At 72.8% G+C, this 57,128-nt stretch carries 47 protein-coding genes and 1 tRNA gene (2 of these 48 running past the window's edge); 15 read left to right on the top strand and 33 right to left on the bottom strand.

Features of this window, described 5'->3' with window-relative positions:
* The 4 genes in view from ACFWUY_RS21935 to ACFWUY_RS21950 are tightly spaced (at most 51 nt apart) and all read left to right on the top strand, a layout consistent with a single transcriptional unit that may run on beyond the window.
* Positions 1 to 355, top strand: partial view of a CoA transferase subunit B gene (locus ACFWUY_RS21935; protein WP_384111212.1) — the 3' portion only. It extends 296 nt beyond the left edge of the window; 355 of the gene's 651 nt are visible here — the last part of the coding sequence; the start codon falls outside the window, past its left edge; its stop codon occupies positions 353 to 355.
* A gap of 51 nt (positions 356 to 406) precedes the next feature.
* A complete protein-coding gene (locus tag ACFWUY_RS21940) occupies positions 407 to 1,627 on the top strand; it encodes an FAD-dependent monooxygenase (RefSeq protein WP_384111215.1) in 1,221 nt (406 codons plus the stop codon).
* A gap of 20 nt (positions 1,628 to 1,647) precedes the next feature.
* Positions 1,648 to 2,685 (top strand): cupin domain-containing protein, encoded by a 1,038-nt coding sequence (locus ACFWUY_RS21945; RefSeq protein WP_384111218.1) that lies wholly within the window; start codon positions 1,648 to 1,650, stop codon positions 2,683 to 2,685.
* A gap of 36 nt (positions 2,686 to 2,721) precedes the next feature.
* The gene (locus tag ACFWUY_RS21950) at positions 2,722 to 3,585 is read left to right on the top strand and encodes a fumarylacetoacetate hydrolase family protein (RefSeq protein WP_384111221.1); all 864 of its coding nucleotides are present in this window, start codon (positions 2,722 to 2,724) and stop codon (positions 3,583 to 3,585) included.
* Positions 3,586 to 3,678: 93 nt separating this feature from the next.
* On the opposite strand, the gene ACFWUY_RS21955 is transcribed toward ACFWUY_RS21950, so the two are convergent.
* From ACFWUY_RS21955 to ACFWUY_RS21980, 6 genes are all read right to left on the bottom strand, one after another.
* On the bottom strand, positions 3,679 to 4,422 hold the full coding sequence (locus ACFWUY_RS21955; protein WP_384111224.1) for a FadR/GntR family transcriptional regulator: 744 nt from the start codon (positions 4,420 to 4,422) through the stop codon (positions 3,679 to 3,681).
* Between the two features lie 120 nt (positions 4,423 to 4,542).
* Entirely contained in the window at positions 4,543 to 6,927 is a 2,385-nt protein-coding gene (locus tag ACFWUY_RS21960; RefSeq protein WP_384111227.1) for a SpoIIE family protein phosphatase, read from the bottom strand.
* A 336-nt stretch (positions 6,928 to 7,263) separates the two neighbouring features.
* Complete coding sequence (locus ACFWUY_RS21965) at positions 7,264 to 7,893, bottom strand: lactate utilization protein C (protein WP_384111230.1); 630 nt, start codon at positions 7,891 to 7,893, stop codon at positions 7,264 to 7,266.
* Positions 7,890 to 9,434 carry a LutB/LldF family L-lactate oxidation iron-sulfur protein gene (locus ACFWUY_RS21970; protein WP_384111233.1) on the bottom strand — a complete coding sequence of 515 codons (1,545 nt, stop codon included), beginning with the start codon at positions 9,432 to 9,434 and terminating at the stop codon, positions 7,890 to 7,892. The genes ACFWUY_RS21965 and ACFWUY_RS21970 overlap by 4 nt, the downstream gene beginning before the upstream one ends.
* Entirely contained in the window at positions 9,431 to 10,198 is a 768-nt protein-coding gene (locus tag ACFWUY_RS21975; protein WP_384111236.1) for a (Fe-S)-binding protein, read from the bottom strand. Before ACFWUY_RS21975 ends, ACFWUY_RS21970 begins: the two co-directional genes overlap by 4 nt.
* A 160-nt stretch (positions 10,199 to 10,358) precedes the next feature.
* Positions 10,359 to 10,613, bottom strand: a complete 255-nt coding sequence (locus ACFWUY_RS21980) for a DUF6332 family protein (protein ID WP_384111358.1) — start codon at positions 10,611 to 10,613, stop codon at positions 10,359 to 10,361.
* Between the two features lie 168 nt (positions 10,614 to 10,781).
* Between ACFWUY_RS21980 and ACFWUY_RS21985 the strand changes: the two genes are divergently transcribed.
* Positions 10,782 to 10,928 (top strand): DUF6221 family protein, encoded by a 147-nt coding sequence (locus ACFWUY_RS21985; RefSeq protein WP_384111239.1) that lies wholly within the window; start codon positions 10,782 to 10,784, stop codon positions 10,926 to 10,928.
* 160 nt (positions 10,929 to 11,088) lie between these two features.
* Positions 11,089 to 11,427 carry a thioredoxin family protein gene (locus ACFWUY_RS21990; protein WP_384111242.1) on the top strand — a complete coding sequence of 113 codons (339 nt, stop codon included), beginning with the start codon at positions 11,089 to 11,091 and terminating at the stop codon, positions 11,425 to 11,427.
* 83 nt (positions 11,428 to 11,510) lie between these two features.
* Here ACFWUY_RS21990 and ACFWUY_RS21995 read toward each other — a convergent pair whose 3' ends face one another.
* Positions 11,511 to 11,927 (bottom strand): hypothetical protein, encoded by a 417-nt coding sequence (locus ACFWUY_RS21995; protein WP_384111244.1) that lies wholly within the window; start codon positions 11,925 to 11,927, stop codon positions 11,511 to 11,513.
* A gap of 175 nt (positions 11,928 to 12,102) precedes the next feature.
* Here ACFWUY_RS21995 and ACFWUY_RS22000 point away from each other — a divergent pair.
* Positions 12,103 to 12,179 (top strand) — tRNA-Trp (locus ACFWUY_RS22000).
* A gap of 90 nt (positions 12,180 to 12,269) precedes the next feature.
* Here the strand turns inward: ACFWUY_RS22000 and ACFWUY_RS22005 are convergent.
* Positions 12,270 to 13,238 carry a LysR family transcriptional regulator gene (locus ACFWUY_RS22005; RefSeq protein WP_384111361.1) on the bottom strand — a complete coding sequence of 323 codons (969 nt, stop codon included), beginning with the start codon at positions 13,236 to 13,238 and terminating at the stop codon, positions 12,270 to 12,272.
* 39 nt (positions 13,239 to 13,277) lie between these two features.
* Between ACFWUY_RS22005 and ACFWUY_RS22010 the strand changes: the two genes are divergently transcribed.
* From ACFWUY_RS22010 to ACFWUY_RS22020, 3 genes are all read left to right on the top strand, one after another.
* Entirely contained in the window at positions 13,278 to 14,270 is a 993-nt protein-coding gene (locus tag ACFWUY_RS22010; RefSeq protein WP_384111364.1) for a serine hydrolase, read from the top strand.
* Between the two features lie 83 nt (positions 14,271 to 14,353).
* Entirely contained in the window at positions 14,354 to 15,370 is a 1,017-nt protein-coding gene (locus ACFWUY_RS22015) for an MBL fold metallo-hydrolase (protein WP_384111247.1), read from the top strand.
* 163 nt (positions 15,371 to 15,533) lie between these two features.
* On the top strand, positions 15,534 to 16,295 hold the full coding sequence (locus ACFWUY_RS22020) for a metallophosphoesterase family protein (RefSeq protein WP_384111250.1): 762 nt from the start codon (positions 15,534 to 15,536) through the stop codon (positions 16,293 to 16,295).
* Positions 16,296 to 16,348: 53 nt separating this feature from the next.
* Here the strand turns inward: ACFWUY_RS22020 and ACFWUY_RS22025 are convergent, their stop codons facing one another.
* Complete coding sequence (locus tag ACFWUY_RS22025; protein WP_384111253.1) at positions 16,349 to 18,589, bottom strand: glycoside hydrolase family 9 protein; 2,241 nt, start codon at positions 18,587 to 18,589, stop codon at positions 16,349 to 16,351.
* Between the two features lie 281 nt (positions 18,590 to 18,870).
* On the opposite strand from ACFWUY_RS22025, the gene ACFWUY_RS22030 reads away from it, so the two are divergent.
* The 3 genes from ACFWUY_RS22030 to ACFWUY_RS22040 all read left to right on the top strand — a co-directional run bounded on the left by ACFWUY_RS22030 (position 18,871) and on the right by ACFWUY_RS22040 (position 22,007).
* On the top strand, positions 18,871 to 19,986 hold the full coding sequence (locus ACFWUY_RS22030) for a cellulose binding domain-containing protein (protein ID WP_384111256.1): 1,116 nt from the start codon (positions 18,871 to 18,873) through the stop codon (positions 19,984 to 19,986).
* Between the two features lie 129 nt (positions 19,987 to 20,115).
* Positions 20,116 to 21,264 (top strand): lytic polysaccharide monooxygenase, encoded by a 1,149-nt coding sequence (locus ACFWUY_RS22035; RefSeq protein WP_384111367.1) that lies wholly within the window; start codon positions 20,116 to 20,118, stop codon positions 21,262 to 21,264.
* A gap of 287 nt (positions 21,265 to 21,551) precedes the next feature.
* Positions 21,552 to 22,007 (top strand): SsgA family sporulation/cell division regulator, encoded by a 456-nt coding sequence (locus tag ACFWUY_RS22040; protein ID WP_384111259.1) that lies wholly within the window; start codon positions 21,552 to 21,554, stop codon positions 22,005 to 22,007.
* A gap of 293 nt (positions 22,008 to 22,300) precedes the next feature.
* On the opposite strand, the gene ACFWUY_RS22045 is transcribed toward ACFWUY_RS22040, so the two are convergent.
* The 16 genes from ACFWUY_RS22045 to ACFWUY_RS22120 all read right to left on the bottom strand — a co-directional run bounded on the left by ACFWUY_RS22045 (position 22,301) and on the right by ACFWUY_RS22120 (position 44,434).
* Positions 22,301 to 22,801: a hypothetical protein gene (locus ACFWUY_RS22045; RefSeq protein ID WP_384111262.1), complete on the bottom strand. Its 501-nt coding sequence runs from the start codon at positions 22,799 to 22,801 to the stop codon at positions 22,301 to 22,303.
* A gap of 242 nt (positions 22,802 to 23,043) precedes the next feature.
* A complete protein-coding gene (locus ACFWUY_RS22050) occupies positions 23,044 to 23,661 on the bottom strand; it encodes a hypothetical protein (RefSeq protein WP_384111265.1) in 618 nt (205 codons plus the stop codon).
* Between the two features lie 183 nt (positions 23,662 to 23,844).
* Positions 23,845 to 25,653, bottom strand: a complete 1,809-nt coding sequence (locus ACFWUY_RS22055; RefSeq protein WP_384111267.1) for a SpoIIE family protein phosphatase — start codon at positions 25,651 to 25,653, stop codon at positions 23,845 to 23,847.
* A 648-nt stretch (positions 25,654 to 26,301) separates the two neighbouring features.
* Positions 26,302 to 27,165 (bottom strand): LLM class flavin-dependent oxidoreductase, encoded by an 864-nt coding sequence (locus ACFWUY_RS22060; protein WP_384111270.1) that lies wholly within the window; start codon positions 27,163 to 27,165, stop codon positions 26,302 to 26,304.
* 187 nt (positions 27,166 to 27,352) lie between these two features.
* Positions 27,353 to 28,123, bottom strand: a complete 771-nt coding sequence (locus ACFWUY_RS22065) for a pyridoxamine 5'-phosphate oxidase family protein (protein ID WP_384111370.1) — start codon at positions 28,121 to 28,123, stop codon at positions 27,353 to 27,355.
* A 92-nt stretch (positions 28,124 to 28,215) separates the two neighbouring features.
* Positions 28,216 to 29,559, bottom strand: a complete 1,344-nt coding sequence (locus ACFWUY_RS22070) for a globin domain-containing protein (RefSeq protein WP_384111273.1) — start codon at positions 29,557 to 29,559, stop codon at positions 28,216 to 28,218.
* An 808-nt stretch (positions 29,560 to 30,367) separates the two neighbouring features.
* Positions 30,368 to 30,562: a hypothetical protein gene (locus ACFWUY_RS22075; protein ID WP_384111276.1), complete on the bottom strand. Its 195-nt coding sequence runs from the start codon at positions 30,560 to 30,562 to the stop codon at positions 30,368 to 30,370.
* Positions 30,563 to 30,654: 92 nt separating this feature from the next.
* Complete coding sequence (locus ACFWUY_RS22080; RefSeq protein WP_384111279.1) at positions 30,655 to 31,458, bottom strand: alpha/beta fold hydrolase; 804 nt, start codon at positions 31,456 to 31,458, stop codon at positions 30,655 to 30,657.
* Positions 31,459 to 31,575: 117 nt separating this feature from the next.
* Positions 31,576 to 32,118, bottom strand: a complete 543-nt coding sequence (locus ACFWUY_RS22085) for an SgcJ/EcaC family oxidoreductase (RefSeq protein WP_384111282.1) — start codon at positions 32,116 to 32,118, stop codon at positions 31,576 to 31,578.
* Positions 32,115 to 32,708, bottom strand: a complete 594-nt coding sequence (locus tag ACFWUY_RS22090; RefSeq protein ID WP_384111286.1) for a hydrolase — start codon at positions 32,706 to 32,708, stop codon at positions 32,115 to 32,117. Before ACFWUY_RS22090 ends, ACFWUY_RS22085 begins: the two co-directional genes overlap by 4 nt.
* Positions 32,709 to 32,841: 133 nt before the next feature.
* Positions 32,842 to 35,703 (bottom strand): AAA family ATPase, encoded by a 2,862-nt coding sequence (locus tag ACFWUY_RS22095; protein WP_384111289.1) that lies wholly within the window; start codon positions 35,701 to 35,703, stop codon positions 32,842 to 32,844.
* Between the two features lie 278 nt (positions 35,704 to 35,981).
* Positions 35,982 to 38,543, bottom strand: a complete 2,562-nt coding sequence (locus tag ACFWUY_RS22100) for an FtsX-like permease family protein (RefSeq protein ID WP_384111292.1) — start codon at positions 38,541 to 38,543, stop codon at positions 35,982 to 35,984.
* Complete coding sequence (locus ACFWUY_RS22105; protein ID WP_384111295.1) at positions 38,543 to 39,322, bottom strand: ABC transporter ATP-binding protein; 780 nt, start codon at positions 39,320 to 39,322, stop codon at positions 38,543 to 38,545. Before ACFWUY_RS22105 ends, ACFWUY_RS22100 begins: the two co-directional genes overlap by 1 nt.
* Positions 39,319 to 40,554: a metabolite traffic protein EboE gene (gene eboE, locus ACFWUY_RS22110; RefSeq protein ID WP_384111298.1), complete on the bottom strand. Its 1,236-nt coding sequence runs from the start codon at positions 40,552 to 40,554 to the stop codon at positions 39,319 to 39,321. Before eboE ends, ACFWUY_RS22105 begins: the two co-directional genes overlap by 4 nt.
* A 164-nt stretch (positions 40,555 to 40,718) precedes the next feature.
* The gene (locus ACFWUY_RS22115; RefSeq protein ID WP_384111301.1) at positions 40,719 to 43,751 is read right to left on the bottom strand and encodes a BTAD domain-containing putative transcriptional regulator; all 3,033 of its coding nucleotides are present in this window, start codon (positions 43,749 to 43,751) and stop codon (positions 40,719 to 40,721) included.
* A gap of 68 nt (positions 43,752 to 43,819) precedes the next feature.
* Complete coding sequence (locus ACFWUY_RS22120) at positions 43,820 to 44,434, bottom strand: TetR/AcrR family transcriptional regulator (protein ID WP_384111304.1); 615 nt, start codon at positions 44,432 to 44,434, stop codon at positions 43,820 to 43,822.
* Between the two features lie 99 nt (positions 44,435 to 44,533).
* On the opposite strand from ACFWUY_RS22120, the gene ACFWUY_RS22125 reads away from it, so the two are divergent.
* Positions 44,534 to 44,929 carry a nuclear transport factor 2 family protein gene (locus ACFWUY_RS22125; RefSeq protein ID WP_384111307.1) on the top strand — a complete coding sequence of 132 codons (396 nt, stop codon included), beginning with the start codon at positions 44,534 to 44,536 and terminating at the stop codon, positions 44,927 to 44,929.
* 210 nt (positions 44,930 to 45,139) lie between these two features.
* Here ACFWUY_RS22125 and ACFWUY_RS22130 read toward each other — a convergent pair whose 3' ends face one another.
* From ACFWUY_RS22130 to ACFWUY_RS22165, 8 genes are all read right to left on the bottom strand, one after another.
* Positions 45,140 to 45,964: an MBL fold metallo-hydrolase gene (locus ACFWUY_RS22130; RefSeq protein ID WP_384111310.1), complete on the bottom strand. Its 825-nt coding sequence runs from the start codon at positions 45,962 to 45,964 to the stop codon at positions 45,140 to 45,142.
* Complete coding sequence (locus ACFWUY_RS22135; RefSeq protein WP_384111313.1) at positions 45,957 to 46,829, bottom strand: NAD-dependent epimerase/dehydratase family protein; 873 nt, start codon at positions 46,827 to 46,829, stop codon at positions 45,957 to 45,959. Before ACFWUY_RS22135 ends, ACFWUY_RS22130 begins: the two co-directional genes overlap by 8 nt.
* A gap of 180 nt (positions 46,830 to 47,009) precedes the next feature.
* On the bottom strand, positions 47,010 to 49,853 hold the full coding sequence (locus ACFWUY_RS22140) for an AAA family ATPase (protein WP_384111316.1): 2,844 nt from the start codon (positions 49,851 to 49,853) through the stop codon (positions 47,010 to 47,012).
* Between the two features lie 633 nt (positions 49,854 to 50,486).
* Positions 50,487 to 50,954, bottom strand: a complete 468-nt coding sequence (locus ACFWUY_RS22145; RefSeq protein WP_384111319.1) for a MarR family winged helix-turn-helix transcriptional regulator — start codon at positions 50,952 to 50,954, stop codon at positions 50,487 to 50,489.
* A gap of 68 nt (positions 50,955 to 51,022) precedes the next feature.
* Positions 51,023 to 52,333 (bottom strand): SgcJ/EcaC family oxidoreductase, encoded by a 1,311-nt coding sequence (locus ACFWUY_RS22150; protein ID WP_384111322.1) that lies wholly within the window; start codon positions 52,331 to 52,333, stop codon positions 51,023 to 51,025.
* Between the two features lie 27 nt (positions 52,334 to 52,360).
* Entirely contained in the window at positions 52,361 to 53,071 is a 711-nt protein-coding gene (locus tag ACFWUY_RS22155; protein WP_384111325.1) for a hemerythrin domain-containing protein, read from the bottom strand.
* Between the two features lie 366 nt (positions 53,072 to 53,437).
* Positions 53,438 to 54,325 carry a LysR family transcriptional regulator gene (locus tag ACFWUY_RS22160; RefSeq protein WP_384111328.1) on the bottom strand — a complete coding sequence of 296 codons (888 nt, stop codon included), beginning with the start codon at positions 54,323 to 54,325 and terminating at the stop codon, positions 53,438 to 53,440.
* A gap of 190 nt (positions 54,326 to 54,515) precedes the next feature.
* Positions 54,516 to 54,977: an RrF2 family transcriptional regulator gene (locus ACFWUY_RS22165; protein WP_384111331.1), complete on the bottom strand. Its 462-nt coding sequence runs from the start codon at positions 54,975 to 54,977 to the stop codon at positions 54,516 to 54,518.
* 235 nt (positions 54,978 to 55,212) lie between these two features.
* Between ACFWUY_RS22165 and ACFWUY_RS22170 the strand changes: the two genes are divergently transcribed.
* Positions 55,213 to 57,128: the 5' portion of an FAD/NAD(P)-binding protein gene (locus ACFWUY_RS22170; protein ID WP_384111372.1), read on the top strand. 760 nt of this gene lie beyond the right edge of the window; only the first 1,916 of its 2,676 coding nucleotides appear in the window; the start codon lies at positions 55,213 to 55,215; its stop codon lies off the right edge, out of view.

Raw genomic sequence — 57,128 nt, forward strand, 5'->3', positions numbered from 1 at the left:
CGCCGTCCTCGGCGCCATGCAGGTCTCGGAGAGCGGTGACCTGGCGAACTGGATGATCCCCGGCAGGATGGTCAAGGGCATGGGCGGCGCCATGGACCTCGTGCACGGCGCCCGGCGGGTGATCGTCCTGATGGAGCACACCGCCAAGGACGGCTCACCGAAGATCGTCGAGGAGTGCGCCCTGCCGCTCACCGGCCGGTCCTGCGTCGACCGGATCGTCACCGATCTCGCGGTCCTGGACGTCACCGACCGCGGTCTGGCCCTGGTGGAGACCGCGCCCGGCGTCACCGTCGAGGACGTGCGCGCGGCCACCGGGGCCCCCGTGCGCGTGCGCCCCACCAACGCCGCCTGCTGACCGCGGCTCCTGCCGCGAAGCCGCGGCGCTCCCTGCCCCAAGGAGGCACTCATGCCTGTGACTTCCCCGCCCCCGCACATCGCCGTCGTCGGCGGCGGCATCGGCGGTCTGGCCGCCGCCCTCGCGATCGCCCGCGCCGGGAACCGCGTGACGCTGGTCGAGCGGGCCACCCGCTTCGGTGAGATCGGAGCCGGCCTCCAGCTGGCCCCGAACGCCTCTCTCGCTCTGGAGGAACTCGGCGTCCTGGACGCCGTGCGGCGCTCCGCCGTCGCCCCGCCGCGGCTCGTCATGATGGACGCGCTCACCGGCGAGCAGATCACCGCTCTCGACCTGCGCGGTGACGCCTACCTCAGCCGCTTCGAGCACCCCTATCTCGTCACCCACCGCACCGACCTCCACGCGGCACTGCTCGCCGCCTGTCAGGAGCACCCGTCGATCGGCCTGCGCACCGGACACACCGTCACGGACGCGGTACAGACGTCGACCGAGGTGCGCCTGCGCTTCGCCGGGACGTCCGAGCCGCTGACGGCGGACGCGGTGGTGGCGGCGGACGGCCTGCGCTCGCGGCTGCGGCAGATCCTGGTCGACGACGGCGATCCCGTCTGCTCCCGCTACGTGGCCTACCGCGGAGCGCTGCCCGTCTCCGGCATGACGGGCGCGATGGCACGGCACGCCACGACGGAGTCGGTCATCGTGTGGGCCGGTCCGCGGATGCACCTCGTGCAGTACCCCGTACGGCGCGGCGAGCTCTACAACCAGGTCGCGGTCTTCGAGAGCGACCGGTACACCCCCGACTCCGACGACTGGGGCACGGAGGCGGAGCTGGAGGAACGGTTCACCAGGGCGTGCGGGCCGGTACGCGACGCCCTCCCGCTGATCGCGCGGGACCGGCGCTGGCCGCTGTTCGACCGCCCGCCCCTCACCGACTGGGTGCACGGCCGGATCGTGCTCCTGGGGGACGCCGCCCACCCCATGCTGCAGTACCTGGCCCAGGGCGCCTGCCAGGCCCTGGAGGACGCGGTGGCCCTGGGCCGCGCCCTGCGCGAGCACCCCGACCCCGAAGACGCCTTCGCGTCCTACGCCGGCCGGCGTACCGGGCGGGCCGCCTCGATCCAGACCAACGCCCGCCGGTTCGGCGAGATCTGCCACCTGGACGGCATGGGAGCCGTGATGCGCAACCGGCTCCTGGCCTCCCGCACGCCCGAGGACTTCGACGACATCGCCTGGGTGTGGACTCCGGCCACCGAACGCGTGACCGCGACCGCCCCGTGAGCATCCCGCGAGGAGACACCATGACCGACGACCCCGCCTACCAGGCCCTCGAAGAACTCGGCGCCGCCCCGCTCTGGCGCTTCTACGGCGACCTGTTCCCCGCCCAGCCCCGCAGCCGGGCCGTCCCGTACCGGTGGAGCTGGCAGGAGCTACGCCCGCACCTCCTCCACTTCTCCCGGACCCTCTCCCTCGACGAGGCCGAGCGGCGGGTCCTGATGCTCGTCAACCCCGGCCTGACCGACCCGCCCGCGACGGTCAACACCCTGTACGCGGGCCTGCAGATCATCCTCCCGGGCGAGACGGCCCAGGCGCACCGGCACACGTCCAACGCCTTCCGGTTCGTCCTGGAGGGCGACGGCGCCTGGACCACCGTCGACGGCGAGCGCGTGTTCATGGCCCCCGGCGACCTCCTGCTCACCCCCGGCTGGCACTGGCACGACCACACCCACGGGGGTGACGCGCCGATGATCTGGCTCGACGCCCTGGACTACCCGCTCGTCAACGCGCTGGAAGCCGGCTTCTACGAGAAGTACCCGCGGCGGCTCCAGCCCGTCACCCGCCCCGACGACGCCGGCAGCCGCCAGTTCCTCCACGGTCGCCTGACCCCCACCTGGATCACCCCGACCGGGCTCAACTCCCCCGTCACCCGCTACACCTGGCAGGAGACCGGCCGGGCCCTCGACGCCATCGCCGACACCGCCGAGGGCAGCGACGTCGACGGCATCGTCCTGGAGTACACCAACCCATGGACCGGCGGGCCGGTCATGCCCACCATCGGCTGCCGCGTCCAGCGGCTGCGCCCGGGGTTCGAGGGAGCGGGGCGCCGGCACACCGCGTCGACGGTCTTCAGCGTCGTCCGCGGCGAAGGGACCACCATCGTGGACGGCAAGCGTCTCGACTGGGCCGAGCACGACACCTTCGCGATCCCCGGCTGGGCGTCCTACCGGCACCTGAACACCTCCGCGTCCGCCGACGCGGTCCTCTTCTCCTACAGCGACGAGCCCGTCCTGCGTTCTCTGGGCCTGTACCGCGCCGAGAACGCCGACCCCGGCGCCTGATCACCCCACTTCTCCGACACCAGCAAGGAGGCCACGATGCGTCTGGCCCTGTTCGACAAGGGACGCCTCGGAGTCGTCGACGGCGACACGATCGCCGACGTGACCGACCAGGTCGCTCCCTCTTCCACCGGCGCGGCCGGCGTGCTCCAGCAGTACATCGAGGCGGTGGCCGACGCCTCCGGTCCGGTCCTCGACCCGGCGCGCGGCCGCCGCGTACCGCTGGCGGAGGTGACGCTGGAGGCACCGCTGCCCCGCCCCGGAAAGATCGTCGGAGCGCCGGTCAACTACCTCGACCACAAGGCGGAGATGGAGTACCCCACGACCATCGCCGACCTGGGCGTCTTCCTGAAGGCCAACTCGTCGGTGATCGGTCCGGGCCAGGACGTCGTCCTGCCCTACTCCGACCTGCGCACCGACCAGGAAGGCGAACTGGCCGTGGTCGTCGGGCGGACCGCGTCGCGGGTGAGCGCCGACGACGCCCTGGACCACGTCTTCGGCTACACCTGCCTGCTGGACATCACCGTGCGTTCCGGGGAGGACCGTTCGACGCGCAAGTCGTTCGACACGTTCACCCCCATCGGGCCGTGGGTGGTGACCGCCGACGAGATCCCCGACCCCGACCGGCTCGGCCTGCGCTGCGACGTGGCGGGCGAGACCCGGCAGCGCACCAGCACCGCGGACCTCGTCTTCGGCGTCCGGGAGCTGATCGCCTACGCGTCGTCGGTGATGACCCTGTACCCGGGTGACGTGATCGCGACGGGCACGCCGGCGGGCGTCGGCCCTCTGGCCCACGGCGATCGCGTCGTCGTGGAGATCGAGCGGATCGGCCGTCTGGAGGTGGGCGTGGACGGCTCCCTGGCCTCCCCCTACGACACCCGGCCGGGCCACCGCCGCGGCTGAGTCCGCCCGCCCCGGGCCCTCGGCCGAGCCCGGCTGTCCCGGCCCTTCGGCCGAGTCCGACCGCCCCGGACCCTCGGCGGCACGCCGAAGCCGTCACTCCACCGGCGTGCCGCCCTCGCCCCCGTCGACGACCGCGCCGTGGAAGCCGCGGATGTGCCGTTCCACTAGGTCCGCCGCCGCCGCTCCCTCACCGGCCCTGAGCAGGCGCAGCAGTTCCGTGTGTTCGGCGTTGAGTCCGGCGGCGGTAGCGGCCCAGTCCTCGGCCCCTTCCTCCGCCCGCAGGATCAGGGTGCGCACGGACTCCCGGACGGCGGAGGTCAGCGTGGAGATCAGGTGATTGCCCGAGGCGCGGGCGACCAGCACGTGGAAGGCGGTGTCCAGCTCGTTGAACAGGGACACGTCGGCCTCGGCCGCGCGCATCCGGCCGAGCAGCGCCTCCGCCTCGGCCAGGACCTCCTCGGACGCGGTCCCGGCCGCCGCCTCGAAGCTGGAGCGCTCAAGGACCACGCGCGCCTCGAGGACGTCCTCGAGTCCGTAACTGCCGAGTGCCAGATGAAGCCGCAGCACCCGGCCGAGCGCGTCGTCCGGATTGCGCACGATGCGCGCGCCCGCGTCGGGGCCGCGCCCCGCGTTGGCGACCAGGACGCCGATCGTCTCCATGACCCGGAGGGCCTCGCGCAGGGCGGACCGGCTCACCCCGAGCGCCGGGGCCAGCTCCCGCTCCGGCGGCAGGCGGTCGCCCGCCTTCAGCTCACCGGCGAGCACCTGCTGCTCGATGCTCTCCAGGACGAGCTCGTGTGTACGCGGCTGCCGTACGGGTCGCCACTGGGCCGTCACGGGTGCCTCCCCCTCTCGATGACCGGGCACGAACGGCACCGCACCCCGATCCGGCCATCCTATCTATGGTCCGACCACAGTCCGGGGTGCCCGTAGGGGGATCGCGTCACGCGGTGCGGGTCACCCGCCCCGCGGCGGGGAGAGCGGCTGCTCGGTCCAGATCGTCTTGCCCCGCGCCCCGTAGCGGCAGCCCCAGCGCGTGGTCAGCTGCGCGATCATGAAGAGGCCGCGCCCGCCCTCGTCCGTGGTGAGGGCGCGCCGCAGCCGGGGCTGGGTGTTGCTGGGGTCGGAGACCTCGCACACCAGGACCCGGTCGCGGATCAGCCGCAGTCCGACGGGGCCGCCCGCGTAGCGGATCGCGTTGGTGACGAGTTCGCTGACGATCAGTTCGGTGGTGAACAGCAGCTCGCCGTCCAGCCCCCACTCCTCGAGACGCGCGTTCACCCGCGCCCGCGCGTCCTGCACGGCGGCCGGGTCGGCGGGAAACTCCCATGCCGCCGTGGCGTCCTCGGCGACGGCCCGGGTACGGGCGAGCAGCAGGGTCACATCGTCCTCCGGCTGGTCCGGGCTGGGGTGCCGGGCCACCAGGTCGGCGCCGATGCGGTCGAGGGGCCGGTCTCCGCGGCACAGCTCCGCCAGGTCCGCCCCGAGCCGCGCCATGCCGGCTTCGGAGTCGTGACCGTGCTGGACCATGCCGTCGGAGTAGAGGGCGAGGACGCTCCCGGGCGGCAGCTCGACGCTGCACACCTCGAACGGGTTGTCGCCGACGCCGAGGAGTGGTCCCGGCACCACGGGCACGAAGCCGACACCGCCGTCGGGGAGCGCCAGGGCGGGCGGCGCATGACCCGCCGACGCCAGCTGGCAGATCCGGGTGACGGGGTCGTACACCGCGAACAGACAGGACCCGCCCAGGGTGTCCGGTTCCTCCGCCTCGGCGCGCATCCGCTGCACCAGGTCGTCGAGGTGGGTGAGGAGTTCGTCCGGCGGCAGGTCGAGGTCGGCGAGCGTCTGCACGGCGGTGCGCAGCCTGGCCATGGTCGCGGCGGCCTCCAGACCGTGGCCGATGACGTCACCGACCACGAGTCCGATCCGCAGCGACGACATCGGGAAGGCGTCGTACCAGTCCCCGCCGACGCTGACGCTCCCGCCGGCAGGGACGTAGATCCCGGCGGTCTCGGCGGCGGCGCTCTCGGTGGCGGCCGGTGGCAGCAGGCTCCGCTGCAGGACGACGGCCGTCTGGTGCTCCCGGGCGAAGCGGAAGGCGTTGTCGAGGGCCAGGGCGGTGCGTGCGCACAGGTCCCGCAGGAGTTTGACGTCGGCGTCGTCGAACGGCACGGCGGTACGGACGCGGTACACGGTGGCGTAACCGAAGAACCTGCCGCCCCGGTACAGCGGACAGCCGAGCGAGTCACGCATGCCCTCGGGCACGAGCCGGGCGATCAGTTCCGGATCGTGGCCGAGGACCTCCCGCGCGAACGCGGCGTCCGCGACGAGCACGTCACCGACGACCTTGGCGGCCAGCTCGGGGCGGTCGGGGACCGTGGGCGTCGGCTCGCCGACCTGGATCAGTCGGGCCGGCCACCGGCCGTCCGCGGACTTCACCGCCACCCGGCGGGGCGCGGAGGCCTCCTGCCCCGGGTAGCCGTAAGGCGGGTCCCGTCCCTGCAGGACGTCGTCGGGGAAGTCCACGCACGCGAGATCGCCGAGCGCCGGCACCAGCACGTCCATGAGGTCCTGAGCGACCTGGACGACGTCGAGCGACTCACCGATCTCCAGGGCCCGCCGATAGGTGTCCCGGAGGCGCGGGGCAGGTGGCTCGTCGCTCCACCCCGTCACGATCGCCACCCCGACGGGCTCGCCCAGGGGGTCGTCGACGCGGAAACAGCTCAGCGGCAGGGTTCTCTCCGCGTGGCCGGGGTCCAGGCGGTACGCGACCCCGGTGACACAGGCGCCGGTCGCGGCGACGTGCTGGGCGGTCGCCCGTACGGTCGCCGTACCTCCCGCGTCCGGCAGGTCGAGGAACCAGCCGTCGTCGGCTCCCTCGGGCCGCAGGACCTCGAAGGCCGCGTTGGCCTGCACGAGGCGCAGGCCCATGTCGAGGTGGGCGACACCGAGGGCGCTCTGCGACAGCAGGGCCCGGGCGAGATCGCGGGCCTCGTCCCAGCCGCCCGGCCCGTCCGGTCCGCCCGTCGGTGACGCCAGGACCAGGACTTCGGCGTCCGGGTCCGCGGCCACGAGCCGGACATCGGCGTCGACCAGCCGGCCCGAGCGGTGCCGCAGCCTCAGCTTCCGGGCGTGCCCGGCCCCGGCGCGCGGTGCCCGGGCACCGGAAACGGGCCCGTGCAGCAAGCTCCGTACGGGTGTGCCCGCCATGTCCTGGCCCGACCAGCCGAGCAGCTCCGCCGCACCCCGCGACCACCAGACGACGCGCCCCCGCCCGTCGAGCAGGGCCGCCGCGACGGCATCGGGACCGGAGGGGCTCTCCGGAAGGCGGTCGGACGCCACGCCGCTCCTCCCTGCCGACGGGCCACCCGGGTCGGTGGGCCCTGTCGTGCCAGGATGCTCCGTTCCGCGCGGCCGGGCACCTCGGAGACACCGGGGCGGACGGGACGGAAGCGCGCCGGCACCTCCCGCGGCGGCCGAGGCCATGCGTCCGTACGGCGGGACAGGTGCGACGGGCACGGGTACGACGTTTCAGGACGGAGGCGGTCTGCCCAGGACGTGGTCGCGGACGCCGGGCCCGGGCCGCGACCATGACGGCGCCCGGCGGTCCGGACACCGGCTCGGGCATCGGTACGGGCGCCGATGCGGGCATCGGCTCCGGACGTCGGCTCAGGGGGCTCAGACGTCGGTGCGGACGACCACGATCAGGGTGCGGGGGCCGTGGACGCCCTCGACCCGCTCCAGCTCGATGTCGGAGGTGGCGGACGGTCCGCTGATCAGCGTGGTCGGCCGCTCGGGCACCAGCCGTGCCAGGGCCTCCGGGACGCCGACGGCGACCTGGGAGAGGTCCACCACGCACACGTGCGCGTCGGGCACGAGGGTCAGCGCGCGGCGGCCCTGGTCGGCCGAACCGTCGAGGAAGATCGTCCCGGTCTCGGCGCAGCCCACCGCCGCGGCCGTCACCACGGCGTCGAGCGCCGCGAGGTCCGGTGCGGGCACGTCGGCGTGGTCCCGGACGGTCTCGCCGGGCCATTCGGCGAGCCAGGAGGGGTCGAGACCTGCGGGGACGCCGACGCGGGCGACGGCCAGGCCGGTGAGGATTCCGGCGAGGGTGGCGGGGGTCTCGGCGGACGCGCAGGTGTGCACCCGGGCCTTGTAGTCGACGAGCCGGTCGGTGAACAGGGCGAGCCGGTCGGTGTCCGGCAGGGTGCGGTCCCGCCGGTAGTCGCGGGGCACGGCGACGGGGGTACGGGGGGCAAGGCTCAGCGCGTCGTGGACGCGGCCGAGCACGGTGTCGCGTGCGGTCATCGGCCCCCCTCGGGGGTCTCGTCGAGGTCCTGGTGTTCGGCGGCGGCCGCCGCGAGGGCGCTTCGGCCCTCCTCGGAGGCGTACCAGTCGCGGAAGGTGCGGCGGGGCGGGGCGGGGGTGTCGCGGCTCTCGCTCCAGCCGTTCAGCGGGGGCGGCAGGTGGGAGATCTTCCCGTCCCGCCCGGCGGCGATCCGGCCGATCGCGGCGGCTTTCTGCGCCGTCGTGTAGAGCTTCGGGCGGCCCATGACGGCGGCGGCGGCCTTCATCGCGAGCTGTTCGGCGCTCCGTCCCGTCCGCTCGGTGGTCTGGTGGCGCAGTTCCACGAGGAGCGACGGGATGTCGATCTTGACGGGGCAGGCGTCGTAGCAGGCGCCGCAGAGGGTGGAGGCGTACGGCAGCGAGGCGTTGGGGTCGTTCTTCGCGGCGTGGGTGCCGGCGAGCTGAGGGGTGAGGACGGCGCCGATGGGGCCGGGGTAGGTCGAGCCGTACGCGTGTCCTCCGACCCGTTCGTAGACGGGGCAGACGTTCAGACAGGCGGAGCAGCGGATGCAGTTGAGGGCTTCGCGGCCGACGGCGTCGGCGAGCGCGGCGGTGCGTCCGTTGTCGAGGAGGACCAGGTGGAACTCCTGCGGCCCGTCGCCGGGGGTCACTCCGGTCCACAGCGTGGTGTACGGGTTCATCCGCTCACCGGTGGAGGAACGGGGCAGCAGCTGGAGGAAGACCTCCAGGTCGGCGTAGCGCGGCAGGACCTTCTCGATGCCCATGACGGTGATCAGCGTCTTCGGGAGGGTCAGGCACATCCGGCCGTTGCCCTCGGACTCCACCACCGACAGGGTGCCGGTCTCGGCGATGCCGAAGTTGGCGCCCGAGACGGCCACGGGGACGGTCATGAACTTCTCGCGCAGGTACGCCCGCGCGGCGGCGGCCAGTTCGGCGGGGACGGAGGACAGTCCGGGGTCGACGCCCGGGATCCGTTCGAGGAAGATGCGGCGGATCTCCTCGCGGTTGCGGTGGATCGCGGGAACGAGGATGTGGGAGGGGCGGTCGTCGGCGAGCTGCACGATCAGTTCGGCGAGGTCGGTCTCGTGGGCGGTGACGCCCTCGCTCTCCAGATGCTCGTTGAGACCGATCTCCTGCGTGGCCATCGACTTGACCTTGATGACCTCGCGGCTGCCGGTGGCGGCGACGAGGCCCGTGACGATCGCGTTCGCCTCCGCGGCGTCCCGGGCCCAGTGCACGGTGCCGCCGGCCTCGGTGACCTTCGCCTCCAGCTGTTCGAGGAGTTCGGGCAGCCGGCTCATGGCCTCGTTCTTGAGGGCCGCTCCGGCGGAGCGCAGCTCCTCCCAGTCGGGGAGTTCGGCGGTGACCGCGAGCCGCTTGGCGCGGATGGTGCGGGTCGCCTTGTGGAGGTTGTCGCGCAGCTGCTGGTTGCCCAGTTCACGCGCGGCGGCCTGCGGGAACTTCCGGTCGCCGCGCAGATGGCCCTCGCCGTACGGGGAGCGGGGCGGCGCGGCCGGCATGCCGAGGAACGTGCTGCTCATCGTGCGGCCTCCGTCAGGGGGTGGGGCGCGGTGCGGGTGGAGCTGAGGATCTGGGCGAGGTGGAGGGTGCGCGTTCCGGAACCGATCCGGGACAGGCCTCCGCCGATGTGCATGAGGCAGGAGGCGTCGCCTGCGGTACAGACGGCGGCACCGGTGGAGGCCACGTGGTCGAGCTTGTCGGCCAGCATCGCGGAGGAGGTGGCGGCGTTCTTGACGGCGAAGGTGCCTCCGAAGCCGCAGCAGGCGTCGGCCTCGGGGAGTTCGACGAGGTCGATGCCCTCGACCGCCCGCAGCAGGCGCAGCGGTTTGTCGCCCACGCGCAGCATCCGCAGCGAGTGGCAGGTGGGGTGGTAGGTGACGCGGTGCGGGAAGTACGCGCCGACGTCGACGGTGCCCGCGACGTCGACCAGGAACTCGGACAGTTCGTACGTCTTGTCCTTCACCGCCGCGACCCCGGCGCGCAGCGCCGGGTCGCCGTAGCGGTCGGCCACGGTCGCGTGCTGGTGCCGGACGCAACCGGCGCAGGAGCCGGAGGGCATGACGACGGCGTCGATGGCGGAGTCGCCGAACTGCTCCGCGAAGTTCCTGATCAGCGGAAGGGGTTCACGCTGGTAGCCGGTGTTGACGTGCATCTGTCCGCAGCAGGTCTGATCGGGCGGGAAGACCAGTTCGTGACCGAGGCGGCTCAGCAGCAGAGCCGTCGCCCGCACCGCGTCGGGAAACAGGGTGTCCCCCAGGCAGGTGGCGAAGAGTCCGATGCGCATGGGGTCCTCCTCAGGGAAAAGTATGGTCCGACCTTACTGTGGTCGAATAAAACTGCCAAGAGCGCGCCACGGAGTGGACCGACGCGGGACCGCGGGCGTGACCTGCGGAGTGCCGGGCTCGCCGCGCCCGTCCCGCGAAGGCGACGAACCAGCCCGCGGGTCAGCGCCCCTGACGCCGTCGCGCGTCGAACCGGAGCAGTACCCTCACCACGCGCCACACCCCGGCGGAGGCGGCCGACACGGCCCCCGTCACGAGCAGGCCCTTCCTCGCGGGCTCCGAGACGTCGACGAGCAGCACCGGTACCAGGAACACGCCGAACACGATCGCGGCCAGCGCGGCGGCCGTCACCAGGGCGAACATGATCTCCACCGTCATCGCGTCTTTCTCCCCGCGCGACTCTCGCCCCATATCCATGCCGCGAGTTTCACATGGCGCCGAGACCTCCGGGCCCTCGTACGCGAGATTCCACGCGATCCGTCGCTCGCCGGTCCCGTTCACGCCCGCTACGAGGCTGACGACCACGCCTCCACCGGAGGGGCCCACCGCTTCGGCGGCGACGCCGTCCTCGGCACTCACCTGCCGATGCTGGACCTGATCGACATGCTCGCACGGGACTACGAGGCCATGGATCCCGCGGACCCGCGCTCCGCCGGGCTCGCCCACACGCTCCGTGTGCTCGCACAGTCCTCCGACGACCATCCGGATTACCGTGAGGAATGGCGTCCGTAGAGTCCGAGAAGGCGAACATGACGTCCCGGAACGGTGACCTGGCCGCGCGAGAGCTTCCGGCAGGGGAGCATCAGGCGAACGCGCTCGGTCCAGGCCGGTCTGCCGCACCGCGCGGGGGATGATGGGGAGGGAAAGACGAAACACGAGGTCAGGAGCTTCCGTGGCGAAGCAGGTTCACCAGCCCCGTGAGGACGCGGAGTTCGATTTCATCCTCGGGATGAGCGGAGTCCCGGTCCTCGCGTACTTCATCGGGACATGGCCCAAGGCGATCGAGCCCTGCCGGGCGATGGACCTCGTCGTGGGTGGCATCGCCGACGAGTACACGGGCCGTCTGACGGCCGTCCGCACCGACATCACGCGTTGCCCGGCCGTGACCGAGCGATACGGGGTCACCGGTGCCCCGTCCTACGTCCTCCTGAAGGAGGGGGAGGCGGTGGCACACGGCACGGGGCCCATGACCACCGCCGAGATCCGGGAGTTCCTGGACGGCCACCTCTGAGATCCCCGCCTTTCCGAAGCGGGAAGCCTCGGAGGCCTGCGGTCGGCGGGCGAGAGGGAGGGGCCGTCCCGTCGACCGTGCTGTCACGCCGAGCACGAGGTGACATCGGCCGGCTCTTCTCGGGCCATGACCACGACCTGGTGTTCGTCCTCGTAGATGATTCTGCCGGGGTCCGAGGACTCCAGGCGGTGGCACTCGACGCCATGGGCGGCGAGGAGCTCCAGGTAGCCGTCGACGCGGTCGATGAGGTGCTGAGCGGACGCTTTGAACCAGGCCACGGCGCCCGGATGCAGTCGGGGGTCGTACACAGCGGGGTCGATGTCGGTCGGATTGATGTAGTTGGCGTCGTACCAGTCGTTGTTGGTCCTCCAGAACCGGTACTGGTCCTCGGTCAGCCTGCCTTGGGCCGCCAACTGGTTGGCGAGCACGAAGACGCCGGGGAAGTGCCCTCGCGGGTGCCTCACCACCCCCTGGAACCGAACGTACGAAGCTTGCTCCATGACGCCCCCTCGTATCCGTTCTTCACTTCTTCGCCGACCTCGCCACGGGAAAGGTAGCGCCGTCCGGGGCCGGACTGTCCGCGGAAGTCCGTGAGGGCCGTCGGCCGGCATACGGGTGGCTTCGGAATCGGGTGGCGCCTGGATCCACCACCGTGTCAAGCTGTCCGCACACCGAAGGGGTGTAGCTCAGATGGCCAGAGCGCCGGTCTCCAAAACCGGATGCCGCAGGTTCGACTCCTGTCACCCCTGCCATGACCGGTACCCCCGGCGGCGGGGGGCTTCCCCGCCCGAAGTCCCCTCCCCTGCCCGGCTCTCCTCCCACCGGCATTCGGCCGCCCCCCGTCAGCTCGTCCCGTCGTAGACCACCGACCAGGGGCGGGGCGGACCGTCCGGTGAGTCGGGGTCGTCGTCGCGGCGCAGGGTCGCCGTACGGTCGCGGGCGAGCACACCGGCCGCGAGCTCCGCGAAGTGAGGGGCTGCCGGGTGGGCGGACCGGCCGGCGGGCCAGGCCCCGGTCGTCCGCTGGACGAGGGGGCGGCCCGCCAGCGGCCGCCAGGCGACGCGGGGTTCCTTGCGGGCCACCGGCCCCTGGTCGAAGGCGACGCCGTGGCCCGCGTGGACGAGGGCCAGCAGGAACTCGGGGTTGGAGGCGTGCCGGAGCCGGCCGGGCACGAAGCCTCCAGTGCGGCACGTGTCGAGTATCCGGTCGTACCAGCCGGGCGCCTGGGCGCGGGGGAAGAGCACCAGGTCGTGGCCGGACAGTTCGGCGAGCGCGACCTCGGGGAGCCGGGCCAGCGGCGAGGTCCGGGGCAGGACGACGCCGAGTTCCGCGCACACCTCGGGGCCGAGGCGGAGTTCGGTGGCGTCCACGGGCTGGTGGACGAGGCCGACGTCGAGACCACCGGAGGCGAGCAGCCGCAACTGTTCCTCGGTGGTGATCTCCTGGAGGTCGACGGACAGGCCCGGGGAGTGCTCCGCGCAGGCCGAGAGCAGCGCGGAGAGCATGGCGACCGTGGTGTCGGGGGGCACGCCGGCGCGCAGGGTGCCGAGGCCGCCGTTCCCGGCGCGGCGGGCCAGCGTCCGCAACCGCTCCTCGCGTGCCAGGAGTTCACGGGCTTCGTCCAGCAGGACCATGCCTGCGGCGGTCAGCCGGACCTGGCGGTGCGATCGGTCGAACAGTTCGGCGCCCAGGTCCTTCTCCAGCCGGCGCACCGCCTGGCTGAGGGGCGGCTGGGCCATGCCAAGCTGGTCGGCGGCGCGGCTGAAGTGCAGTTCGTCGGCGACGACGACGAACATGCGCAGGTGGCGCAAGAGATCCACAGCCAGGGACCTTACGTGAAGGGCGAGCCGATGGTCGAGGAACGGATCCGTGAGGCCTTCGCGGGGGCGGGCGCCGAGGGGTTGCTGCACGCGGTCCCGGTCGACGGACCGCCGGACGTCGACGTGGCGGCCGGCGGCGCGGGAGCGGGCGTCGACGTGACGGTGGGCGGCGCGGGACCGGGCGTCGAGAAAGTGGCCGCCGTCAAGGCTCCGGGCGTCGAGGAGGTGGCCGTCGGGGCGGACGAGCCCGTCGTGATCGCCTCGGTCTTCAAGGTGCTGCTGGTCCTGGAGTTCGCCCGGCAGGTGGCCGCCGGCCAGCTCGACCCGTGTGAGCGGGTACGGGTGACGGCGGCCGACCGACTCGGCGGCTGGGGCACCGCCGGCTGCGCGGACGACGTCGAGCTGTCGCTGCGCGACCTGGCGTTCTTCGCGATCTCGGTGAGCGACAACTCGGCGGCGGATCTGCTGCTCGCCCGGGTCGGTCCGGACACGGTGCGGCTTCTCGCCGGGGAGCTCGGGCTCGCCAGGACCCGGATCACGGGTGGTCCCCGTGACGTGCTGGAGTCGATGCTCGCCGAGGTCGGCGCACGGGACGAGGCCGAGTTCGCCCGCCGGTACCCGGCCCTTCCGGACGATCGCAAGAGACGGCTGAGCGTGCTGGACCCGCGGCGGACCAACGCCGCCACACCCCGTGAGATCACCCGGCTGCTGCGCCTGATCTGGCGTGACGAGGCGGGTCCGCCGGAGGCCTGTGCCCAGGTGCGGGAGCTGATGGCCCGCCAGGTGTTCCGGCACCGGCTGGTGTCGGGGTTCCCCGACGAGGTGACGGTCGCGGCGAAGACCGGGACCCTTCCCGGGCTGCACGTGGAGGCAGGGGTCGTCCGGTATCCCGACGGCCGTCGCTACGCGGTCTCCGTCTTCGCCCGTACGCGGGAGCTGGCCGCCTCGCGTACGGCGGTGGACTCCGCGATCGGCGTCACGGCCCGGATCGCCGTCGACTTCCTTCGCGAAAAAGGGCTCTGACCCGCACTCATATGCGTGAGCATATGAGGACTCCAAGGTTTTGGTCTTGGACGGCGGGGGTCGCGTCCTGATCTTCTGGCGTCATGAGCGACGACACAGACGCACAGCGCCCCGAGCGGCGCGTCCAGGGATTCGGCCGGCGTACGGTGCTGCGCGGCGCCGTGCTCGGCGCGGCCGCCCCGCTGCTTCCCGCCACCGCCTCCGCGGCGGTCGCCTCCGACGCGGCCGCCCCCGGGGCCCCGGCCGCCGGCGCGGCCTCCTTCCGTTGGCTGGGCACCTCCGGCTGGCGCATCGACGTCGACGGCCGGACGGTGCTCTTCGATCCGTACGTCACCCGGTTCAGGACCGGCCTGTTCGACGGGGGCTTCGATCCGGGTACGGAGCTGAGGTCCGACCCCGAGCTCGTACGGGAGCACATCGGCCACCCCGAGACGGTCCTGGTCAGCCACTCCCACTGGGACCACATCGCGGATGTGCCCCACATCGCCAAGTCCACCGGCGCCCGGGTCGTCGGCACCGAGACCACGTTCCACCTGCTGGTCGTGTTCGGCGTCGACCCGCAACAGATCTCGGTGGTGAAGGGCGGTGAGGTGCTGGACTTCGGCGGGATCACCGTCGAGGTCGTGTCGAGCCTGCACAGCCGGAACAAGCGGCACTCCTATTTCGCCCCGGGCACGCTGAACGCGCCGCCCGCGGTGGCCCCGAGGACCCTCTCCGACCTGCCGGAGGGCGACACGCTCGCCTTCCAGGTGACGGCGGGAAGCGGCGGCCCCTCGGCGTTCCTGATGGGCGCCAGCGACTTCTCCGAACGGGCCGTACGGGGACTGGACCCCGACCTCGCGATGGTGGCCGTGCCGTCCAGTACGGCCACCTCCCGCTACGTGCCCCGGCTGCTGCGGGCACTGGGCCGGCCAGGCGTCGTCGTACCCGTCCACTGGGACAACTTCGAGGAGCCGCTGAGCGGGCCCCCGCGGCGTGACCCCGCGATGGACCTGGACGGGTTCGTGGCCCAGGTCCACCAGGAGTCTCCGACGAGCCGGATCGTCGTCCCGGACTACCGCACCACGTACGGCGGAGACATGCGGCCGGAAAGACCCTGACCGCCTGGCCGATCCGGCGGCCCAGCCGACCTTGCCGACCTGCGCGGCCCCGGGGAACCAGGGCCGCTGCCCGGCGTCCCCGCACGCCGAACGGCCCTCCCCGAACTACGCGCCGGGCGAAAAAGCACACCGTTCGGCCGTCTTCACCCCACAGTGGTGACCCATGCCGAACCGAGTAGCCGTCCTGTCCGACATCCACGGAGTCCTGCCGGCCCTGGAGGCGGTGCTCGCCGAACCGGACGTCGGCGCCGCCGACCGCATCGTGCTCACCGGTGACATCGCCGCCGGTCCGCAACCGGCCCAGGTTCTCGACCTGCTGACCGGCCTCGGCGACCGCGTCGTCTGGATCAGCGGAAACGCCGACCGCGAACTCCTCGAATACCGCCGGGGGCGACGTGGAACGATCCCCGATCCGATCGCTCCCTGGGCGGCCGAACAGCTCCGTGAGGACCATCTCGACCTCCTCGGCTCGCTGCCACGGTCACTCTCCCTGTCCGTGGACGGGCTGGGAGAGGTCCTGTTCTGCCATGCCACTCCCCGCGACGACGAGGAGGTCGTCCTGGTCGATTCCCGCCTCGACCGCTGGCAGGAGGTCTTCGACGGACTCGACACCGACATCCGCACCGTGGTCTGCGGCCACACCCACATGCCGTTCGTCCGCCTCGCCCACGGCCGGCTCGTCGTCAACCCCGGCAGTATCGGCATGCCCTACGGGCGGACCGGAGCGCACTGGGCCCTCCTGGGTCCGGGCGTCGAACTCCGCACCACGCACTTCGACCTCCGGGCCGCGGCCGCCCGGATCGGCCGAGACTCGTCCTATCCCGACGTCACCGAATGGGCCGACTACTTCCTGCACGCTCGCGCGACCGACGCCGACGCCCTCGCGGCCTTCGCCCCACGGGACGGACGCGACCACCGTCCGTGACACTCGCTCCCCCGCCGGGAAGGGCGGCACGCCGCCCTTCCCGGCGGGCCGGGTCAGTCCTGGTCGGCCACGAAGGACGCCATCCAGGTCAGGGCGGAGTTCCAGTTGATCGTGAGCTCGTTGGTCGACCAGGACTGGATGTCGTCGATGTAGCAGAACTGGCCGACGCACCCCTGGAGTCTGCTCTGCGCGAGCGGGTCCTGAATGCTCGAGTTCGGGCCGCCGGACAGGGAACCGGCGGGCGGCGGAGGCAGCTTCGGGTCGAGTTGGCGGGCGTACCAGCGGCTGTGCTGGTTCTGTGCGCTGACCTCGCCGTAACCCGTGACGTACGAGATGTTCAGGGCGTTGCGGCCCAGGACGAAGTCCATGCTCTGGACGGCCCCGTCGCGGTACTTCGCGCCGCCGGTGATGTCGTAGGCGGTGGCCAGGACGACGGCGTTGTTGAGGATCTGGTGGGTGGAGCCCCAGTCGTACGTGTGGCCCTCGGGGGCGTACGGCATGCCGTACGGGTGGGCCTTCAGGGTGGCCAGGTAGCGGTCGGCCCCCGCGCGTACGGACTGGCGGACCTTGTCGCGGCCGGGCAGCCGGTTCGGGACGGTGGCCAGGTCGAGCCGGGCGGGGACGGCCGTGCGGGCCCAGTCGAAGCTGATCGGCCCGAAGATGTCGGCGCTGTGGACCGGGGAGTTCAGGACGTGGTCCTGGAACTCCTTGCCGCCCGTGGTCAGGTAGAGCTCGGCGGCCGCCCAGTAGAACTCGTCGGTGACGTCACGGTCCGCGTAGGTGCCGCCGCCGATGCCGTCGCTCTCGGAGGCGAGGACGTCGGGGTGGGCGAGGGCCGCGGCCCAGGCCTTGCGGGCCGCGGCGAGCGCGGTGGCGGCGAACCGGGGGTCGTACGCCTTGTACAGCCGGGCCGCCTGGGCGGCGGTCGCCGCGAGGTTCAGGGTGGCCGCGGTGGTCGGCGGGTGCAGTTCGCGCTTCTGCGGGTCGGCGGAGGGCATCAGCGGCAGACCGGTCCACTGCTCGTCGTGGATCTTGTGGTGGGCCATGCCGGCGAGCGGCTCGCCGTCCGGCACCTGCATCTTGAGCAGGAAGTCCAGCTCCCAGCGGGCCTCGTCGAGGATGTCCGGGACCTTGTTGCCGCTCTCGGGGATGTTCAGCGTGCCGTCGCCCAGTTTCTCGGCCTGTCCGGTGCGGGCGAACGTGGCCCGCTCGTAGGTGCTGAGGAGCTGCCAGACGGAGATGCCGCCGTTGACGACGTACTTGCCGTGGTCGCCGGCGTCGTACCAGCCGCCGGTGACGTCGAGCGTGTAGTCGCACACGCCGGGCTGGCAGGGTACGTTCCCGTCGCCCTGGTTGGGGGCGACGTCGACGTGACCGGCCTCGCGGCCGTAGCCGGGCCGCAGGTCGTCGCGGATCTCCGTCCCGCTGCGCTGGGTGTAGTAGAACTTCGCGGCGTCCAGGCGGAGCTTCTCGTAGGCGGCGGTGCCGATGTCGAAGGGCCGGCTGGTCTCGCCGTCGGCGACCAGGGTGAAGCCCTGTCCGGTGCCGCGGTGGTCACCGAAGTGGATCGAGTGGACGTTCTGCCCCGAGGAGGGGTCCGTGCCGCGCGGCACGGTCCAGCCGCGCGCGACGACGGCGCCGGAGGCGTTCCGCAGCTCCCAGGGACGCCGCTCGGTCGCGTCGGTGACGAGGGTGGCGTTCTTCGGTCCGCGGGGCAGGTAGGCGACCTGGTTGACCCGGACCCGGGGGCCGGTGTCGGGCTCGTACCGCTCCGGCGGCACACCGCCCAGCAGGGAGACGTCGTCGAGGCAGAACCGCCAGGGGTCGGCGGCGCCGCCGAGCTGGAAGGCGACCTGGCCCTGGGTGGTGTCGACGGGGGAGGCGAAGGTGTAGGTGTACGTGTTGCCGGAGACGCTCAGTTGCGGAGTGACCTCGTGGTACGCGTCGTACGGCGACACCTGGAGGCCCACGACCGCGCGGACGGAGTTGCCCTCGGGAGCGCCCGTCGCGCTGAAGCTGAACCGGTACGACTCTCCCTTGACGAGCGTGAGGTCGTTCTGGCCGACGGCGGCGTCCCAGCGGTTCGCCGTGCCGCCCGGCACGTCGGCGCAGAGTCTGCCGTCGGACGGCCCGGTGGTGACGTTGCTCGTCCACCACGCGTCGGTGATCGTGTCGAAGGTGCCGTTCCTGATCTGCTCGACCTCGTCCGCCCCCGCCGGGCCGGCGGGGACCGCGGTGAGACCCGCCGCAAGCAGGGCCGTCAGGGACAGCAGGGCGGTTCTGCGTCTGTTCACGTCTGAGCTCCTCGGAGGGGGCGGAGCGCATGGGTATGGGAGCGCTCCCATCGGCAGGGGACATCTTCACGGTCGAGTCGAGGAGACGTCAACGGGCCGGACGGAACTCGCTCGACGGCCCGGGACCGGTGCCGTGAAGACGCTCGTTCCGATGGGTTGTCAGGGGCACTTCATGCTCCTACAGTGCCCTGCAACACACGTGGGAGCGCTCCCAGAGTCAGGCGTCGAGGCGCGCTCCGATTCCCCTCCCCCTCGATCACCCCTCCCGGAGAGGCCCTCGCATGCGAGCGTCACCGCACCGTCCCAGAACCGCGCGCGGCGTGCTCGGCGCGCTGCTCATCGCTCTCGCCACCGTCACGGCTCTGCTGACCGCCGCTCCGGCGGCCCAGGCCGACACGCTGATCTGCGAACAGTACGGTTCCACCACGATCCAGGGCCGCTACGTGGTCCAGAACAACCGCTGCGTCACCGCCACCGACACCGGCTTCCGGGTGACCCGGGCCGACGGCGCCGTGCCCACCAACGGTGCCCCGAAGTCGTACCCCTCGGTCTTCATCGGCTGCCACTACACCAACTGTTCGCCGGGGACCAACCTCCCGGCGCGGGTCAGCGGCATCGCCAGTGCCCCCAGCAGCATCTCGTACGGCTATGTCGGCGACGCGGTGTACAACGCCTCGTACGACATCTGGCTGGACCCCACGCCCAGGACCGACGGGGTGAGCCGGACCGAGATCATGATCTGGTTCAACAAGGTGGGTCCGATCCAGCCGATCGGCTCGCAGGTCGGCACCGCCGGCGTCGGCGGGCGCACCTGGCAGGTGTGGACGGGCAGCAACGGCTCCAACGACGTCATCTCCTTCGTCGCCCCGTCCGCCATCCCCGGCTGGGACTTCGACGTCATGGACTTCGTCCGGGAGACCGTCTCGCGCGGCATGGCCGAGAACGACTGGTACCTGACCAGTGTCCAGGCCGGTTTCGAGCCGTGGCAGAACGGCGCCGGACTCGCGGTGAACTCCTTCTCCTCCGCCGTGAACCTCGGTGACCCCGGTACCGGCGAACCCGGCCCCGGTGAGCCCGGCCCCGCGACGGCCTGCAAGGTGACGTACGCGACGAACGTCTGGACCGGCGGCTTCACCGCCGACGTCACCGTCGCCAACACCGGCTCGGCACCTGTCGACAACTGGACGCTGTCCTTCGTCATGCCCTCCGGGCAGCGCGTCACCCAGGCGTGGAACGCCACCGTCACGCCGGCCTCCGGGGCCGTGACGGCGACCGGCCTCGCGCACAACGCCCGGATCGCGGCCGGAGCCAGTCAGACGTTCGGCTTCCAGGGCACCTACAGCGGCACGTTCGCCAAGCCCACCGGATTCAGCCTCAACGGCGCCACCTGCACGTGATCCGATCCGCGGCCGACCCGGCTCGCCCGGCCGGGTCCCGCACAGCAACCGCACCGTACCGCACCGCACCGCACCGCAAGAGGAGAGCACCGACCGGAGAGCACCCACCACAGACACACAGGAGACATGATGACTGGACGCAAGAGACGACTCGCCTCCCTGGCGGCATTACTCGCCACCCTGCTCGCCGGAATCGGCCTGACCTTGCTGGGCCAGGGCAGCGCGCAGGCGCACGGCGTCACCATGACGCCCGGATCGCGCACCTACCTCTGCTGGCTCGACGCCAGGACCGGTACCGGTTCCCTCGACCCGACCAACCCGGCGTGCAAGGCGGCGCTCAGCGAGAGCGGCCCCAACTCGCTGTACAACTGGTTCGCCGTGCTCGACTCCAACGCCGGCGGACGCGGACCCGGTTACGTCCCGGACGGAAAGCTGTGCAGCGCCGGTGACCGGTCGCCGTACGACTTCACCGGATACAACGCCGCCCGCTCCGACTGGCCCCGCACCCATCTGACGTCCGGGAGGACGATCCAGGTCAAGCACAGCAACTGGGCCGCGCACCCGGGCTCCTTCCGGGTGTACCTGTCCAAGCCCGGCTACTCACCGAGCTCCGAACTGGGCTGGGACGACCTGGAACTGATCCAGACCGTCACCGACCCACCGCAGACGGGCTCGCCGGGCACGGACGGCGGTCACTACCACTGGGACCTGAACCTGCCCCCGGGCCGCTCGGGCGACGCGGTGATGTTCATCCAGTGGGTGCGTTCGGACAGCCAGGAGAACTTCTTCTCCTGCTCCGACGTCGTCTTCGACGGCGGGAACGGCGAAGTGACCGGCATCCGTGGTTCGAACAGCACCCCCACTCCGACCCCCACACCCACACCCACACCCACCCCGACCCCGACCCCGACCCCGACCCCGACTCCGACTCCGACTCCGGACCCGACGTCCACGCCGACCGACCCGCACACCGGGTGCATGGCGGTCTACAGCGTGACCAACTCCTGGAACGGCGGCTTCCAGGGTTCCGTCGAGGTCATGAACCACGCCACGACCCCGCGTGACGGCTGGGCCGTGAAGTGGACGCCCGGCCCGGGCACCCGGGTCAGCAGCCTGTGGAACGGCGGGCTGAGCACCGGATCCGACGGCACGCTCACGGTCAGGAACCTCGACTACAACCGGACCGTTCCGCCGGACGGCAGCGTCACCTTCGGGTTCACCGCGACATCGACCGGCAACAACCTTCCGGTCGGCTCGATCGTCTGCGTCAACCCGTAACCGCTGAAGGAGGCGCCGGCTCCCTCGTCGTGGGGAACCGGCGCTGTCCGGCCTCCTCGCCGTGCCGGAAGACCGGCCGGGCGAGGCGGGGCCGTCCGCGGCACGCGCCGACCGCGCACGTCCCTCCCTCAGGCGTCCGTCGCACGAGGGCGCCCGAGCCTTCCGCCAACCGGGGGTCTTTCCGTTCCTCTCGCGGAGAACATGCGTGAAAACCTCGTCCGGGGTTACGAGGGGAAGGTACGGCGCCGCTCAGGCAGCGGCGCGATCTCCCCGACGAACGGGTGACGATGTCTGAACCGAGCCGGCACGAGACCACTCCGCCGCCCCCGGCACCCCTGGCACGGCCGTGGCACACCACGGTCCGTCAGGTCCACGGAGCGGCCGGTCTGCCCGTCGAGGCCACGTTCCACTACGACCCCGACGACCCCTGGGCGGTACGCATCGTCTTCCGGCTCGCACTGGACAGGGCCGTCACCTGGATCTTCTCCCGGGAGCTGCTGCACTCCGGGACCCGCGTCCTGAGCGGCGAGGGCGACGTCCGGCTGTGGCCGCTGCGCGGCGGCGGCAGGGACGGACGCGTCCGGATGCGGCTGGGCGATGCCGGGGCGTTCGCCGTGGTCGACGTCGACCGAGCGGGCCTGCGGAACTGGCTGGGTGAGACGTACGCCGCCGTGCCCGAGGGAGAGGAGGTCGCGCGGATCGACTGGGCGGCCGAGATCCCTCAGCTCTTCACGCGGCCCTAGAGCGGCGCGCACTCCGAGCCGCTGCGCTCCCCCGCACGCCGTCACACCCCGTCGGCGCCGGCGGGCTCGTCGTGGCTCAGACGGCGCGGAGCCCCTGGCGGAGACAGCCAGGGGCTGCCGTCGGCTGTCTGCGCGCTGTCCCGGCGCCCGGCGGCGGACGACGAGGCGGGCCTCCCGGAGAGCGATGCGTTCCCGGACGGGCCGGGCCGTCGTGGGGGCACGGGCTCCGGGCCGCCGCAGGGCGGAAGCCCCCACGGTCCCGTGGGGGCTTCCGCCCTGCGGCGGTGTACCGGTCACGCCCGGAGCAGCCGTTCCGTCACCTCACGGTAGGTCCGCAGGGTGAGCCGGAGCTGCTCGGTGTCGGGGCCCTGGCCATCGGGACCTCCGTTCGGCTGCCAGCCCGCCCGCAGCGCGACACGCCGGTCCCTCAGTGCGGCGACGAGCTGCTGCTCGGCCTCGGCGAGGACCTCGGCCGCCTCGGCGACCGACTCGTGGGGCGAGTCGACGAACCCCGCGAGCGCGTGGTGCAGGCGCTGTCCGAGACGGTCGCGTTCGGCGTCGCCGAGCAACTGCCCGGTCGGCCCGTCGGTGGCGGTGGCGGACCCGTCTCCCGTACCGGGCACGGGGCCGCCCACGCCGCCGGGGACGTGGCCGTCGCCCGGCCGGTCCGTCGTGTCCCGTCCGCGCGGCGCGGCGGGGGGCGCGGCGGGAGCGTTCGTACGGCTCCCGCCGTTCCGGCCCGTGGCACCGGGGTCGTCGGACGGCACGGCGGACTGCGGCGCCTGCGACAGCATCACCGGAGGCGAAGCGGGCGGTGCGGGCGGCGGGGACGCGTCCACCGGCGGTGTGGGCGGCGGGGACGCGGGGCGGCCGGTGCGGCGGTCGAACGCGGCCGGGGAAGGGACCTCCCCGCTTCTTCTGGCGGATGCCGGTCCGCCGGACCCGCCCGCGCCCCGTGCCCCGGACGGTGAGGGCGCGCGCCGCGTGCTCTCACCGGTCCCGTCCGCTGCCCGCTGGTCCCGGTTCTCGCCCGCCATCACGCGCCACTTCCCTTCGGCTTGAGGAGATGCCCGCGGTCGCGCCCGGACGGCGAGTGCGCTCGGGCGGCATCGGTACCGGCCGCCGTCAGGTCCTCGAACAGGGCACGTGCGTGCACCAGCGCCTCCCGCAACTCCTCGGTGGAGACGGACGGCGAGTTCACCGCGCGGCGTACCGTGCGCAGACCCTCCACATGGTGCGGATGGTGCACCGACAGGGCGGCGAGCTGCTCCTCGCTCCGGTCCGGCTCCGGGAAGCCCCGGGTCGCGGCGATGTGCGTGAGGAGCTCGTCGGCGTCGGCGACGGCCTTCCGCGGCGCGTCGACGAAGCGCTCCTGGAGCACGGTCCATCGAGCGACGTACTGCTCGCGGGCCGTCGGCTCCAGGGGCAGGTGCCGGATGCGGCCGTACCGCTCCTCCCGCTCTCGCAGGTCGCGGTGGGCGGACTCGCCGTCGCCGCCGTGCCGTTCGAGGGTGCGGTCGTACTCGGGGCCGAAGCGGCGCTTGAGGGAGCGCGCCTCACCGCCCGGACCCCTGCGGGCCCGGAGCAGGAGACCCGCTCCCAGTAGCGCGGCGACCAGCACCACGAGGATGAGAACTACGGTCAGGGTCGACATGGCTGCCTTCCTGGAAGGTGACTCCTGGCTGGCTGTTCGTCACTGCTTGCTGGGCGCCCGAGGTTTCGCCTTGCCGTTTGTCGGGAGGTCAAACCCGACAAACGTCGACGCCCTCGGTACGACGGGCCGAGGGACAGCCGGCGGACACGGTCGACGAGGCCCGGGCGACGGGCCCGACGGTCCTCAGGAGGGCAGGTTCTGTTCCGCCCAGACCACCTTGCCGGTGACCGTGCGACAGGAGCCCCATCGGCGGCACAGCATGTTGATGAGCTGCAGGCCACGGCCACCCTCGTCGCTGAGGTCCGCGTGCTGGATCTGGGGCAGGTCGGGGCCCGTGTCCGAGACCTCCACGACGAGGCGCTCGCCGCGCAGCAGCCTGAGCCGGCCGGGGCCGTTGCCGTACCGCAGGGCGTTGCCCACGAGTTCCGAGACGACGAGTTCGCAGGCGTCGGCGAGTTCCGTCAGATCCCACGCGGCGAGCTGGTCCGTGACGAGGCTCCGGGCGAGGGACGCCGCGCGCCCTTCCCGCGGCAACTGCCACTCGCGCAGGTCGGCCGGGCCGTCCGAGGGGTCCGACGCGTTCGTCGCGACGAGGAGCACGGCCTCGTCGAAACGGGCGTCGTCGGCAGGGGCGCACGCGATCAGGCCGCCGCGTTCGAGAGCTTCGGGTCCCAGGTCGCGTGCCGCCGAGCGCAGACAGTCCAGCTGGTGGTCGAGGTCCGCGTGCCGGGACTTGACGAGGCCGTCCGTGTACATGACCAGGTTCCCGCCCGCCGGGACCTTCAGACGGACCGGGTCGTACGGAATCACTCCCGCGCCGAGCGGCGCGCCGACGGGTACGTCGGCGAACTCGGCGGAGCCCCGCCCGTCGAGGAGCAGCGGCGGCAGGTGCCCGGCGCTGGCCAGCGTGTAGGTGGAGTCGGCCGGGTCGAACACGGCGCAGAGGAAGGTGGCGACCTGCTCGTCCTCCAGGTCACGCGTGGCGAGGTCGAGCCTGGCCAGGACGCGCTCCGGAGCCATGTCCAGGGTCATCAGGGTGCGGGCCACGGTCCGCAGGCGCCCCATGGTGGCGGCGGCGGGCAGTCCGTGGCCCATGACGTCACCCACCATGAGGGCCGTACGTCCGCCGGGCAGGGCCATGACGTCGTACCAGTCCCCGCCCACTCCGTGGTGGGCCGTCGAGGGCGCGTACTCGGCCCGCACGCGCAGTCCGGGCGTCACCGGGGTCACGCGCGGCAGCAGGGTGCGCTGCAGCGAGACGACGTGCTCGCGCTCGCGCCCGTACAGCCGCGCGTTGTCGATGTAGACGGCGGCCTGCGAGGCCAGCTGTTCCGCCAGGGCGAGGTCGGTGGAGGAGAACGGTGGTCGTCCGCGGCCGCGGACGAAGTCCACGCTGCCGAGCAGCAGGCCGCGGGCGATCAGCGGCACCGCGAGGTAACTGTGCACTCCGGAGGCCCGCATCTTCACCGCGGCGCTCTCGGTGGGCGCGACCTTGGTGAAGTCCTCGTTCCTCATGCGGCTCACAAGCACCGGCTTGCCCTGTCGCAGGCAGTAGCGGTGGAGCAGCGTCTCGTGCGCCTCTTCGGCGCGGGCGGTGGTCTCGCCCACCGGGGTGGGCTCCAGCGAGGACAGCTCCTCGATCGCGCACAGCGCGGTGGCCCGCATGAGCGGGGTGCCCGTACCCGTCCAGCGCGAGCCCTCGTCGCCCCGCAGGACACTCTCCAGGATGTCGACGGCGGCGCCGTCTGCGAAGCCGGGCACGGTGAACTCGGCCAGCTCCTGGGCCGTGCGCTCCAGGTCGAGGGTGGTGCCGATCCTGGAGCCGGCGGAGTTCAGCCAGGCCAGCCGGCCGCGCGTGGTGATCCGGTCGAGAGGGACCTCACCGCCGCTCAGTCCGAGCCTCCTGCGGGCACCGGCCGAGCGGTGCGCCGCGGTGCCCCTCCCGGCCATGGTGTGGCCGGTCAGGCGCCGTCTCCCCTTGCCGCCGTTCACTCTTCCGGCCTCCAGACAGGAACTCGACCGCTGTTGGTGCCCAGCATGCACCTCATTCCGGCCGATCGGGGCGTTGCAGGCCAGGCAGCCCGCCAGGAATTCGGCCGGTACGGCGCGGAGGCGGGTGGGCCCCGGTACTCGGCGTGGAGGCCCAGTCACCGAACGCGACTCTCCGGCTTCCGCCCTCAGGCCCCGGGCCGAGTCCCTGATCCGAACCCGCAGGCCGTTTCCCTTGGCGAAGCGGCCTGCGGGCATGTGGCTCGCTTATCACCAGCATACGAAGAACCTGGTGGGGTCCGGCCCGCCGAGGCATCCCGGCGCCGTGGAGTCGTACGGTCGGGGGGTCACCCGGTCGTGGAGTCATCCCGTCGCGGAGGCATCCCGTCGCGGTCGTGCCGCGGGTCGTGATCGTGCCGCGGGCTCCGGCGGCGTCCGTGCCGGAGGTGCTCGCCGTGAAGAGCCGCGCCAGGACGCTGCAGGCCGCGCCGGAGGCGTGGTCGGCGGGACCGGGACGGCGGGATGCCCTTCACCAGCGGGTGAAGGGCATCCCTGTCGTACGGGTACGCCGCCGAGGCCCTGACGGAGACGGGCGGACCGGTCCGCCCTGTGATCAGGCCGAACGCGTCCGGCGCGACCTCGAACGGCTGATCAGATCACCGGCGGCCCCGCCTCGATGCGGCGCAGCACCGGAGAGAGGCGGTCCAGGTCGGGACCGTCCTGGACCTGTCGCTCGTCCCACCAGGTGGCGCCGGCATCGCGCAGGGGACCGATCACGTCCCTGGCCTTCGCCGGGTCCGGGGACGTGGCACCGCCGAGCACGAACTCGAAGGGGCGCTCGGCCCCGGCCGTACGGTGCTCGCGCACATAGCCGACCAGTTCCCGGACCTCCGCCGCGTCGGGCGCGTGCCCGTGCCGGGCCGTCTCGAAGAGTGGCACCGCGCCGTCCCACCGCGCCGCCCGCCGCATGGGCGGGCGGCGCGGCCAGAACCCGCCGATCCACACCGGAGGTCCGGGCTGTTGCACGGTGGCGGGCAGCAGCGTCACGTCCCGGACCTCGTAGTGCCGGCCGTGGTGGTTGACCGGCCCGCCGGACCAGAAGCGCCGCAGCAGTTCCAGTCCCTCGTCCAGCCGCTCGGCGAGGAGGCGTGGTTCGGTGGCGTCGCCGAAGCTGTGGTACTCGTCCTCGATCGGACCGCCCAGGCCCGCGGCGAAGATCACCCGGCCGCCGCTGAGCTGGTCCAGGGTGGCGACCTGGCGGGCCAGTTGCTGCGGACGGTAACGGGGAACCGGCGTCAGCAGGGTGCCCAGCCGGATCCGCGAGGTCGCCAGCGCGGCCGCGGTCAGCAGCATCCAGGGGTCGCCGAAGGGACGTCCCTGGTGCCGTCGGTGCAGTACGTGGTCCCAGACGAAGAGGCCGTCCCAGCCTGCCTGTTCGGCGGCGGCCGCGACGGTCGCGACGTTACGGGGGTCGGCGAAGTCACCGAAGTTCGGGATGTTGACGGAGAAGCGCATCCCAGCAGGATGCGCAGCCGGCCATGAAGCGGCAACCGGATTCGGGTACCGGCGACTTCACGTCGAACCCGCGGCACCGGCCGGCGGGCCGACCCGCCGGCCGGGCACGCCCGCCGTCCCTGGCGTACGGGCGATCAGCGCTCGTGCCCGTCGCACGAGCGCGTCAGTTCGTCAGTGCGTCAGCACGTCAGCCGACGGGTGCGCTCCTGCTGAACCAGCCCCTGAACATGTGCGCCTCCGCCGCGGCCCTGGCGTCGGCGTCGGCGTCGGCGTCGGCGTCGGCGTTCGCGCCGGTACCGGCTTCGGCCGCGGGCCGCTCGGCCCTCGCAAGCAGCTTCTCCGCCTCCGCCCGCCAGGCCGTCGCGTCCGCGCGGGGCGGCGGCAGGAACGGGCCCCGCTCCGGCGCTTCGACGGCCGCTCCGAAGAAGTCGCCGCCCTTGCGCTTGAAGTCGTCCGTGCCCCACGGACGCCCCGAGCCGTGCCGGGGAACCTTCTGGAGGTGGGGAATGTGCTTGGCGCAGTGGATGTACGCCTCCTCGACGGCGACCTCCACCCACACCAGGGCCCGGCGTCCTGGCACCGGGTCGACCGCGAGCCCGGGGTGGGCGCGGCGCATCTCGTCGTCGGCCACGACCCTGGCCCGGCCGTTGACGTGGAGTCCGACGCGATCGCGGAGGAAGTCCACCATGAGGATGCCGACGTGCGGGTTCTCCTCGATGTTGCCGAGGCTCGCGTGGACGCCGTTGCCCCGGTACTCGGGGTAGGCGAGCGTCAGGTCGTCCAGGACGTGGAGGAAGCCGGGCGGGCCGGCGCGGAAGGTGTTGTCGCACTCGCCGTGCCGGTCGGCGGTGGCCAGGAAGAACATCTCCTGTCGTGCGACGAACTCCCGCATCCGGGGGTTCAGCCGGTCGAGGACCTGGTCGGCGTAGAAGCGGTCGGCGCGCTCCGCGGTGCCCATGCGCTGCTGGACCTGGTGCTCGCCGTCGCTGCCCGGGCGGTGGGTGCGCGTGGGGGCCTCCCGCCGCTGCCCGGCCGTCTGTTCGAAAGTGCTCACGTCGTCGCCCCGGCCAGTTCCTCGATGGAGTCGTGTCGTATGCGGTGGGAGGGGATGCCCATGCCCACCAGGGAGTCGACGCTGCGGCGGATCATGCCGGGCGGGCCCGACAGGTAGGCGTCGTAGGCGTCCCAGGGGCCGAACTCGCGTACGACTTCCGGGATGCCGCCGGACAGCAGGCCGACAGGGCCGTCGTCCACGACCGGACGGACCGAGAGCCAGGGGTGCGACTGCTGGAGCCTCAGCATGGTGTCGATGTCGTACAGGTCGTCGTTCCGGCGGGCGCCGTAGAACACGTCGACGGTGCGGCGCCGGCCGTGCCGGGCCACGTCCTCCACCAGGGCCTTGATGGGCGCTATGCCGGTGCCGCCGCCGAGGCAGAGCAATCCGCTGTCGGTGGTGTGGTCCACCGTCATGGAGCCCGCGGGGGGCCCGAGACGGATGACGTCCCCCGGACGGGCCCGGTGGACGAGCGCGTTGGAGACCCAACCCGCCGGTACGGCCTTGACGTGGAAGGAGAGCAGTCCGTCGGAGCGGGGTGCCGAGGCGAAGGAGTAGTGCCGCCAGACACGCGGCCACCACGGAGTCTCCAGGGCGGTGTACTGCCCGGCGAGGAAGGGGTACGGCTGGTCGGTCCGGACCGTGACGACCGCGACGTCGCGTGTGCGCATGTCGTGGCCGACCACCTCCGCCTGCCACCAGGCGGGCGCACGCAGCTCGTCCTCGGTCGCCGCGTCGATCATGATCTGGGAGATCGTGGTGTACGCGCCGACCCACGCCGCTTCGGTCCTCGGCCCCCAGCTCGAAGGGGCGTAGCGGGTGAGGGCGCCGATCAGCGCCTCGCCGACGGCCGGATAGTGCTCGGGGAGCGTGCCGTACTTCCTGTGACCGCGGCCGAGGTGGGTCAGGTACGTGGTCAGGGTGGCGGTGTCGTCGGCGTGGGCCGCGGCGGTGAGCAGCGCCTTGAACAGACGGTCGCGCTGGGTGTCCATCGCCGCGGGGAAGAGCGACCGCAGGTCGGGGTGCCGCAGGAAGAGAAGAGCGTAGAAGTACGAGGTCACCTTGTCGGCGATGGGCTCGATCTCGGCCATGGTGCGGCGCAGGAGCGCGGCGTCGGACATGTCCTCGGGGGCCGTCCGAACCACGGGGGCGTCTGCCGGGCGTACGGTCCCGGGGATGTCTGCCGGGCGTACGACTCCGGGGGCGGACGCGCGGGCCTCCGGGCGCGTCGGCCGCCGAACCCCGGTCGCTTCCTCCGGACTCCGTCCGAACCAGCCTCCGCCACCGGCTCCCACGCCGGATCTACCGCCTCCGACCGACGGGTTGGTCGGAACTTCCATCGGTCTGCCTCGCCTCGCACGTCTTCGATCGGTCTTCGCACGCTGGATCCGTGTGCGCTCCGCCTCCGCCTTTCCGTGGAATTCCCGTTCATTCGCCCCTGGCCCTGCAAATCTGATGGCGCAAGAGGGCATACGCATGGAAGGTCGTCCACCCGGACGAGTGAACGGGCCCGACCATACATCGTCTGCGCAGCGCTCGGGACAACGCCGTCTCCGCACCCTCATCCACCATGAATGTGCTGATCAGGGTGTCGTTACCGACGGGTTAGGGCGAGATGGAAAGCCTCTCTTCCCGGGCTTCGGGGTAATTGACCGACCGAAAACTCACAGGGTGATCAAGTCTCCTCCACATTTCTCGTATGGAGTTCTCTCGCCCGCCTGTGGTAGGCGCGCCGCAGTTCGGCGCACCCTCCCCCGGGGTTTCAGGCCGTGACGGCGCCGCCCACCGCGCCCTCGAGGTCGGAGCCGTCGACGCCGATGAAGGCGGTCGGCCCGGTCACGGGGCTCACGCCTCCCGCCGCGCGTCGATCTCGGCGACGATCCGCGCGGCCCCGTGAGTACCTGAGGGCCGCGCGGGTTCACATCTCCCCGGGAACGCGAACCGCAGGTCAGCGCACCCGCCCCCGCCCCGGCTCTCCCAGGCTCCTGCCAAGGAGGCGTCGAAGAAGGCCCGTTCGTGGTCCCGGCCGCTGAGACCGGCGTGGCCCATCATGCCCACCCCGCGGGCCACGTCCGTCGACGTCAGGTTTGCCGGCCGTGCCGTGTGGTCCGCGATGGGTCCTGCGGCCGGTCCCGGCACTCCTGTCAATCACATCAACATGCCCAGGGGCAACACGCGTGTCGGGTACGCGGCCGCTGGCACCTCCGGGAGCCTGGAGATGCGGGCGGCGACGGCGTGGTCCCCCGGAGGCGGCGTCGCGTCGGCGAAGGCACGCCCGAGCCTGCGACGGGCACCGGTGACGAACCGGACGCGGTCGGTGTCGCCCTGGTCTTCGGTCGGCATGAGTGGCACTCCTTGAATAAGGACGAGACGTATCGCCTCGCATGATGGGTGGTCCGTGGGGTGAGGTGGTCTCATCGCGTGGGGTGACCTCGTCAGGGACCGGTGACGCCGGCTCTCGTCGAACAGCCTGCGACCTCCTCGATCGCTGCGGCCACGACGCCGGGGTCCTCGGTGAGGATCCGCGCCTGGTCGCTCGCCGTGGTCGCGAACACGGTCACCCGGTCGTTGGCCGCCGCGGCCTCTTCGGCCGCGGCCCGCATCATGCGCATCTCCTGTGCGCGGGCGCCGGAGTGGGCGCCGCTCCCGACCACGAACGCGGTCGGACAGCGCAGGGCCTCGAAGTCGGCCCCGAGGCCGCCGTTGACCTCGTCGATCCCGATGACGACCTCGGCGGACTCCTGCGGGGTGAGCCTGGAGGAGCGGCCGAAGAAGGCCAGGACCCGCATGATCCACCCGAGTCCTCGGAACCGCTCGCGCACGCCCTCCTGGCCCGCTGCGTCGAGCATGGAGACCGGATAGGCACCGTCGACGAGGACGAGTCCGCCCACCACCTCCGGGTAATCGGCCGCGTAGCACAGGGCGATCGTCGCACCGTGGGACCAGCCGACCAGGATCGGACGCTCGAGCGCCGTCGCTTCGATCACGCGGTCGACGTCGTCGATGGCGCCTCTCAACGAGTAGTCCGAGGACGTGCCCGATCTGCCTCGCCCCCGCGCGTCGAAGGTGACGGTGCGGTAGGCGCCTCCGAGCCGCCCGATGACGTGGTTCCAGCGCCGCTGCGTGGCGAAGCCGCCGTTCAGAAAAAGGAGCGGGGGCCTCCCGCCCATGGCGTCGACAACGCGGTCGACACCATGGAGGTGGGTGTCAGCGGCCGCGACCGTGAACTCTCGTGACATGTGGGCCTCGTGTTTCATGGCGATGGTGCGGGCCGTCGTCCCCACCGTGCGGTCCGCACGTCCAGGACAGGAAGGACGGTGAGCACGGCCCCAGGACCGGGACCCCGATGCGGGTCATCAAGCTGCGAGGGTGTCGGCCTCGATGGCCGGGGTGTTCTGTGCGACGGCGATGCGCCACCGGCCGTCGGTCTTCGTCAGGACGTACAGCGCGGTGTCCGGGGGGAAGCCCGGGTGCCCCGCGACCAGGGACGCCCAGCGACGGACTGCCTCGCTGGGCCGCCGACACCCGCTCCGCGGGCCCCCGTGGTCGTTTCGGCGCAGCAGGTCGTCGAGCAGTTCCCCGTCGCGGGTGACCGGTCGCTGCCGGATCTCGACCACGGCGACGTCGGGGCGGACGAACTGGATGTGCTCGATCGTGTAGGCCGAGGTCAGCGGCTGTTCGGCCGTGCCGGGGAGGAACCGGCGGGTGAAGACGCCGATCTCGTCAATGCCGATCAGCGGTGTCCCGTACGGGACCGACCACAGGGCGTCGTGCCGGAACAGCTCGACGAGCGCGTCCGGCAGCGCGTTCCGCTGGGCGTGTTCGACCTCGGCGACGAGCGTCACGATGGCGTCCACGTCCACGTCGGGAACAGTGACACCGGCGGCGAGCGGCTTCATGAGGGCCTCCCCCATGCGCCGCCGTGGAGGTGCACGATGTCGTCGACCACCGCGCGGGTCTCGTGATCGGCCCAGTCCCGATGGAACTCGCCGAGTATCTGGAGCCAGGTGAGCGGGACGCCGCCCGCCTGCGTGATGCGCTGGATGCCCAGGCGGTGGGCCTCCCGCGTGGCGCCGCCGGACGCGTCGGCGACGACGTACACCTCGCGGCCCTCCTCCAGCGCGGACAGCGCGGGCTGAACGACGCAGACCTCGGTCCACACGCCGGCGATGATGATCTGGCGGCGCCCGGTGGCCAGCACCGCGTCCCGCACCCGGTCGTCCGCCCAGGCGTTGACCGACGTACGGTCGATGACCTCCTGGCCGGGGAAGACGTCGGTGAGCTCCTCGAGGAGCGGCCCCGGGAAGTCCTCCACGGAGATGTTGGTGAGGACGGTCGGAACGCCGAACGCCCGAGCGGCCTTGGCCAGTCCCGTGGTGTTGTTCACCAGCGTCCGCCGGTCACCGGAGGCGACCCGGAACATCATCCGCGGGTGGTGGTCGACGAGGACGAGCACGCTCTCTTTGGGGTCCAGCAATGTCTTGTACATGGGAGTAGCCTCCGCCGGGGAAGCCTGCCGGGGCACGACGCGATCACGTGATCCGAACGGTCCGGGTCACGTGATTCCTAACGCCGTTCACGGTCCGGGCCCGTGACGTTCCGCACGACGGGACCTGTGACCGTCACGACACGTCCTGGCCGGATGTGCCGCCCCCGGCCAGATGCTCTGCCGTGAGCCGGGCCAACTCGACACGGCTGGACACCCCCAACTTGGCGAACACGTTGCGGAGATGGGCGTCCACCGTGTGCCGGGACAAGAAGAGACGGTTCGCGACCTGCCGATTGGTGAGCCCGTCGACCACGAGCCGTACGACCCGCAGCTCCGACGGGGTGATGCTGCCCCAGCCCTCGCCCGGCCGGGACGTCGCCCTCGGCATCCTGCGGCGTACGCCCATGGCGCGCAGCCGCTGCCTGACCCGCGCGGCGCCGCGTATCGCACCGGCCGTGCCGTACAGCGTGAACGACTCCTCCCACAGGGCGACGGCGGTGCCGCTGTCCACGGATGCCGTCGCCGCGTCCTCGAGCGCCCCGGCGAGGGCCAGGGGCCGGGGTGTCGAGCGCCAGAAGCCCACGGCTCTGCGGAGCTCGTCGGGACTGCCCGACAGGAGGGCGTCGACATGCCGGACGGCTGCTTGGGCCGAAGCCAGCCAGGGACTGCGCTCGGCAAGCAGCCGGCACGCCTCCGCCGCACGCTCGGCCTGCTCCAGGAGGCCGGCCCGCAGCGCGATGCGTACGAGCTCCGGGCCGAGTCCGGGGTCGTAGCAGAGCAGGCGGATCCGGTCGGGCAGGCTCGTCCAGAGCGTGTCGGTGGGGCGGGCGGCGTCCCCTGCTTCCTGGGCCGCGGCGTTCCGCAACAGCACCTCCGCCAGCATCAGTTCGTCGTTCGCGGCCCACACGCCGTTGTCGGACGGCTTGCGGGCCGCGGCGAGGAGCGCCGTGGCGGCGGGGAGTTCGTCGCGCAGGATGGCCAGGCGTGCCAGCAGAGCGCGGGTCGACCGGACTGTGGTGGGTGTGCCGAGGGCGACGGAACTGTGCAGCGCCGCCTCGGCCTCGGCCGTGGCCTCGGCGATGCGCCCCGCACCGAGCCACAGCCGCGCTCGGTGGCCACGCAGGCGCGGCACCGCCCAGGGCACACCGAGCCGTTCGGCGTCGCGCTGGCCCTGGTCGAAGACCGCTTCGGCGTCGGTGAACCGCTCGGCGGCGGTCAGCGCCTCGCCGAGCCATCTGCGGGGCGCGTGCCAGCGGGCCTCGCCGCCTGCCCGCTCGGCGACGTCGACGGCCTTTCGCGCGAAGAGCACCGCGTCTTCGAGTCGTCCCGCCACCAACGCGGCCCGCGAGCGAGCCGTGTAGCCCGAAGCCACGGCGTCGGGCACCTCGGCAACCCCGCCCAGTCGTACCGCTTCGGCCCCCGCCGCATCGGCCGGGTCACCGGCCGGGTCCTCGCTCGTCGGCGGCCCGTCCTCGATCAGCGCATGGGCGCGCAACGACCACAGCTGCGCCTGGTTGCGCACCGGCACACCCGGGTCCGCCAGGGCGAAGTCCACCAGTTCGACGACCTCCGGTATGCGACCGGCGAACTTCAAGGTCGCCGCCAAGCCGTGCCGTACCGTCGCCAAGGCGGTCGGGGTCGGCGCCGACGCCAGCTCGGCCTCGGCCAGTTCGATCGCCTCGTCCGTGCGGCCGCTGAAGGCGAGGGCGCTCAACGCCTTGCAGACGTTGCCGGGCCGGTCGCCGTCATCGGGTTCGCTCAGCTCGACGAGTCGGATCAGCAGGTCGGCGGCGACGCCCGGTGCCGCGCCCATGATGCCTTCGGCCGCGTCCCGGAGGGCGCGCAGCGCCGGCTGGTCCCCTCGGCGGGCGCCCCAGGCCAGATGGGTCGCGCACTCGGCCGCCGGCCTGCCCTCGGCGGCCAGCACCGTGCCCGCCTCGCGGTGCAGCGCGTGCTTCACGGGGCCCGGCAGGTTGTCGTAGACAGCCTCCCTGATCAGATCGTGCCGGAATCTCAGCAGCGTGCTGTCCGCGACGAGATGGCCCTGCGCGATGGCCTCCTCCGTCGCCCTCGTCAGTTCCCGTACGGGAACGCCAGTCACACCGGCAGCCTCGTGCACCCCGAACGGACGAGCGAGGACGGCACCTGCCTCCATCAACTGCCGTGCTGCCGGGGAGAGATGGCGGCACCGGCGGCCCACCTGCGCCCGGAAGCCTTCCGGCAGCCCTCCCGGCACCACGCGCGCGACGCCGTCCTGGACCAGCACCCGGCCCTGTTCACGGAGGGCGTGCAGAAGCTCCTGCAGCAGAAAGGGATTGCCGGCCGCCCGATGCGCCAGGCTCTGGATGCACGCGTCCGGTCGCGCGCCGAGCGTGTACGCCGACAGCTCCCCCACCGCCTCCTCGGAGAGCGGGCCGAGTGCGAGCAGCCGGGCGTCCCGTTCGGCAAGCCCCTCCACCGCCGCGTGCATCGTGGACTCCTGCGACATGGGACGGGCCGCGAGCAGCCACAGGACCGGGGCCTCGACGAGCGCGGGAACCAGGGTGCGGACCAGGAGAGCGGTGGCGTCGTCGGCCCACTGCACGTCGTCCAGGAGGATCAGCAGCGGGCCGGTGCGGGTGTGCGTGGCGATACGTTCGCCGAGGAGCGCCGTCTGCCGGTAGGGGACCGCGGCCCGTGCCGCGAGTTCCGCCCGGTCCGCCTCGTCGAGTACGGGCCTCGTGCCGTGGCTGAGGGCGTTCACCAGGGTGACGAGCGGAGAGAGGCGATCGAGCTCGGTGGCGCGCCCTGCGGTGACGGTCATGCCCTGTGCGGCAGCACGATGGGCGACCTCGGAGAGCAGGCGCGACTTCCCGATGCCCGCCTCCCCCTCGACGACGACGCACCGCCCCGCCCCCGCAACGGCGGCGTCCACCGCGGCGGACAACTCGTCGAGAACCTCCTGGCGTCCGACCAGCGGAGCCGGTTCCCGGCCGTCGGCGAACCTTCCGAGCATGTGACTTCCCCCTGTCATGCACCACCCACCGCCCGGCCGGTGCGTGCGACTCCATGATCTCCGTACGCGGGGGCATCGCCAACCTCGGCCGTTCCCGCGGCGGGCCGACCACGAAGATCCGTCTCGCGGCCGACGGCAACGACCGGCCCTGTCGTTCCTCCCGCCGCCGGACAGACACGATGGGTGACCGGGAGATCCGGTCACCCATCGGCCGGCATGCGGTCCGTCGACGCGGGCGCGGCCCCCGTGCGCTCCGCGCCCGGACACCGCTCCCGCCCCTATGCACGGGAGCCGATGACGTCCGCGGGGCGGCCCGCGAGGGCGAGACGGCCGGGAATCAGTGTGGCCAGAGCCGTGAGCAGCGCGGCGAAGCCCAGGGTGCCGAGGTACGTCCAACCGTCGACGGACGGGGCGGCCGAGCCCGTCATGCCGACGCTGAAGGCCGTGAGCACCGCGAACGCGATGCCGCTCCCCAGTGCGGTGGCGGTGAGCACCACGAGGGCCGCCTCGATCCGGAGCATTCCCCTCACCTGGCGTCGGGTGGTGCCGATGAGCTGGAGCAGGGCGAACTCCCGCCTGCGGTCGAAGACCGACATCGCCAGGGTGTTGACCACGGCGATGGCCGTGAAGGCGATGATCAGACCCATCGCGACGTAGTTCACCTCGGCGTTGGACTGCTGGACCTCGGCCTGCAGATCCTCGACCTCGTCCCGGTCGAGAACGGCCACCCCCGGCAGCGCGCCGAGCGCGGTACGCAGCTCCGCCCGGCCGGGTCCGCCTTCGTCCCGGGTCTTCACGAGCAGCGCGGAGGCCAGGGGGTTGTCGACGTGCCGGGAGACCAGCGAGTGGGCCATCGTCACGTCGCCGAACCCCAGCCCCCGTTCGTACACGGCCGCGACGGTGAGCCGGGCCTCGGTTCCGTCGCCGAGGGTCAGCCTCAGCTCGTCCCCCGGCTTCCTGCCGAGAGCGTCGGCGGCGAGCTCGCTGAGCGCGACGCTCCGCGGGCCGAAGCCGTCCAGGCTGCCGGCCGTGACGGCCGGGTCCCAGGTGAGGGTCAGGCCGTCGGTGGACACGCCCTGCGCGGGGTATTTCTCCAGGTCGACGCGTACGGACGTACGCACGATCTCGGTCACCGCCGATACACCGGGGACGCGGCGGAGTCGTTCGCCGGCCTGGGCCGGCACACCGGGTCCGGCCGAGCCCACGACCCATTCCGCCGTGTTGCCGGCGCGGGCCTGGGCGGTGGCCGCCGCGCCCATGGTGGTCTGGACGAAGAACACCGTGCAGGCCATGCCGATCAGCAGGGTCAGCGGAGTGACCGCCGCGGCCAGCCGCTTGGTGTGGGCGCGGGCGTTGGCCGTGGCGAGGTGGCCACCGACCCGGGAGACCTTCAGCGGGATTCCGAGGACGGCCACCGCGATCCGGACGACGAGCGGCCCGAGCAGCGAGACGGCCACCGCGAGCACCACGACCGACAGGAAGGTCACAGGGGTGGCTGCGGGCTCGCTGCGCAGCGCGGAGAGGACCACGAGCAGGACGACACCGCCGGTCAGGAACACGATGCCGGCACCGGTTCGCCCCCAGGTGAAGGTCCGCTGTTCCACGGCCGCCTCGGACAGGGCCTCCGCGGGGCGGATGCGGGTCGTGCGGCGGGCCGAGATCCGCGCGGCGGCCCAGGCGCCCAGGAGGGCCGCCCCGATGGCGGCGGCGAACGGGAAGACGCCGACGGTCGGTTCGAGGGTCTCGGGAATCGCCTTGAAGCCGACGAACTCGCCGTGCAGCCAGTGGGCGACGGGCAGACCGGTGACCGAACCGAGCACTCCGGCGAGGGCGCCGACGATCAGTGCCTCGCGGCCGATGAGCCGGCGGATCTGCCGGGGCGTCGCCGCGATGGCGCGCAGCAGGGCCAGTTCGCGGTGGCGCTGCTGGATCGTGAGGGCGAAGGTGCCGACGACCACCAGGATCGCGACGAGCAGCGAGGTACCGCCGATGGCACCGCCCATGGAGACCAGTTTGATCCGCGCCTTGGCCGCGTCGAGGAACTCGACCGGGCCCCGGTCGGCGCCCGTGGCCACCTGGGCGCCGGTGCCGTCGAGAGCCTTCGCGACCCGAGTCGCGAGTTCCGGTGTGGAGACGCCGGGCTCGGGCAGCACGCCGACGGCCATGACCTGGCCGGTGTGGCGGGACAGCCGGTCGGCCTCGGCATCCGAGAAGAACAACGAGGTCTGCTGTCGGAGGTCGCCGCCGGAGGAGGCGGCGATGCCGGTGACGCGGTACGCGCGCGGGGCGTCGGTCGACTGGACGGTCAGCTCGGCGCCGGGTTTCAGGCCGGTCCGTGCGGCGAGTTCGCGGTCGACGACGACCTCGTCCGCCGCGGCCGGTGCGGCGCCTTCGACCAGGGTGAAGGGGGTCAGGGGCGCCGAGCTCCAGGCGTGTCCGTACGACGCCTTGCCGTCGACGCCGGGGACGACCTGGCCCGAGGGGGTGACCGCGTGCGCCGGGAAGGTGATCTCGGGCACCGCGGCCCGTACGCCCGGCAGCGCGGCGAGCGTGGTGACGGTGCCGGCGGGCAGCCAGACGCGCTCGGCGAGGGGCTTGGTCTTCTCCTTCCTCTTGGTCTTGTCGCCCTTCCGCTCGACCGTGACCCGGTGGACGTTCTGGTCGCCGGCGACGATCACCGGGGAGCCGGCGTAGCGCTCGGTGCCGATGGTTCCGCGGAGCCCCGTCTCCAGCAGGATGCCGCAGGCCGTGACGAGTGCGGCGGCGCAGAAGAGCGCGAGGAACGCTCCGGTGAATCCGCCCTTGCGGGCGCGCAGGGTCTGCAGGGCGTAGCGCAGCATCAGGCCCACGCTCCCAGGTGGGTCATGCGGTCGGCGACGCGGTCGGCGGTGGGCGCCGGCATCCGGTCGACGATCCTGCCGTCGGCAAGGAAGAGGACGGTGTCGGCGTAGGAGGCGGCGACGGGGTCGTGGGTGACCATGACCACGGTCTGGCCGGTCTCGTCCACGCACGACCGCAACAGGGAGAGGACCTCCTTGGCGGTCATGGTGTCGAGGGCGCCGGTGGGCTCGTCGCCGAAGACGACGTCGGGACGGGTGATCAGGGCGCGGGCGATCGCGACCCGCTGCTGCTGCCCGCCGGACAGTTCGGCGGGCCGGTGGGCGGCCCGGCCGGCCAGGCCGACGCGCGTCAGGATCTCCTCCAGCCAGGCGGGGTCGAGCCGCTCGCCGGCCAGACGCAGCGGCAGTTCGACGTTCTCGCGCACGGACAGCGCGGGGATGAGGTTGAAGGCCTGGAAGACGAAGCCGACGCGCTCGCGCCGCAGCTTCGTCAGCTGGGTCTCGTTCATTCCGCCGAGCTCGGTGTCGCCGATGAAGGCGGAGCCGCCGGAAGGTCTGTCGAGGCCGGCGGCGCAGTGCAGGAAAGTCGACTTCCCGGAGCCGGAGGGTCCCATGACGGCCGTGAACGAACCACGTTCGATGCCGACCGAGACCCCGTCGAGGGCGCGCACGGCGCGGCCCGCCTTTCCGTACTCCTTCACGACTCTGTCGAGGCGCAGCGCGAAGTCCGCGGATCCGGCGTCGTTCCGTCCGCGCGGATGGTTCGTCTCGGTCCTCATGTGCGACCTGTCCTTTCGATGGTGGGTGAGGGGTGTGGCGTGGGTGATCGCCGTGTGGGGGGCACATCGTGGGTCAGGCCCAGTCCGGCGAGTTCCCCTGCGGTCCAGGCGAGTTCGGCGGCGACGGCCCGCGCAAGTCCGGCCGTGCCGGCCGGCTGGAGGTGCTCGGGGAGCGCGGACCAGGTGGACGTCTCCACCTCGACGTGGTCGGTGGCGGCGTGGTCCCCGGCGAACAGCGCCCGCAGGGTGTCGCGCAGCACCGGCCGGGTGGAGGTGAGCGGTGCGGCGGGCTCCTCGTGCAGCGGCACGTGGTGGTGGATCCTCCACGGCGCCAGCCCGGGCAGGGCGCCGGCGAGGGCCGGCCCCAGGTCGTCGGAGCCGAGCGGTGCGCCGCTATCGGGCCCGGCTTCCCTCGTCTGGTGCAGGAAGCGCGGGTCCGTGAAGGCCTCCAGGGCTTCCCGGACCTGCGGATCCGTCGGTGTCGCGGCCTCCAGGGCGGTGGATGCCTGGGCCTTCACCACCGGGATCCCCGCCGTCAGCAATCGGGTGACGGCGGTGCCCGGGTCCTCGTGGGCGACGGCGAGGTGGCAGGCGTCCAGGCAGAGTCCGATCCACTCGTGGTCGGCGTCCTTGAGTACCTCGACGGCCTGCCCGGTGGTCGCGGCGACGCACCCCGGCTCCGGTTCGACCGCGACACGGACGGTCCGCCCGGTCTCCGCCGCGATCCGCCGCAGCCCGGTGGCGAGCGCGTCCAACTGCCGCATCGCGGCCGACCTCCGGGTCCGCGACCATGCGGTACGCCAGGCCAGTGGCAGTGTCGACACGGAGCCGCGCTCGGCGTCGTCGGGCAGCAGCAGGGCCATGATCCGGGCGAGGTTCAGCGTGTAGTCGAGGCGGGCGGGCTCGGACCAGTCCGGGTAGTACGCCGCCCGTTTCACCACCGGGGCGTGGAAGGCCCGGTAGGGGGAGCCGTTGAGGCTCACCGTCTCCAGTCCGCGAGCGGTGAGCTCGCGGCGGAGCCGGGCGACGGCGGCCGGGTCGGCCGCGAGGGCCGCCGCCGTGAACGCCGGCAGCCACAGGCCGAGGCCGATGACCGGCTCACCGGTGGCCCGGCGGACCGGCTCGGCGTGCGCGGCGAGCCGGGCGGTGATGCCCTCCAGCGTCTCGGCCGGATGCGCGTCGGCGCAGAGAGCGAGGTGGACGGCGGTGCCGTCACGGTGCCGGAACCGCATCAGGCGGCTCCGGGGCTGAACGCCGCGCGGCGGGGCACGTCGACGGAACGGGACATCGCGGACTCCGGAACTCTCAGGCCCCTGGGGGCTTTCTCGTCTGCGACGACGTTACGAAGCGGCCTTATCGACCGGTTATCGCGCGGTTAGGCGGCCCGCGCGGTGGGTCAGGCGGTCCCCGTGGCGAGCGGGGCGGTGTCCGTGGCGAGCGGGGTGGCGTCCGTGGCGAGCGGGGTGGCGTCCAGCCGTTCCAGTGCGCGGGCCGCCTTCTCCTCCCACCGCGGGGAACCGATCACGCGGAAGACGTCGAGCGCGGCGGCCAGGTGCAGCCGGCTCTCCCGTGGGCGGCCGCCCCCGTGGTGGAGCTGCCCGAGGCCGAACCTGATCTGCCCCTCGATCAACGCGCTGGGGTGGCGCCGCACGACGTCCAGCGCCTCCAGGTACATGTCCTCGGCCGACTCCGCCGCTCCGGCCGCGCGCCGGGTCTCCGCGAGTCCGAGCAGCACGTGCGCGATACCGAGCAGGTCGGACTTCTCCTTGACGATCGGGAAGGCCCTGCCGAACGCCTCCTCCGCGGGCTCGAGGCGTCCCAGCGCGAGATAGGCGTTGCCGAGTCGGTAGGAGGCCATCGCCATGGGGCGCCCGTCGACCGCGAAGCCTTCGCAGATGGCCACGGCCTGTCGGCTCAGCTCCAGGGCCTCCCCCGGCCTGCCCTCGTCGAGTTCGCATTGCGCCAGGTTCTGCAGCACGTACGCCTCCACGGCGAGGTTGCCCACCTCCCGTAGGGCCGGCAAGGCTTCCCGCAGCCGGCGCGCGCCCTGCTCGTGGTCACCCCTGACCCGGTCGATGAGCCCCAGGTGACTCAGCACGATCGCCGCGCCGTGTGCGTCACCCGCCTGACGGAAGAGCGCCAGGGCGGTCTCCGACCTGTCGGATGCCTCGCGCACCTTGCGCAGCCTGAGTTCGATCAGACCCAACTGCAGGTACATGGTGGCCTGTCCTCGGACGTTGCCGGTGGCGATCGCCGCCGCGAGTGCCTGCTCACCGCACGAGCGCCAGTCGTCCAGGTAATTGCGCGCTTTGAAGAGCGCGTGGACGCACAGGACGAGATCCCAGGCCAGCTCCGCCATGCCCAGCGCCGCCGACTGGGCGACGACCGCGACCAGGGTGAGGCGCTCGGCCTCGAACCATTCCATCGGACTCGCCAGCAGTTCTTCCACGAGGGCGGGCTCGACCTCCCTGCGCGGCACGCACCCGTGCACCGTGTCGTAGCCCCCGCCCTCCTCGCGCCGGTACGCCAGCTCGGCGAGGGTCAGGCAGGTCCGGAAGAACCGGTCGCGGGCGGCCAGTCGGTCCGCCTCGGACTCCTCGTCCCGTGCCAGCTCGCTCGCGTACAGCCGCATCAGGTCGTGGAAGCGGTAGCGCAGCCGGCCGGTGGCGTCGATCCCGGCGATGTCCAGGAACTGCGCGTCCACGAGGTGTTCGATGAGCCGTTCCGCTTCCAGTACGCCGCAGTCCAGGAGCGCGGCCCCGACCCAGGCGGTGAAGTCCGGTACGGAGAGCAGCCCGAGGAGGCGGTAGAGCCGGGCCGCCTCCCGGTCCAGGTAGCGGTAGCTGAGCGCGAAGCCGGCCCGGACCTGCAACTCGCCCTGGCTGAGCTCGTCCAGACGGCGCCGCTCGTCGTCGAGCCGGGTGACCAGGTGCCGTACCGACCAGTGCGGCTTGGAGGCCAGCCGGGCGGCGGCGATGCGCAGTGCGAGCGGCAGCCGGTCGCACAGCTCGACCAGGCGGGCCGACTCCGCGGGTCCGCCGAGGATCCTGGCCTCGCCGACGATGCCGCCGAGCAGTTCGAGGGAGCGGTCCTCGGGCAGCCGTCCGAGCAGGATCCGTGCGGACGGCGGCCAGGTCACCAGCTGTTCCAGCTGTTCCCGGCTGGTGACCAGCACGGTGCAGCCGCCGCCGCCCGGCAGCAGCGGCCGGATCTGCTCCGGCGTGCGGACGTTGTCGAGCACGAGCAGGACCCGGCGGTCGGCCAGCATGCTGCGGTACAGCGCGATCCTGTCCTCCAGCCCGTCGGGGACGTCCTCACCCGCCGTGCCGAGGGAACGCAGGAAGCGGCTGAGGATCTCGCCGGCGGCGGTCGGGGCGTGGTTCCGGTCGTATCCGCGGAGGTCGGCGAAGAGCGTGCCGTCCGGGTAGTGGCGCGTGACCCGGTGGGCCCAGCGGACGGCCAGGCCGGTCTTGCCGACACCGGCGACGCCTGTGATCAGGCCCACGCCCGGGGCACGCCGGTCACCGTCCCGGGTTTCCACCAACGTGTCCAGAGCGGCCAGTTCCTCCTCCCGGCCCGCGAAAGCGGGTACGTCGGCAGGCAGTTCGGAGGGGACGACGGGACGCGTCACCGCCGGTCCTTCCGGCTCCGCGGCCGGCCCCGCCACCCTCAGGGCGGGGTCGTCCCGCAGGATCGCGTCGTGCAGATCCTGGAGCTCGGGGCCCGGTTCCATGCCGAGCTCGTCGATGAACCTGCGCCGCGCGTCCCGGAAGCTCTCCAGCGCCTCGGCCCGGCGTCCGGAGCGGTACTGCGCGAGGACGAGGTGGTACTGCGCGCGCTCGCGCAGCGGATGTTCCCGTACGGCCGCGGCCAGTTCGGGCAGCAGCGCACGATGCCGCCCCAGGTCCATGCGTACGCCCGTCCATGCCTCCTGGACGTGGAGGCGGACCTCTTCCCAGCGGGCCGCCTCGTCCTCCACCTGCTGCCCTGTGACCCCGGCCAGCGCGGGCCCCCGCCACCACGCGAGCGCCTCGGCGTAGCAGCGTGCGGCGTCGGCGGGGCGCTGTTCGCGGACCGCGGTCTCGGCGTCCGCGACCAGTCCGGTGAAGGCGACGCTGTCGAGTTCGTGCCCTTCGGCCCGCAGCAGGTAGCCGGGGTGCTCGGTGACGATGACGTCTTCCGTCACCCCCGCGCTCTTGAACACCTTGCGCAGGGCCGCGACGACGATGGCGATCTGGGTGCGCGCGGTGGCCGGCGGCCGGTCGTTCCACACGGCGTCCACCAGGGTGTCCACCGGCACGATCCGCCCGGGACTCAGAAGCAGCAGGGCCAGCACCGTCCGCTGCCGCGCCCCGCCGAGCGGGACCGTGCGCTTGCCGGCGGCGACCAGGAGCGGGCCGAGAATTCTGAAGCTGAGCCGTTCGTTCAACGCATTCCCCCATGGCTGACCGCGCCTGCCAGCAAGATCACTTTACAGTCGGGGCTCCCGTTCCGCCCTCACGGAGCCTGACGCGGGGCGTCCGTGGTCGCAGCGGCTGAGGGGAGCCCGGCGTCGACGATGTGCTCGGCGAGTTCGCGGGCCGCGGCGGCGGGCGGCCGGTCCTCGGGGCGGGCCGCGCCGGTGGCGAGAAGGCCGTCGACGAGGATGAGTAGTTGGTCGGCCGCGAAGTCGGGGCGAGGGTGTCCGAGGGCGGCGAGTTCGGCCGTGAACAGCCCGTGGAGGGTGCGCCGGTAGGCCCGCGTGACCTCGTGGCCGGGATGCTCCCGGTCGGTGAGCGCGAGGTCGGCGGCGAGGTAGCGGCAGCCGTGGAAGTCCGGGCCCGCGGCGACGCGGCCGAGCCGGTCGACGACCGCGAGGAGCCGGGCCCGGTGGTCGTCCCCCGCGGCGTCCATGGTGGCGCGGTACTCCGCCACGTCCTCGGCGGTGCTGCGGCGCAGCACCTCGGCGATCAGGCCGTCCTTGCCGCCGAAGTGCTCGTACAGGGAACGGCGTGCGACGCCGGCCGCCTTGAGCAGGGCGTCCACGCCGACGCCGACGCCGTGCGTGTAGGTCAGCTCCTGGGCGGCGAGCAGCAGGCGTTCGCGGGGCCCCGGCTTGGCGGAAGCGGTCATGGCGCGATTGTGCCAGCACTTGACGCGGTAGATCAATCGGTCTATCTATATCTCTCACGACCGGTAGATCGACCGGTCTATCTTGCTCAAGGAGGCGTCATGTCCGTGCGCAGCACCGCCGAGGTCATCGACCGTTTCAACCGCGCGTTCACCGACCGCGAGGCCGGCCTCCTGACCGACCTGATCGCCGAGGGCTGCGTCATGGAGAGCGTCCAGCCCGCGCCGCACGGGGAGCGGGTCGTCGGGCGCGAAGCCTGTACGAAATGGTGGACGGCCCTCGTCGAGGACCTCGCCTCGCAGTTCACCCCGCAGGAGGTGATCGTGGCGGGCGACCGCGCGACGATCGTGTGGACCTACCGCTTCGGCGACGGCCCCGACCAGTGGGTGCGGGGCGTCAACGTCATGCGCGTGGCGGACGGCCGGATCGTGGAGGCCCTCGGCTTCAGCAAGACGGCCGGCGAGGTCCCGCTGGCCACCGGGTCCGACGACGCGTGAAGCGGCACCGAACCGCCGGAGCCGTCCCCCCGGCACGAACCGCCGGAGCCGTCCCCGGCTCCGGCGCCCCCCGCATCTCCCCCGAACCGGGTAGCACCCACGTCAGGAAAAGGGCACTTCCCGGATACGGGACCGCGGCGGTGAGCCGCTCATGGACCTCCCCGCATGGCCGTGCGTCGTGATGACGGGGGCAGCTGTGCGGTGGAGGTGTCAGTCACCCGGGACCGTGCCCTTCTCGAAACGGAGGTAGCGCTCGACGGACCGGGCCAGAACCTCGTTGCCGCGGGAGGTGACGACCCGGTCCCACCAGGCGCCGTAGATCCGCTCGAAGCGATAGCCGGCGAGCAGGTCCGCCGCCGCGCGGACCGCCTGCGGGCGCTCCGGGACGTGATTGGCGTAGCTGTACATGAGGGTCACCCAGCGGCTGTCCGGGCAGACGTTGACCACGTCACCGGTGAACAGCGCCCCGTCGCCCGCGCTCCAGTGCAGCACCGCGCTGCCCGGGAAGTGCACGCCCGGGTTGATCAGGGTCACCTCGTCGGTGAGCCGGAGCGTGCGCCCGCTCCAGAACCGCACGGCCGGATCCGGCCGGCCCACCCACTGCCGGTCGGCGTCGTGCAGGTGGACCGGCGCGTCGAAGGCGTGCGCCCACTCCACCATCGAGGAGTAGAAGTGCGGGTGGCTGATCGCGATGTGATCGATGCCGCCGAGCTCCTCGACGGCCCGCACCATCGCGTCGTCGAGGTACGGCACGCAGTCCCACAGCACGTTCCCGGCGGCGGTGCGCAGCAGCAGGGCCCGCTGGCCGATGGCGAACTGCGGGGTGACGCCGACACCGAGCACGTCGGGCCCCTGCTCCGCGAAGAGGCCGCTGTGGCCCTCCTCGCGCAAGCCGGCCAGCGTCGTCCACTGCTGGCCGTCCGGGCCCACGTACTGCCGTTCGTCCAGACAGACCGGACAGTCCGGACGCACGGCGGCGTACTGGGTGCCGCAGGTGCGGCAGATCGGAGGTGCCGGGACGGCGGTGTCAGCCACGGCTGTCCCCGGCGAGTTCGGTGAGGACGTACGGGCGGCTCGGCCGCCAGCCCAGCTCGTCGACGGCGCGCCGCCCCGACACCACCTGGTCGAGCGCGAGCGCCTCGGCGAACGGCTCCCCGAGCACTGCGGCGGCTTCCTCGAACGGCCACGGCTCGGCCCGGCCGGTGCCGCCCGCGGCGATGTCGGCGGCCGCCGCGACCGCGGCGGCCGGGACGGACTCCCACGCCACGCCGTGCAGGAGGTCACCGGAGTGGCCCTTGGTCAGCGCGAGGGCGTACAGCTCGGCGAGGTCGTCGACGTGCACCATCGGCCAGCGGGTAGCGACCGGACCCACGTAACGGCCCGTACCGTGCTCCCGGGCCCAGCCGGTCAGCAGGGCGGGAATGCCGCCGTCCCGGCCGTACACGATGCCCGGGCGTATCACCACGGCCCGCACGTCGTCCCCGGCGGCGGCCAGCACCCGCTGCTCGATCCGCGGCCGGTAGCCGACGATCTCGATCGGGTCGGTATCGGCGTCCTCGGTCAGCGGGGCGTCCCCGGTGGCGCCGAGCACCCACACGCCACTGGTGTAGACGAACGCCCGGCCCGTGCCGCGCAGCGGCGCGAGCAGCGCCTCCAGGGCGGCGGTGTCCACCGCCTCGTCGCCGGTCGGCGTGGCCAGGTTCACCACCGCGTCCACGTCGTCCGTCACCGCCGCGCGCAGCGACGCCGGGTCGGTCAGATCGCCGACCCGCACCGACACGTCCGGATTCAGCGCGGCCGCGTCCTTGACCAGGGGCACCACGTCGTGGCCCTCCAGCGTCAGGCACGACACCACCGCGGAGCCGATGTAACCGGTGGCACCGAGTACCAGAACCTTCATGAACCCTCCCATGCGGACGTTCTTGGAACAGGAGAACCGTACGAACCACGCCCGGACCCGTGGATCCGTCGAACGACCGGGGTGCGTACCGGTGTTCACACGTGGCAGGGCTGAAGGGCCGACCAGGCCGACGGAGTGACGGGGCGAGGAGGCGACGGGAGCGACGGGGGTGGGCGGAGGTCAGCCCAGGTCGAGCGCCCCCAGGGCGGCCCGCGACGTCACGCCGAGCTTCGGGTAGGCGTTGGACAGGTGGTAGCCGACCGTGCGCGGGCTCAGGAACAGGCGCGCGCCGATGTCCCGGTTGCTCAGGCCCGTCGCCGCGAGCCGGACCACCCGCAGCTCCTGCGCGGTCAGCCGGCCCGCGAGATCCGCGCCCGCCGCGGGCGCGGCCGGAGCGGCCCCGACGGCCCGCAACTCCGTGCGGGCCCGGTCCGCCCACGCGGCCGCCGGCATCCGCTCGAACGACTCCAGCGCCACGGCCAGCGCCTCCCGGGCGGCGGCCCGGCGCTTCGCCCGGCGCAGCCACTCCCCGTACAGCAGCCGGGTGCGCGCCTCCTCGAACGGACGGCCGTCCCCCTCGTGGGCTGCGAGCGCCCGCTCGTAGAACTCCTCCGCCCCCGCGTCGTCGGCGGCGAGCAGGGCGCGGCAGCGCAGCTCCACCGCCCCCGCCCACGCGGCCCCGGTGGCCCCGGCCCAGCGCGCGAAACGCTCGGCGGCCGGCCCGGCGTCGATGGCCCTCTCGATCCGCATGGCGGCCTCCACCTGGTCGGGCAGGCTGTGCACGGAGACCATGAGGTGCCGGTGCGGGCCCCCCGTCAGGGCGGCGAAGCGTTGCAGCGCCCGGTCGTAGCGGCCGAGCCCGAGGTCGAACAGGCCTTGTGCCCTGGTCAGCCAGAACGGGTTCGGCGCGACACCGGAGCGCGGGTCCCGCCCCGCCCGTCCGGCGGAACCCTGCCCTCCGCCCGGTCGGCCCCCGCCGCCCGGCCCGTCGGCCCCTTCCTGTCCCTCCGTGCCGCCCGGCTCCTCCCCGTCGAGCGCGGCCAGCACCACCAGGACGCCGCTGAGCATCGTGGCGAGATGGCGCTGACCGGTGTCGCAGGCGATCTCCAGGCCCTCGACCGCCGTCGTGTACGCGTCCCGGTGCCGGCCCAGGAACAGCCGCAGCCGCGCCAGCCGCAGCAGCACCCGCGGCAGAACCCCGGCGGCACCCTCCGCCCGGCACTCCCGCTCCAGGGCCACGGCCTCGTCGTGCACCGCGCGGTACTCGCCGAGCAGCATGTCCCAGCCGTGCAGTCGCACCTGATCGGTCAGGCTGCGCTCCTGCCGGGTCCGCACGACGTACTCGGCGAACTCCCGTATCGCCGCCGCCCCGCCCACCAGGTCACCCTCCAGTGTGTCGAGCACCCCGGCGGCGCCCCGGCGCACGGGATGTCCGCCGAAGTCCAGACCGGCCGCCCGCGCGCGGGTGTCCCGGGCGGCCGCGACCGGGTCCGGCGCGTCCCAGGCCATCGCGGCCGACTCGAACAGCAGCCACGCCCCCATCGCGGGACGGTGCGCCGTCACCTCGGCGGTCGCCTCGACGAGCAGCAGCCGCGCCGACTCCGCGCGGCCCTGCCCGTGTTCGAGCGCCGCCCGGACGCCGGCGAGCCGGGCGACCGCCGGCGGACTGCTCACCGGCCCCGCCTCGTCGGCGAGCGCCACCGCGAGCTCCACCTGGCCGGCCTCGGCCGCCGCGGCCGCCGCGGCGGCCAGCCGCAGCGACCGGGCCTCCTGGTCCTCGGTCAGCCTTGCGGCCCGCCGATAGGCGGCGGCGACCGCGGCCCGGCCGCCCCGCGAGCGGAACAGCTCGGCGCTGCGCTCCAGTTCGGCGGCGACCTCCTCGTCGTAGCCGACGGTCGCCGCGGCCAGGTGCCAGGCCCGGCGGCCCGTGTCGCCGGCGGCCGACACCGCTTCGGCGAGCGCCCGGTGCGCGGCCGTCCGCTCGACCAGCAGCGCACCCTGGTACGCGGCGGCACGCACCAGCGGATGCCGGAACACCAGGCGGCGTCCGGACACTCTCACCAGGTCCACCGCCTCTGCCGGCCCGAGATCGCCGGCGGCCGCGCCCACCCGTTCCCCCGCCGCCACCAGCAGCGCCACGTCGCCGGTGTCGTCCGCCGCGGCGACCGTCAGCAGTAGACGGGTCGGCGCGGGCAGCGACCGGATCTGCTCGTCGAAGATCCGCCGTACCCGCCACGAGGCCGGCAACACGGCGATCTCCTGTGCGTCCAGCGGCTCGCTCCCGTCCCGCTGGGCCGCCGTCAGAGCCCCCACGAGCTCGACCAGGGCGAGCGGATTGCCCTGCGCGAGCCCGAGGATCCGGCTGCTCACGGCGGCATGCAGATCGGGCGCCCGGCCGATGAGAAGGGCCGCCCCCTCCTCGTCGGTCAGCGGCCCGAGGTGCAGCATGGGCAGGCCCGGCGCACCGTCGAAGGCCGCCGCATCCTCATGCGCGGCGACCACCATGGCCACCCGCCCCATGCCGAGCCGGCGGGCCGCGAACAGCAGGGCGTCCAGGGTCTCCAGGTCCAGCCAGTGCGCGTCGTCGACCAGGACCACGACCGGACGTTCCTCGGCCAGCTCGTCGAGCAGGCCCAGCGTCGCGGCCCCGACCAGGAAGCGGTCCCCGGCGGGCACGTCGTCCGATGCGATCGCCCCGCGCAGTGCCGTCGACTGACGCTCCGGCAGGCTCCTGATCCGGTCCAGGGCGCCCCGGAGGAGCACCTGCAGGCCGGCGTACGGCAGCGCCGCCTCCGACTGGACACCCGTGCACCGCAACAGCCGGGCCCCGCCCGCGGCCGCCGAGGCACACAGGTCGAGCAGTGCCGTCTTGCCCGACCCCGCCTCGCCGAGGAGCACCACGGCCCCGCCCCGGCTCTCCCGGGCCCCCCTCAAGAGCCCCTCGAGCACTTCCCGTTCGTGGTTCCGGCCGCTGAGACCCGCGGGCCCCCGGTCTGCGGCGCCCGCCCGGACCTCATCGGTCATCGGCGCTGTCCCCTCCTCCAACAAGCTCGGCTGACTATGTCATCGGTCCAACGGTCGTGCACCCCGGCCCGACGGGGAGGGCAGCGCTCCCCGTCGGGCGGACCGTGTTCGGCTTCCGGTGACGTGGCCCGTACGCGTCACGGGGACGCACCGGGTGATCGAGGAATGCTTCCGGGCCGCGAAGAGCGAGTGCGGCCCGGACCCTTACGAGGTCCGCCGCGTGGGACGGCAGCACACCACCCTGACCGTGCCGGCGCACGCGTTCCTGGTGGCGATGACCTCCCAGGCCCCGGGAACGGGGGGCCGCACCGGCGAGACCGCCGGGACGGTCGAGCGCGCGGTGGCGGAAGTTCGGCGTCTCCCGGCAGCGTGTGGCCCCGCCCCCGCGTCTGTCGACGGCGGCGTCGAACGGCCGAGGGACGGGCGGTCCCATGAGGACCGCCCCTGGTGCCGGCGGGGGCGGTCCGATGCGGTCGTCCGGCGACCGTGCCATGGGCGAGGCCGGGCCGCACGGGCCGAGCCTGCCCGGGCCGGGCGGCTCCGGCCGGGAGGATCCGGCCAGGCGGACCCGGCTGACCGACCGCACCCCGTGCCGGCTCGTCGAGGGCGGGACGTCCGAGGCCCGTAGGCCTGTCAGGGCGCCGTCCCACCCGCGTTGCGGATCAGCCGGCCGAGCACCTTCAGCGCGATGACGTAATCCGCGTCGTCGATGCCCTCGTGGAGGGCATCGCGGATCGCGGGCGCGTTGCGCGCGAGGTCCGCCCTGGCCTGTTCCCCCTCCTCCGTGAGCCACAGCCGGTCCTCGGCATCCCGCCTCAGCCAGCCCCGCTCCTCGAGCGCCGCGGACTCTGCCGCCAGGTCGTCCTCGGGCCGGATGTAGGACCTCATGGCCTCCCTCAGCTCGGGCAGGGTCATCCCCTCGCCATCGGGTGAGAGGTCGTTCACCGACAGGTTGCGCAGCAGCCAGAACTGCGGCTGGGTGTAGCCCTTCTCGGCCTGCCGGGCCCGGGTGAACGCGATCAGCGCCTCGTAGGCGACACCGGTCCAGTAAGCGGCGGGCTGTCCGGCGAGTTCCACATCGGACAACTGACTGATCGTCACGGAATGTTCCTCTCCTGTTATTTCGAGCGTGAAGGCCGCACTGCGAGTCGTGCGAGTCGTACGGGTCGTCAGTCGGCCACGACGGTGTTCTGGGCGGCGCCGACGCGCCAGGCGCCGTCCTCCTTGACCAGGATGTAGAACGGGCGGCCCTCGGGCCGGTCGGCGATCCGGGTGCCGTCGGGGCGGACGGGCTGCTGACGGACGTTCACCGCGGCGACGTCCGGGCGCAGGAACAGCACGCGCTCGACGTCGTAGACGGCGGTGGACTCGGCCATGGCACCGGGCAGCACCTTGCGGGTGAAGGTCGCGATCTCCTCGAAGCCCGACAGGCGCTTGCCGTGGCCGGTGGTCCACACCGGGTCCTGCCGGCGGAAGACGCTCAGGAACCGGTCGACCAGCTCGTTCTGCTGAGCCTGCTCGACCTCCGCCACCAGACGGCGGATCGCGGCCACCTCGGCATCGGTCTCCGGGCCCTCGGGGGCGCCGAACACCTCGACCGGCCGGTACGAACCCGATGCCAGTTCGGCCACCGCGCCCGGCCGGCCCGGCTGCCAGCCCAGGGCGCCACGGGCGGCGGCGCCGCTGACGCTCTGGTCGAGGGCGAGCGCGTCCGCGAAGAGCGGGCCGAAGACCTCGGCGGCCTGCTCCACCGGCACCGCGTGCGGGGCTGCGAGCACGCCGGCCGCGCGGCCGGCGGCCCGGGCGAGATCACGGACCGGGACGGCCGACTCGCCGACACCGTGCCAGACAGTGCCGGCCCCGGCCCGCTCGGCGGCGGCCACGAACAGCTCGGCCAGGTCGTCCACGTGGACGGTCGGCCAGCGCACGCCCTCCACGCCGTAGTACTCGGGCACCCCCTGCTGACGGGCCCGGTCGACCAGGATGGCGGGGATGCCACCGCCGCGGCCGTACACGATGCCGGGCCGGACGACGACCGCGCGTACGCCCTCGGCGACCTCGGCCAGCACCCGCCGCTCGATCCGCGGGCGGTAGCCGACGATGTCGATCGGGTCGGTCGGGGCCTCCTCGCCGACTTCCTGGGCCTCGCCGGTGGCGCCCAGCACCCAGACACCACTCGTGTAGACGAAAGGGCGGCCGGTGCCGCGCAGCGGAGTGACGAGCGCCTCGATCGCGGCGATGTCGACGTCGGCGTCGCCACTCGGGGGAGCCAGGTGGATCACGGCCTCGATCTCCGGGGTCACCGCACCGGCCAGCGAGGCCGGGTCGGCGGTGTCGCCGACCAGCTGGGCGTGCCAGGCCCGGCCGGGCCGCGGCTCGGCGCTACGGGTGAGCGCGACGACCTGGTGGCCGGCGGCGGCGAGGTGGTCGGTGACGGCGGAGCCTATGTAACCGGTGGCACCGGTGAGCAGAACCTTCATGACGTTCCCGTCTCGAGGAACGAGACATTACGTCTCGTTCGATGGTGTGGTGACGTGCCTCGAACCCGCACGGTGCGCGCAGGGCCGCACGTCGGCGGGAGCGGCCCCGGCGCCCCACCGGTCGAGCATCGCGTAGGCGGGCCGCCATTGATTCGCATACGCATGGTGTGCGGACTCGGGCAGGAGCCGCGCCAGAACGGCGGCCACGGTCCGCTCGGCGGCACCGTCCAGGAGCCACGGCAGGATCCATGCCGCATCGGCCTCGATCAGCTGGGCGTGGGCGCGCTCGAAACGCTCCCACTGCTCCTTGCCCAGGGCGGCCTGGACCACCGGGAACAGGGCCTCCTCCTCGTGGCGGAGATGTCCGCGTAGGCCGGTGACCAGCGAGCCGGTGAGCTCACCGAACAGGTCGAGACCGACATCGGGGCCGGACAGCGCCCGGTCGATCGCCTCGAGCAGTCGGGCGAGCGCGGCGTGCTCGGCCTCGATCGCCTCCAGCCGCGCCAGGGAGAGGGGCCGGCCGGACAGGGCCTGGCGCAGGGAGGGCCACAGCACGTCGTCCTCGGCGGCCTGGTGGGCGTGCAAAGCCCTCCGGAACAGATTCCAGCCCACAGCGGTGCGCAGGACGTTCCGGGGATCGGGGTCGGCGCGGGCGGTGACTCGGGCAAGGAAGTGCGCCTCTCTTCGTAATGCGTCGTGCATCGCGTACGTCACGGTCATGTCGAACCCGTCTCTCACGTCTGTCCGACTCCTGGTTCCGGTAACCGGGTGAGCCCGTGTCAGGCAGTGGTGGCACGACCGGTTCCTCCAGGAACAGGGCAGCGGGAAGCCATGCCTGACGGAGCGGGGTGCCCTGGGAAGGGCGGTCGGGCGGGGGACGACCGGGAGAACCGAGGTCCTCGACGAGCAGCCTGCCCGGCTGCCCAAAGCCTCCCGTGAGAGCCGCGTCCTGATCAACACGGACTTTGTTCGTTGATCGATAACTCGACGGTTATCGACAGGGGCAGAGGCGTCGGCATGGGGAAGGAACCCGAAAACGCGCCCGCCCGGTCGGTCGGCGCACGGTGACGGCGGGCATCCACGCCTCCGAGACGTAGCGGCGCGTCAGAGCCGTAGTGCGCCGAGTTCGCGGACCATGTCGGCGAGGGCGCCGATCAGCTCGTTCTCCGCTTCGGTACGCCAGACCAGAGCGAAGGACAGGTCCGCCATGTCCGTGACAGGTAGCCAGCGGATGTTCGGCATGCCCCAGTGCCGCGTGACATGGCGGGGAAAGCTGTGGACGATCTCGCCCATGCCGACCTTGTTGACCAGATCCTCCGCATTGGTCACGCGGCGCTCACGCTCGATCGGCCGTCCCTGGAAAGTATGGAAGGGCAGGTAGCTGTCCTCCCAGTAATCCGGCCACCCCTGGGCAACGGCGTGCTGGAAGTCGGCGAACATCTCCAGTCGCACCGACGTTCGCCGGGCGAGCTCGTGATCGGCGGCCACGGCGAGGACTCGGGGGTCCGTGCACAGGACCGGGCCGACGGTGAGGTCCGGTTCCTCCACGGGCAGCCAGGTGACGAGGACGTCCATGTCGTTGTCACGGAGTCTGCCGAACGGATCGACGGGCGCCAGCTGGCGGATCTCCAGCTCCCACTGTGGATACCGCGAGCGGAAGGCCTTCCAGTAGTGGTGCAGGTCGACGACGTTGAACGGCATCATGCCGACGCGGAGCCTGCCGGTGACGCCTCGGGCGGCCAACCGGGCGCGCTCCAGGGACGCGTGGAGGCCCGCATAGACCGGCTGCAGATCGTCGCGCAGCTGGCGTCCGACGTCGGTCAGGCGCACGGTGCGGCTGGTGCGCTCGAACAGCGGGGCGCCGATGCGCCGTTCCTGTTTTCTGATGGCCTGGCTGACCCGTGCCTGGGAGACCAGGAGCCGCTCGGCGGTCCGGCCGAAGTGCAACTCCTCGGCCAGAACCAGAAAGATCTCGATGTCCCGCAGCTCCATGACGCCCCCGTGTCCTTCTCCGCCGACAACTCAGAAGCTGCCGAGCCACGGAAGTATAGGGCGATCACGGTTCCGCGCGCGGAAGCGGAGACTGGAGCGGGCGTCCTGGTCGGTGGTCCTGACAAGTTCGGGAATCCCGGTGGAGGGCGGCACAGCCCCGAGCGCAGGGGCCGCCGAACGGCCATGGGCGTTACGGGTAGTTCCGCACGTCGTCGTTGTAGTCGCGGGCCCGGTCCCGTACGAGCTCGGGCAGTGTGCCGGTCGCCAGGTCCGCGAGCGTCGTGCGCTCCAGGACCTGGCGCAGACTCGTCCGCACGGCACGCCACACATCCGGCATGGGAGCCGCCGCGCCCTGGTACTCCAGGCCCGTCAGCTTCAGGTCCCGAACGCTGACGAGCGGTCCGTCCATCGCGCGGATGACGTCGGCGAGGCTGATCTCCGCGGGCGGGCGGGTGAGGACGTACCCACCGTCGGGGCCGCGCACGCTGCGTACCAGACGCGCCTGTCGCAAGTCGCCGAGCACGACGAAGAGAAAGCGGACGGGGATGTCCTGGCGTCCGGCGATGTCCTCGGCCTTGAGGGGCCGGTCGGGGGAACAGGCCAACTCGGCCGTGGCCCGGATGGCGTAGTCCGTTCGTGCTGAGATCCTCACGGACCCAATGTCTCACGAGTGGCGCAAAGCCGACCTGCGGCGGTCTGTTCACGGATCGTCAACGGGACCCCGGCGCGGCGTTGTTGTCCGGAAGCGGCATTGGCAGTGCACTTTGTTCATCGACATAGTGAACATTGCTCGTGCAGTGCCCGTCCCTGGTTCGGAGGTCTCCGTGGTGTCCGTGGTACCTGTCGCGTCCTCGCCGTACGCCGAGTCCGCCCGCCCTCGATCGACGGTGGCGGTCGTCGGCGCGGGCGCTGCCGGTGCGCTCGTCGCCGTCCAGCTGTGCGAGGCGGCGGCCCGACGCCGTATCCCGCTCGGCCTGGTCCTCGTCGACCCCGCGCCGGAGGCGGGCCGGGGCACCGCGTACGCCACCACCGTTCCCGAGCACCGGCTCAACGTGCCCGTCGGCGGCATGAGCTGCTATCCGGACGACCCCGGTCACTTCCGGCGCTGGCTCTGCCGGCACGGCGAACCCACCGTGACCGCGGCGGACTTCGCCTCCCGGTACCGCTACGGCTCGTATCTCGCCGACACGCTCGGCCGTGCCGTCATCAGGGCACACGGCACGGTATCCGTACGGCGGCTGCGCACCAGGGCGACCGGATGCGCCGACGCGGCCGGGGGACGTCTGGAGCTCCGGCTCGCCGACGGCAACACGGTGACGGCGGACGGCGTGGTACTCGCCACCGGTCCCGCGACGGGCCTGGCCGGCTGGGCTCCGCCCGAGCTGGCCGCCTCCGACCGGTTCGTCCCCCGCCCCTGGCGGCCGGGCGCGCTCGACGCCGTCGGCGAGTCGGACGACGTCCTCCTCGTGGGCACCGGTCTCACCGCCGTCGATCTCGCGCTCGTCCTCGATCGTCCCGGCCGCACGGTGCACGCCGTGTCCCGTGGCGGGCTGCTTCCCCAGCCGCACGCGGTCGCCCCGCTGCCCCCCGTACCGCCGCCGCCCGGCCTCGCCGCTCTCCCGTTCCACCGCCTCCGCAGGGAGCTGACGCGGCACTTCGCCGCCACGCGCCGCGCCCACGGCGACTGGCGGCCCGCACTCGACGGGCTGCGGCCCGAGATCGTACGGCTCTGGCAGGGCCTCACCGACGACGAGCGGGCGGAGTTCCTCGGCCGTGACGCCACCCTCTGGAACACCCACCGGCATCGCATGGCGCCCTCCACCGCCGAGACCATCGCCCGGGCGCGCGCCGCCCGCAGGCTCCGCGTCCACGCCGGGCGGGTCGCCTCCGCGGCACCGCGAGAGGACGGGAGCCTGCTCGTCTCCCTCGCCGACGGCCGTACGTTGCGCGTGGCATGGGTGGTGGACTGTACGGGCCCGGGGCTCCGGGCCGACGCCGGCGGCGACCCGTTGTGGAGCGGGCTGCTGTCCGACGGCCTCGCCGCACCCGGACCGCTGGGCATCGGCGTGTCCACCGACGGCGGCAGGCTGCTCGACGCCCAGGGGCACCCGGGCCGGCCGCTGTTCACGCTGGGCGCGCCCCGCCGGGGCGAGCTGTGGGAGACGACCGCGATCCCCGAGATCCGCGCCCAGGCCAAGGAGGTCGCCGACGCCGTACTCGCCCCGCTCGCCACCGCCCCCCGCTCGGCACGCCGCCGGCCCACCGATCAGTTCGGGCTGCCGCTGTCCACCCACGCCGCGGCCGCGGCGTCCTTCCGCTGCGGACTCGCCCGGGTCATCACCGTGCGGGCGAAGGCGGCCGAGTCGTTCGCGCGCGCCACCGAGCTGGACCCCGGGTTCGCGCTCGGGCACGCCGCGCTCGCCCTGCTCGGTCACGAGTGCGGAGCGGACGTCGACGTCGCCCGGGAGCTGGCGGACGCCCAGCGCAGCGTGCGGGAACGCGGCGACGAGCGGGAGCGGTCGTTCGTCGACGTGGTCACCCGCCGCATCGATGAGCGCGAAGCCCGGGCGGGCGCCACGGGCGACGGCGACACGGCGCTCGTCGACCACCTCGGACGCTTCCCCGCCGACGCGTTCGCGCTCGGCATCGCCGTCCCCACCATCGCCTTCTCCGGCGTCACGGATCTCGACGGCACCCGGGCCCTCGATCTGGTGGAGCGGACCGCGTCCGCCTACGAGGGGCACTGGTTCCACACCTCGCTCCTCTCCTTCGTCCGGCAGGAGCAAGGAAGGATCGAGGAGGC

The organism is Streptomyces sp. NPDC058664, from assembly GCF_042716635.1.
GTDB lineage: Bacteria > Actinomycetota > Actinomycetes > Streptomycetales > Streptomycetaceae > Streptomyces.

What these genes read in the sequence shown, in the direction of transcription:
- ACFWUY_RS21940 (WP_384111215.1), top strand. Translation starts at nt 407, where the DNA reads ATGCCTGTGACTTCCCCGCCCCCGCACATCGCCGTCGTCGGCGGCGGC.
- ACFWUY_RS21945 (WP_384111218.1), top strand. Translation starts at nt 1,648, where the DNA reads ATGACCGACGACCCCGCCTACCAGGCCCTCGAAGAACTCGGCGCCGCC.
- ACFWUY_RS21950 (WP_384111221.1), top strand. Translation starts at nt 2,722, where the DNA reads ATGCGTCTGGCCCTGTTCGACAAGGGACGCCTCGGAGTCGTCGACGGC.
- ACFWUY_RS21965 (WP_384111230.1), bottom strand. Translation starts at nt 7,893, where the DNA reads ATGACCGCACGCGACACCGTGCTCGGCCGCGTCCACGACGCGCTGAGC.
- ACFWUY_RS21970 (WP_384111233.1), bottom strand. Translation starts at nt 9,434, where the DNA reads ATGAGCAGCACGTTCCTCGGCATGCCGGCCGCGCCGCCCCGCTCCCCG.
- ACFWUY_RS21975 (WP_384111236.1), bottom strand. Translation starts at nt 10,198, where the DNA reads ATGCGCATCGGACTCTTCGCCACCTGCCTGGGGGACACCCTGTTTCCC.
- ACFWUY_RS21980 (WP_384111358.1), bottom strand. Translation starts at nt 10,613, where the DNA reads ATGGATATGGGGCGAGAGTCGCGCGGGGAGAAAGACGCGATGACGGTG.
- ACFWUY_RS21985 (WP_384111239.1), top strand. Translation starts at nt 10,782, where the DNA reads ATGCTGGACCTGATCGACATGCTCGCACGGGACTACGAGGCCATGGAT.
- ACFWUY_RS21995 (WP_384111244.1), bottom strand. Translation starts at nt 11,927, where the DNA reads ATGGAGCAAGCTTCGTACGTTCGGTTCCAGGGGGTGGTGAGGCACCCG.
- ACFWUY_RS22010 (WP_384111364.1), top strand. Translation starts at nt 13,278, where the DNA reads ATGGTCGAGGAACGGATCCGTGAGGCCTTCGCGGGGGCGGGCGCCGAG.
- ACFWUY_RS22015 (WP_384111247.1), top strand. Translation starts at nt 14,354, where the DNA reads ATGAGCGACGACACAGACGCACAGCGCCCCGAGCGGCGCGTCCAGGGA.
- ACFWUY_RS22020 (WP_384111250.1), top strand. Translation starts at nt 15,534, where the DNA reads ATGCCGAACCGAGTAGCCGTCCTGTCCGACATCCACGGAGTCCTGCCG.
- ACFWUY_RS22030 (WP_384111256.1), top strand. Translation starts at nt 18,871, where the DNA reads ATGCGAGCGTCACCGCACCGTCCCAGAACCGCGCGCGGCGTGCTCGGC.
- ACFWUY_RS22035 (WP_384111367.1), top strand. Translation starts at nt 20,116, where the DNA reads ATGACTGGACGCAAGAGACGACTCGCCTCCCTGGCGGCATTACTCGCC.
- ACFWUY_RS22040 (WP_384111259.1), top strand. Translation starts at nt 21,552, where the DNA reads ATGTCTGAACCGAGCCGGCACGAGACCACTCCGCCGCCCCCGGCACCC.
- ACFWUY_RS22045 (WP_384111262.1), bottom strand. Translation starts at nt 22,801, where the DNA reads ATGCTGTCGCAGGCGCCGCAGTCCGCCGTGCCGTCCGACGACCCCGGT.
- ACFWUY_RS22050 (WP_384111265.1), bottom strand. Translation starts at nt 23,661, where the DNA reads ATGTCGACCCTGACCGTAGTTCTCATCCTCGTGGTGCTGGTCGCCGCG.
- ACFWUY_RS22060 (WP_384111270.1), bottom strand. Translation starts at nt 27,165, where the DNA reads ATGCGCTTCTCCGTCAACATCCCGAACTTCGGTGACTTCGCCGACCCC.
- ACFWUY_RS22065 (WP_384111370.1), bottom strand. Translation starts at nt 28,123, where the DNA reads ATGGGCACCGCGGAGCGCGCCGACCGCTTCTACGCCGACCAGGTCCTC.
- ACFWUY_RS22070 (WP_384111273.1), bottom strand. Translation starts at nt 29,559, where the DNA reads ATGGAAGTTCCGACCAACCCGTCGGTCGGAGGCGGTAGATCCGGCGTG.
- ACFWUY_RS22075 (WP_384111276.1), bottom strand. Translation starts at nt 30,562, where the DNA reads ATGCCGACCGAAGACCAGGGCGACACCGACCGCGTCCGGTTCGTCACC.
- ACFWUY_RS22080 (WP_384111279.1), bottom strand. Translation starts at nt 31,458, where the DNA reads ATGTCACGAGAGTTCACGGTCGCGGCCGCTGACACCCACCTCCATGGT.
- ACFWUY_RS22085 (WP_384111282.1), bottom strand. Translation starts at nt 32,118, where the DNA reads ATGAAGCCGCTCGCCGCCGGTGTCACTGTTCCCGACGTGGACGTGGAC.
- ACFWUY_RS22090 (WP_384111286.1), bottom strand. Translation starts at nt 32,708, where the DNA reads ATGTACAAGACATTGCTGGACCCCAAAGAGAGCGTGCTCGTCCTCGTC.
- ACFWUY_RS22095 (WP_384111289.1), bottom strand. Translation starts at nt 35,703, where the DNA reads ATGCTCGGAAGGTTCGCCGACGGCCGGGAACCGGCTCCGCTGGTCGGA.
- ACFWUY_RS22100 (WP_384111292.1), bottom strand. Translation starts at nt 38,543, where the DNA reads ATGCTGCGCTACGCCCTGCAGACCCTGCGCGCCCGCAAGGGCGGATTC.
- ACFWUY_RS22105 (WP_384111295.1), bottom strand. Translation starts at nt 39,322, where the DNA reads ATGAGGACCGAGACGAACCATCCGCGCGGACGGAACGACGCCGGATCC.
- eboE (WP_384111298.1), bottom strand. Translation starts at nt 40,554, where the DNA reads ATGCGGTTCCGGCACCGTGACGGCACCGCCGTCCACCTCGCTCTCTGC.
- ACFWUY_RS22120 (WP_384111304.1), bottom strand. Translation starts at nt 44,434, where the DNA reads ATGACCGCTTCCGCCAAGCCGGGGCCCCGCGAACGCCTGCTGCTCGCC.
- ACFWUY_RS22125 (WP_384111307.1), top strand. Translation starts at nt 44,534, where the DNA reads ATGTCCGTGCGCAGCACCGCCGAGGTCATCGACCGTTTCAACCGCGCG.
- ACFWUY_RS22135 (WP_384111313.1), bottom strand. Translation starts at nt 46,829, where the DNA reads ATGAAGGTTCTGGTACTCGGTGCCACCGGTTACATCGGCTCCGCGGTG.
- ACFWUY_RS22140 (WP_384111316.1), bottom strand. Translation starts at nt 49,853, where the DNA reads ATGACCGATGAGGTCCGGGCGGGCGCCGCAGACCGGGGGCCCGCGGGT.
- ACFWUY_RS22150 (WP_384111322.1), bottom strand. Translation starts at nt 52,333, where the DNA reads ATGAAGGTTCTGCTCACCGGTGCCACCGGTTACATAGGCTCCGCCGTC.
- ACFWUY_RS22160 (WP_384111328.1), bottom strand. Translation starts at nt 54,325, where the DNA reads ATGGAGCTGCGGGACATCGAGATCTTTCTGGTTCTGGCCGAGGAGTTG.